We start from the raw sequence: 57,671 nt of genomic DNA, 5'->3' as shown, positions 1-57,671 counted from the left end.
ACGCCAGGCAGAAAAAAGACGACTTCGTCGCGAGCCGCAGGCAAGGCACGGTGTTGCTTGGGTATAGACACTTTCTACTTCGGAGGAAAAGCGGCCGCTTAAGGCCGCTTTTACAATTTTTACACAACAAAAAAGCAGCGCCTTGGGGGCGCTGCTGGGGGAGGTTCTGATCAGTTCTTCTGATCGTTGCAGAGATTGAACGGACACCAGCCAGGTGCGACCATTCCGCTGAATACGATCAAGATGCCGAGACCCATCATGATGGCGAAGAATCCTATGGCAACATACGTGATGATGCTGCCGATGAAGTTCTGGATCTGGAACCAGGGAATGCCGCTCATGTGAGCGGCGGTGGCGCTTGCGACGCTAGTCAGGGCAAGGATTGCCACCGCGAAGCCGATCTGCTTAGAAGTCATTACTGCTGCTCCAAAAAACTGTGCGGGAATTATTACTATAATAGCCACCCTCCTGGCTGGATTTATACCACAAATACATAAAATAGCAAGTGTCAAGCGTTGAAAACCAATGATTTATTGACATTTGGTATATATTGTAATATAATTATAAAACAGTAAAAGATTGTTCTTTGGGAGGACAAAGTGAAAGAAATCATTCTTGCGACCGTCTTTGGGCTGGTCGTATTCATCGCAGTCTACATGCTTCTCAAGAAGCGAGAGTTGGAGGCCCGGCTTCGTAACTCAATGCATCAAATGCACGCGGAGCGTGATCGAGCGCTGGTTGCTGAGGATCAGCTTCGGCAAGAGCGTGTGCTCCGTCAGCAAGCTGAGGAATCGGCCAAGCGTGATCCGATGACGGGACTGGCAAACCGTGGTGAACTGACCAGTCAGCTGAGTGCACTTGCGAGCCCTCTGCTACGGCGCGACTCCGAAGAAAAGCGCGCTGGATTGATGCAAAGCTTGGCAGCAGCCATGATCGACGCTGATTTCTTCAAGGCGGTAAATGACACGTACGGTCATGATGTTGGAGATCAGGTGCTGATCGACATCGCGCGCGTACTTCGTTCGGTCGTTCGTGACACCGACTTGGTGGCACGGTATGGCGGCGAAGAATTCGTGGTCGTGTTTCCAAATATTTCGGCTGAGAAGTTGGCTGAAGTTGCGGAGGAGATCCGCGCTGCGATCGAGGATCATGAGTTCGTCAACGACCTGCTGGTAACGGTCAGTGTCGGGACCGCTCACACGCGTTTCGCAACGACGCCGGAAAAACTGCTTAAAGAAGCAGATCTGGCTCTGTATGACGCAAAAAAGGAGGGGCGGAATCGAGTGGTTGGTCGTGTACTGACCTGATCAAAGATTGTCCTCCCGCTGATACTTGAAGCGAACGTGAAAACGTTCGCTTCTTTTTTTGGTCGGCGGGCCCGAAGGGCCCGCCGACCTACTATCGATCTTAGTGTGCGATCGCCAGGCAAATGAGTTTTACGTGGGGTGGTAGGTGCGGCGCGAGCGCAGCTCGCGCCGCACGCATCGTCGCGCCAGTAGTGAAAACATCGTCAACCAGTACAACCACTGTAGTGCCTTGTGGCAACGGTTTGTCAGTGTATGTAAAAGCTCCGCGGACGTTCTGCTGCCTAGCCACCTTATCAAGTTTTGACTGCTGCTTCGTTTCAATTTCTCGTGTCAGCAAGTGCGGTGCAGTTGCTACGTTAGCAGCTTGTAAGATCGTCAGTACTTGATTGTGACCACGAGTCCGCATACGTTTCTTCCCGAGTGGTATCGGTATGAATACGCAGTCTGTGGCTTGTTCATCGACCCAGTTTGATAACAATGTTCCGAGTAGTATCGATCCACGACGATGATAGTGAAACTTGTTGCTGGTGATAGCTGCGCGAATGATCGGATCTTGGTAGTGGCAAAGATACTCACAAGAGCCGATCCGTCCAGGTCTATACAGTTTCATGTAGTCTGTAGGCTTGGTTGAACGCAACAGGATTTCTTCGGTCGAAGGTGGGAAGAGGATGTCTACTATTGCTGTGAGTAACTTGAGCATATTTACCAGTATACGAAATTCTTCATGCTAGAATATCTGTGAATAGTATATGAAATCTCTCAGTGATATTTTTTCCTCGTTAACGAGTAGCAGCTCAGCAAAGGGAGTGGTTGGTATTGATGTTGGCTCGTCTTCAATGAAAGTTGTTGAGTTACAGGAACGAAAAGGAGTGATTACGCTCGCGACATACGGTGAAGTGCAACTTGGTCCCTACGTTGGAGAAGATATCGGCGAGTCAGTTACCCTAGAACCAAAGCAGGAGCAAGAAGCATTGGTTGACGTCATTAGAGAATCAGCTGTACAAGGAAGACAAGCGGTGTTTGCAATGCCTCTTTCGTCGAGTTTTGTGACCAACGTGAGTATTGAAGCGGATCCAGATGCTGATCTTTCATCCATGGTGCGAGTGGAAGCGCGAAAGGTCATTCCTGCATCGCTTAGTGAAGTTACGCTGGACTGGGCTGAGGTTGAGGTGACCAAGAAAGAAGCGTCGAAGAATAGTGAAAATCGACGTAATGTTCTCATTGCTGCGATTCAAAATTCAGCATTAGAACGCTTCAAGATATTGATGCAGTTTGCTGGACTTACTCAGCCGCCAACTGAGATCGAGTGTTTCAGTACGATGCGAAGTCTGTTTGATAGTGATGAAGATAATGTTGCAGTGATCGATATTGGTGCAGTTTCATCAAAGCTTTACATTGCTCGAAAGGGATTACTCATGCGTATGTATCGTATCCGTGCTGGCGGTACATTGGCAACCAAGCAGATCGCAAGTGCACTTTCAATTGATTTTTCTGAAGCTGAGCAGCGCAAGCTAGCCGCCGATAAAAACGACGCGCAGTTTTCAGAGTTGAAACGAGCGCATGACAGTAGCTACGATCGGGCATTTCGAGAATTCAATCAGGTACTGCGAGAGTATGAGGATCGAACCGGCAATAAACTAACTTCAATATACTTGTCTGGCGGTGGTTCACTCTTCCCAGGCATGGTAGGCAATCTTAAAGAGACACTGGGTCGTGAAATTCTGTTGGCGAATCCATTTTCTAAGGTCGCGTACCCAGCTTTTATGGAAGACAACATGAAAAACATTGGTCCTTCGTTTACTGTTGCGCTTGGTGCAGCGTTGCGAGTATTTGAGTAACGTTTCCACAGTCACTTAGCCGTTTTTGTTACTAAGGAGCGTATAATATAAAGTATGGCAGATCTTTCTAATAACTCGTTCATTCCAAAGCGTGGTCCCGCGAAGCGACGTCGTGAAGTGATGTCTCGGCAGGTGTACGTTTTTACTTTGATCAGTTATGTACTCCTATTCGCTACATTGCTAGCAACTGGTGGTGTCTTTTTCTACGGACAATACATTGATAAGGAGTGGCAATCTCAAGTTGAGCAGCTTAATACAAGGATCTCTAGTTTTAGTGAGGCTGATCTGCAACGGGTGCTTGAGTTTGACCGACGACTTCAACAAGCAACGGATCGAGTTGAGAGTAGTGTTTCAATAGTGTCGGTTCTTAAAGCCCTCGAGGCAGCCACTGCGGGAACAGTGCAGCTTGAAGACCTATCACTTACTCGTGAGATGGATTCAGAATACATGCTTGCTGCTGCAGTGAACACAGACACGTTCGACTCAACTATCTTCCAGCGTGATCTCTTTACTGACTCTGAGATAATCGCAGACGTTTCGGTGATGGATGTGAAGGCATTAAGTGAGGCTGACGCTGCTCAAGAGAGGCTACAAGAAGATAAGAATGCGATCCTGAATCAGCGATCAGCTGTTGATTTCAAAGTAGAACTAACTGTACCGATTGAAGCTATTCCGTACGTTCCGCCTGATGCGCCGATCACTGTTTCTGCACCAGTAGTTACTAGCCCGGTTAGTCCAATTGCAACGACCACAGCAGTCGATGTTAACGATAATGATCTATGATTCCAAAAGGCTTATTCACACAGATCGGCATGGTGATAATCTCTGTAGCGATCATCATCACATATGTAAAACCAGCTTTTTCTGATATTGGTGAAGTGCAGTCACAGATCGAAGCATATCAAAAGCAAAATGAGCAGGTCGAAGCAGTGAACCAAAAGTTACGCACGCTTGTTTCTCGTATGGATAATACGCCAACTCGTGATGAGGAAAGGTTATACACGTACATGCCAGATTCGGTTGATTCGATCCATATACCACGTGATCTGTACCTGATCGTTAAGCAGGCAGGATTGTTGTATCGCGATGTTACATATGCGAAGGTGCAAAATTATAGGGTGCCAACTGACCCAAGAACTGGCCAGCCGCTGAACATGCCAAAGCCACACAGCTTCAGTCTTTCAGTTGAAGGGACCTATAATCAAGTAAAAACCTTCTTGACCCTTCTTGAGCAGAATAATTATCCATTTGAGATCCACGACCTGTCGATCAAACGAATTGATGGTGGTTTTCTATCAGCTGATTTTGAGATCATGACTTATGAGTACATGTCTTCAGAAATTAGTAGTTAAGTACGTGGAATATGAGTAAAACTGCAGTAAATCTAATCATCGTTCTCGGACTCATTACGGTTGCGTTTGCCGGGTATTATCTCTATACACAAAAGTCTGCAACTACCCTGGATTTTGATTCGAATCGACCGACGTTCGATAACATGATCGCCAATACAAGAGCTTTTATTGAGCGGGGTAAAGTGCTAGATGGTGTGCAGATGAACGTTGGTCTTTTTGATGATGAGCGGTTCACGTCACTTCGAAGTTACCGTACTGATATTGTCGAGCCACCAATTGGCCGATCTGATCCGTTTGCCGAAGTAGAAGATAAAGTGTTCGATGAACTCGAGCCTCCAGCATCAGTTCCGGTTATAACAAATATCTAGGCACCATGGATCCGCTGCAGGCATTACAAGAGCGTGGTGGGGTCGATCAGTCTTTTATTACGGAGGCTGAGCGTATTATCGGTGAGACTGGCCGTTCATATGAGTCTGTTTTTGAAGAACTCGGCATGAGCAAGGAGGATGTTCGTCAGTTTATGGCCGATTTCTATCAGGTGCCAGTCTTTGATATCCCAGAAGGATTTACGGTTACTCAGGAGATCCTAGATTTTATTTCAGAAGAATCAGCCCAGCACTATCGAATGGTGCCCCTTAAGGTTGAAGATGATGTGTTGGTGGTGGGTGTCAACAATCCTGACAACCTACAGATGCGTGAGGCGCTTAACTTCATAAGCACCAAGAACAATATTCCATACAAGCTCGTCTACATGCCAGATGAGGATATTGTTCGTATCCTTAACTTCTACTCAAACCTGGAAGGTGATGTTGGTGATGCGCTTGAGACGCTTGAAAGCGAACTCGATAAAGAAATTGCTGCTAGTCTTGAGGAGTCAGATGTACAGACTAAAGAGTCACTGGAGCATATTGAAGAGGATGCGCCAGTTACAAAGATCGTAGCGACGATTTTGCGGTATGCAGTGGATGGTAGTGCGTCTGATATTCATATTGAACCAAGTCCGGTTGAGGTGGCGGTCCGTTTTCGTGTTGATGGTGAGTTGGCAAAAAGTCTCACACTGCCGAAGAACGTGCATATGGCAGTGGTTGCGCGAGTGAAGATACTCTCTTCGATGCGTCTTGATGAGCGACGTCGGCCACAAGATGGTCGTTTCTCAGCGACATTTGATGATCGAAAGATCGATTTTCGTGTATCTGTATTGCCTACCAATCATGGCGAGAAGGTGGTAATGCGTATTTTGGATACGAGTAAAGGAGTTCGCTCGCTTGAAGAGAGTGGTATTTCTGCCTCAAATATGGAGTTGCTCCGAAAGATCGTGCAGGAACCATACGGTATCATTCTCATCTCAGGTCCAACTGGTTCTGGTAAGTCAACTACATTGCGTGGAATGATCCAGGAAGTTGATACGGTGACCAAGAATGTAATGTCACTTGAGGATCCGGTTGAGTATGACATGTCTGGAGTGAGTCAGTCACAGGTTCGACCCGAGATCGGGTACACCTTCGCGCGCGGTCTACGCGCTGCACTTCGTCAAGACCCAGACATTATCATGGTAGGTGAGATCCGAGATACTGAAACTGCACAGCTGGCTATCCAAGCTGCACTTACTGGTCACCTTGTGCTTTCTACGATTCACACCAACAACGCGATCGGTGTGATTCCGCGTCTGATCGACATGGGGATTGATCCGTACCTGATCGCACCAACGCTCAAACTCACGATCGCGCAGCGACTTGCTCGTACCTTGTGTGATGGTACAGGTCGTGAAGAAGAAGTTTCTCCAAGTACAGAGGCTCGTATCAGTGAGACATTTAAGACGTTGCCACAGAAGTATCATAAGCGTATACCTGAAAGTCGCACGATGTTGCATCCAGAACCGACACCTGGTTGCGCGACTGGCTACAGCGGACGAACTGCGATCACTGAAGTGCTTGAGATCAATGAAGAGATGCAAGAGTTGATCTTGAAAAATGCCTCAGAAGAAGAATTCTTCATGGCTGCTCGTAAGAATGGCTTTATCACTATCCAAGAAGACGCCATGATCAAGGCGCTTAATCACGAGATACCATACGAAGAAATGAATGTCTTTAGTACTAAGATCGGTATTGAAACTGACCCAAATGAAACTTATGATACTGTCGATAACCTAAATGATATTGAGGTGGCAGAGGCTATAATGGGTAGTGATGAAGTTACTTCTCATTGATGATGACGCTTTTTTGCGCGACATGTACGCGCTGAAGTTTAAAGATACTGGCTATGAGGTTGAGGTTGCTGATGGTGCGGTCACTGCTTTGCGTGTTCTTGAGCGATCGCAAGATTTTGATGTCATTATGTTAGACATGATCATGCCGGGAATGACAGGAACAGAACTTATTAGAGCGATTCGTGAAAAGTTCCCTGACATGAAAGCCAAGTGCATCGTTTTGTCTAATCAGGGACAAGATGAAGATATTGAAGAAGCGACCAAGGCTGGAGCCGATGGGTATATTATTAAAGCGGAAGCAGTGCCAAGTGATGTGGTTAAAAAAGTAGAGGCAATGGCAAAAAAGTAAGTAACAAATGTATGGCTGTTGATTACAAACGAGAACTCAATGTGTTGATCGAGCTGATCTTGCAAGAACAGGCATCTGACCTGCACTTTTCAGTTGGTGCACATCCGCTTATTCGAGTGTCGGGTACACTGATCCCTCTTCTAAAAAAGCCGATCCTGACCGATGCAGATGTGAACGGATTCGCAAAGGTACTGATGCGTGAAGATCAATACAAACGCTATGCGGAGTATAGTGAGATAGACTTTTCATATGAAAACTCTGAGGGTGTTCGTTTTCGAGGAAACGCATTTCATCAGCGGGGTCGTATGGCCATTGCACTTCGTCTCATTCCTAATGTGATCCGTACGTTTGAAGAGCTTAATTTGCCACCAATTCTTGAGAGTTTCACGCAGCGTTCACAAGGTTTCTTTCTTTGTGTAGGCCCAGTAGGACAGGGTAAGTCAACCACGCTTGCCTCGATGGTGAACTTGATCAATAAAGGGCGGGCTGAGCACATCGTGACGATCGAGGATCCGATCGAGTACGTATACACTGAAGAAAAGGCGCTGATCGATCAGAGAGAGATCGGAATTGATACAGTGAATTTTGAAAAAGCGCTTAGCGCAGCGCTACGCCAAGACGTAGACGTTATTCTGGTGGGTGAGATGCGTAACACGGAGACCATTGCTGCAGCAGTAACAGCAGCAGAAACTGGTCACTTGGTGTATTCAACACTTCACACCAACGACGCGGCTCAGACTATCAACCGTATTGTTGACTCGTTTCCGGGTGCGCAGCAAGATCAGATCCGAGTGCAGCTCGCTTCATCTTTGATCGCGATCTTTTCACAGCGACTTATTCCACACATTGCGGGTGGATTGGTGCCAGCCTATGAGCTGCTCATCAACAACACTGCGGTCAGTAACCTGATCCGTGAGAATCGCATTCATGAGATTCCATCAGTGATCGAGACTGGTCTCGAGCAAGGTATGATCGACATGAACCGATCGCTGGCTCGCTTGGTACAAAATGGAGACATTACAGTTGAGAATGCCTTCACGTACTCGGTGAATCCGAAGGGTCTCGAACGACTCATCTAACAAATTTTGTATGCTCTTTAATTACAAAGCGATCGACAGCTCAAACATCCAACGTGAAGGTACTGTGGAAGCACCAACGGTTGATGCTGCAATCTCGGCGGTGCAGAAGCGTGGATATACGCTTGTTTCGATCGATGAGACCAACAAATCTGAAGGGTTGGCTGGGCTAATGAACATTGAGTTCTCGTTTTTCCAGTCAGTCTCAAACAAAGAGATCGTGATCCTCTCTCGTCAGATCTCGACACTTTTCCAGGCGCAAGTGTCGCCACTTCGTATCTTCCGTTTGTTGTCTGCTGAAGTAGAGAATCCGCAGCTACAGCAGATCATGAATCAGATCGTTGAGGATCTTCAGGCTGGTAGTTCGATCTCGCGTGCACTATCTTCGCATCCTGAGGTGTTCTCTTCTTTCTATGTAAACCTAGTGCGTTCAGGTGAAGAGTCTGGTTCTCTTGAGAAGGCGTTTGATTATTTGGCTGATTATCTCGATCGACAATATGAAGTGATCAGCAAAGCGCGTAACGCACTTATTTATCCGGCGTTTGTGGTGGGTATCTTTATTTTGGTGATGGGGCTGATGCTCACCTTGGTGATCCCAAATATCGCTAAGATCCTTACTGATTCAGGACAAGAATTACCGATCTACACTAAGATCGTGATCGGTATCTCTGATTTTATGGTCAACTACATCGGATTTATTTTGATCGCTATTGCTGGTATTGGTGTTGGTATCTGGAAATTTCGTCAAACTGATGTCGGTAAACGAACCTTCGATGAGTTCTTCATTTCTGTGCCGTATTTAGGTGACCTGCAACGCAAACTTTTGCTCACCCGTATTTGTGACAACATGGCAACTATGCTTGGTAGCGGTATCTCGATCGTACAGGCGCTCGAAGTGACTGCTGACGTGGTGGACAACATGGTCTACAAAGAGATCATTCAGTCAGCGTTGGTCGAGGTGAAGGGAGGTCGTTCGTTTGCGGACTCGATCGCTGAGTACCCGGAGATCCCAGGTGTGCTCGCGCAGATGGCTAAGGTGGGTGAGGAGACTGGTAGTCTCGGTACGATCCTTACGACGTTGTCTAATTTCTATCGTCGAGAAGTGAACAACGCAGTCGATACTCTCATCGGACTGATCGAACCAGCGATGATCGTGATGCTTGGTATTGGTGTTGGTGTATTGCTCGCATCTGTCTTGATGCCGATCTACAACCTGACAAGTGCGTTTTGATGTAGGCTTGAGCAAATGAAAACGGGCCGGCAGCTTCGCTGCTGGCCCGTTTTCATCACTTGTCCCCAGTCTCTCGGATATAGACAAGATGAGGTCGTATAATAGTAGTAGCCGCGTACAACGTAGGCCATCATATTTCAGATACGCAGCTGATATCTGAAATATGATATTAATGAAATAATTGATCTAATCATTATGAAAAAGACACTCCAACGAGGTTTTACGCTCATTGAGCTCCTCGTCGTGATTGCAATTATTGGTATTTTGGCCGCAGTTGTGCTCGCTTCACTCAACGATGCTCGTGATGGTGGACAGGACGCATCTATCAAGCAGTCAATGGGTAACCTTCGTTCTCAAGCAGAGCTTAACTACAACCAGGCTGGGTATACCTATGCGGGTGTGTGTAGTGAAAGTCAGGTTCAGTCGCTTTTGGAGGCGGCAGCAAATAACCGCTCAGAGACTGGTAAGACAGTTAACTACACAGGTGTTGGTGCAGCTGATACTGTAACATGTGCAGATAACGCTAGTGGTTATGCTGCAAACGCACCACTTAATATTCAGTGGGATAACGGAGGTGTTATGACTACAGCGTTCTGGTGTGTAGACTCAACTGGATTCTCAGGCACCACTACTGCTGCTACTATTGATGCTACAGGTGCTGCTGAGGATGTGACTTGTCTATAGTTTGTCGAGATTGGTCAAACAAAAAAACACCCAATGGGTGTTTTTTTGTTTGCAAAGTCATTTTGACGACAATGTATCAGGTATAATAGTCAGTAATGAAAAAGCGAAACGCAGCTTTTACAATAATCGAGCTCCTCGTCGTGATTGCAATTATTGGTATTTTGGCATCTATTATACTTAAGTCCCTTAACGATGCTCGGTCATCTGGAATCGATGCCAAAGTACAGTCAGAAATGGAATTTCTCTCGAAGCGCGCTGAGATCGAACATATTCAAAGTCTTACGTACGATTCAGTGTGTGGTACGAATGGCATCGCCACGTCAACAGAGGTGCTTAGCCTGATCACCTCGATCAACAAGATCGCTTCCAGTACAGTCATCTGTAACAGCGGAACAGCTGCATATGCTGCAGCAGCGCCGTTTGATACAGGGTACTGGTGTGTTGATAGTACAGGCGAAAAGAAAGAGATCGCTGCGGCGTTGCCAGCAGCTCAAGTGACCTGTGATCCATAGGGGAGTGCAAAGGCCCGGTGCGCGACCAGATTTTTAAGGAGTCGTTTAGACGACTATAAAAAGCAAGGTGAATTTTCTGCAAAGAAAAAGAGGGAGTGCCCTGGGGCAGGAAGTACTCTTGTGGTGCAGCGCCGGGCCTTTGCTATACTACATGAACCATGTTTTTACTTGATCTTATCGCGGTACCGGTTGGTTGGTTGTGCTTCTATATATTTGGTGTGGGTGTGATCATCGGCAGTTTTCTCAATGTATATATCTATCGTTTCCACACCGGTAAATCTCTAGCGGGCAGTTCACATTGTTTGTCCTGTGGTACTGACCTTAAGTGGTATGAATTAGTTCCGCTTTTGTCGTATCTTGGATTACGCGGACGATGTCGTACGTGCGGGTGTCGGATCCCGTCTCGGTACTTCTTGGTGGAGCTGGCTACTGGGCTTTTATTCACGTGGACGCTACTCATTGCGTATTCAGTGTCGACGCTGTTTTTGTATTGGTTTGTCATGTCAGTACTGGTGGTCATTACGGTCTATGATCTCTATCACTTCATTATTCCTGACAAATTGACCGTCGTGCTTACAGCAGCTGCAGTTGCGCTGTTAGTGAGTGATGGCTTACGTGGTGGCTTCAGCTTCGAAGTGTTTGGTATTGCGGTTGGAGCCGCACTGCTCGGTTCTGGCTTTTACTTACTGCTCTGGCTTATCTCAAAAGGGCAGTGGCTCGGTTTTGGTGACGTAAAGTTGGCAATACCCCTCGGTCTTCTCGTTGGTGCCAAGTCAGTCTTTTCGTTTGTGGTGCTGTCGTTTTGGGTGGGTGCTGTTATTAGTTTGCTCATTATTGGCTATCAGTATCTGAGTAGGGGAAAAGCGAGCTTACCTTTACCGGCAAAAGCCCTTACAATGAAGAGTGCTATACCGTTTGCGCCGTTTCTCGTAGCGAGTTGTTTGATCATACTATTCACACATTTCAATGTTCTCTCGTTATTTTACTTCCTCTAGACCTATATCAAATACACTTACTTGCCGCATGCTACAAGGCGGTTTCGGTCTGATCGAACTCATGGTGAGTATCAGTATCATCGTGTTGGTGGCAGGTATTGTGTTGGCCAACCAAAGTTCTTTCAATAGTGCAGTATTGCTCCGCAACCAAGCGTACGAGATCGCACTAACACTTCGAGAAGTGCAGCTTAATGCAGTAAGTTCTAGTGGTGACGCGGGAGTCTTCCGTTCGGTTATGGGAGTGTATTTTGACAGTTTGATCCTCAATGATCGTTATCGAGTATTCAGAGACGGCGATGCGGATTATCATTACAGTGCCGCGAGTGAAGACTACGGAGCACTTGGTAGGCTCGATAAGCGTTTTGAGATACGTACTATTACGGATAGTAATGGAAATCTACACAATGACATTTCGGTCGTGTTCGAGCGGCCAAACTTTGATGCACGATTCTTTGATGGCGTTGGTGAGATTCCAGCAGAATCAGTGCAGATCGAAGTTGGTCGAGTTGGTAGTGCTGATGTGCGTGTGATCGAAGTGACGACTTCTGGTCAAATAGCCGTTATCTAATATGCAAATTAGCAACACAAAACAATCTGGCTTTACTCTCGTAGAAATGATCGTCTCGTTGGCGGTGTTCTCGGTGGTGGTTACGATCGCGGTAGGGGCACTACTAGCTTTGATCACTTCCAATGAGCGTTTGCAGAATGAACAGTCAGTGATGACCAACCTTTCGTTTGCGCTCGATAGTATGACGCGTGAGCTGAGAACGGGCTTTCACTATTTTTGTGATGCTCAAATGGCACCAAATGCTGGTGCACATAAGATCTTTGCTGATGGTATCAATTCAGGCATCACAACTGACTTGGACACCGAGCTTGAGGTTGGAGGAATTCCATTAAAGCAAGATTGTGCAACTGGGCGTGGAGGTAACACGTGGCAAGGTGTTGCATTTGTGGAAGGAGGCAACAGTATTACCGGAGCAGCGGATGATCGCATTCTGTATTTTTATCATGAAGATACCGGCAAGATCTATCGTCGGGTCGGAGCTGGTCCAGCACAGTCGATCGTTTCGTCTGGTATCGTGATTACCGATGCGGAATTTTATGTGACCGGTTCGAAGCCGCTGAGCGAAGGTGCACCAGATTATTTAGATCAGGCTTCGATCACGATCTATATTGAGGCTAGGGAGGTTGATGATCCACAGGCAAAACCGTACCGAGTGCAAACAACCGTAACTCAAAGAACAGCTGACGTATGATGTATACACGACACAATCAAAGAGGCTTTAGTTTGGTGGAGACACTGGTTGCGATTACTATTCTTTTGATCGTGATCAGCGGTCCGATGGCGATCAGTTCACGAGCAGCCAAGAGTACAACCTACGCGAGTGAGCAGGTGGTGGCTTTCTTCTTGGCTCAAGAGGGGGCAGAGATCGCTCAGAAGTTGCGCGATGATCTTGTGTTGCGTGAGTTCGAAGGTTTGACCAATACAGCTTGGCAGCAGTTTTCTGACGACACAGGGGCTGGAGCATATAGTGATTGTTTCATTTCGCATAATGTGTATGGTTGTGGCCTTGAATTGATCGCGGGAGATACGGCTGGAGCAGTAGCTGCACCGATTGACTGTACCAGTACTGGTAATGCCTGTACCTTGCGTTTCGATGAAACGGGAGAGCGTAGTCGGTACAAGCACTCGGCAGGCACTCCAACTGCGTACAAACGTATCATCAAGTTTAACAGGCTTGATGACCACCAGGTTCGGGTCGAGTCTACTGTTTCGTGGCGAAGTGGATCGCTCAGAGATGAGCAGTCAGTTACGGTAGAGACATTCTTGTTAGATGTATATCGTTAGTAGTATGAAACATTCCCCTGAACAATCTGGATTTGCACTGCTGATCTCACTGATCGTTGTAGCTGCGGTCATTTCGATCGGGTTGGCAATTCTAGATCTTTCGATCAAGCAGATCAGTCTTTCGACCAACTCAAAACAGTCTGAGATCGCATTTCATGCAGCCAATGCGGGTATGGAGTGTGCGCACTTCTGGCGCCGAGAAGAATCGGACGCAATGGAACTTGGTAACAATATCTCGCCTGATTGCTTTGGAGTCAACTCTGATCCAGTGAGTGTAGCGCCAACCGATCTTGGTGGTTTGGGTGACGTTGCAGGGGATGGTGAAGCGTTCTTGTACAAATACACCTTTTCGTGGCCGAGCGGTACCCCTGATCGCTGCACGAGTGTGACTGCGCTGGTGGCTTCGTCAACGCCACTTGGCGTGGGAACAACAGTCAACAATGTCGAAACGCACGTTCCTGGATACCCAGACGGAAATTCATTCGTTTGTGAGTCTGGCTCACGTTGTTCGGTGATCTCTGTGCGTGGGTATAATTATCCGTGTTCAGCAATCGCAGGGGGAAATACGAGAGGTATCGTAGAACGTGAAGTGCTGCTACAATTCTAGTCATGGCTAAGCAGGCAGATAGAGAGCGGCTAGGGAAGCTGCGGGAGACGGTCGCGTATCATCGCAAACGATATCATGATGAAGATGCGCCTGAGATCAGTGATGAGGCATATGATGCGCTTCTTAAAGAGCTTGGTGAACTTGAGCTACAGGTAGAAGGGCGGGTCAGCACAGCAGCCACAGTTGGTGGAGTGGTCAATGAAGCATTTTCGAAAGTGACGCACCGAGTGCGGCAGTGGTCGTTTGATAATGTATTTACAGAAGAAGAACTGATCGATTGGGACGCGCGCCTCAAGCGTTGGCTTCGTGATGCTGACCGTCCGCAGACTGAGATCGAGTATGTGGCAGAACATAAGATCGACGGACTGAAGCTAGTGATCGAGTATGAAGCCGGCAAGCTGGTGCGGTGTGCAACACGTGGTGATGGAGTGGTCGGTGAGAACGTGACCCATACTGCAAGTACCATCAAGACACTGCCGCAGACGCTCAAGCAACCAGTTGACCTTATTTGTGTAGGAGAAGTCTGGCTAGGTGAAAAAGAATTTGCACGTATCAATGCAGAGCGTGAGAAGAATGCTGAGGCGTTGTTTGCGAACCCGCGTAACGCAGCCGCCGGGTCCTTGCGACAGCTGGACCCGGCGGTAGCAGCCAGCCGAAAATTGTCGCTCACTGTGTATGATATTGATCTGTTTGACGTGCGAGATGCGGTGGTAACAGAACCTGCCTCGCAATGGGAAGAATTGCAGCTCTTGGCGCAGCTTGGTCTGCCAGTTAGTAAAGACTCAAAGCGCTGCAAGTCGATCGCTGAAGTGCAGGAGTACTATGAGGTCTGGACCAAGAAACATAATTCTCTTCCGTATGGGGTTGATGGGGTGGTAGCAAAAGTAAACGAAGTATCCATTCAGCGCGTACTTGGCTATACCGCCAAGGCACCACGCTTTGGAATGGCATATAAATTTCCAGCAGAGGAAGCAACCACTTTGGTCGAAGATATTATGTTGCAAGTCGGTCGGACTGGAGTGATCACCCCAGTGGCGCACTTGAAGCCAGTTTTGATCGATGGCTCGACGGTATCGCGAGCGACGCTTCACAATGAAGATCGGATCAAGGAGCTCGATATTCGGGTTGGTGATACGGTGGTGCTCCGCAAAGCAGGAGATATCATTCCAGAGATTCTCTCGGTAGTACTGCCGCTTCGCCCAGAGGGTGCGAAGCCATACAAGTTCCCTAAGAAAGTGGCTGAATGTGGCAGTGACGGCTCGATCGAGCGCATCCCGGGCGAAGCAGCTTATCGGTGTGTTTTCAGAGATTCTGGTGTGCTCCACCGGCAGCGTTTGTACTATTTTGTATCAAAGGGTGCGCTCAATATAGATGGTGTTGGTCCGAAGATCATTGATGCACTACTTGAGTACGGACTCATTTCAACCTATGTAGACTTATTTACTCTCACTGAAGGCGATGTGCGAGACTTACCTGGCTTTAAGGAAAAAGCGGCACAGAATGTGATCGAGGCAATTACCAAAGCTCGGAATGTTCCTTTGTACCGACTGCTGGTAGGGTTGTCGATCGATAACGTGGGAGAGGAGACGGCGCGCTTGCTCGCTGAGCATTTTGGTTCCCTCGAAGCGATCAAGCGCGCCTCACGCGAAGATATCGACGCCATTCACGGTATCGGTGAAACGGTTGCTGATTCGATCATTGCTTGGTTTGCTGACAAGCAGCACGCAAAGGTGTTAGCAGAGCTGCTCCCACACCTGACGATCGAAAATCCTGACCTTAGTGGTACACCAGGCACCCTAACGGGCAAGACGTTTGTGCTCACTGGCACTCTTGAGTCAATGACACGCGACGAAGCAAAGGCGATCATCAGAAAGATGGGTGGCAAGATATCTTCTTCAGTTTCGAAGAAGACGGACTATGTTGTAGTAGGTGCCGATCCAGGCAGCAAGGCTGCTGAAGCAGAACGACTGGGAGTGACAATTCTTTCTGAGACAGATTTCCAACAGCTAGTGTAATTTTACTTTCGGGTGAGGAGTGGTATGCTAGCCCCATGAAACGAGAAGATATTGAGCATTTGGCCTCGCTCGCTCGCATTCGTTTGACTGAAGAGGAGATGGAGCGCCTACCGGGGGAATTATCATCAATTGTAGCGTACGTTAGTGTCGTGAGTGATATTGCTGGCGAAGAAGCTGATGCTGCGCCGGAGGTTGGGGTGCGATACAACGTATTTCGCAAGGATGAAGTGACCAACGAGCCGGACCAGTACACCAAGGATATTTTGGCGGAAATGCCGAAGACTGAAGGTCGATTTATGAAGGTGAAGAAGATCCTGCAAGTTGATGAATAATATGGATACGATAGCAACACTCCGCGCTGCGTACATAGCAGGCGACACTACTCCAACTGAAGTGGTGCAAAAGACACTTGATACGATCAAAGAAAAAGATGGCGAAATCCACGCATTCTTGGCTGTGTATGAAGATGCACTCAAAGAAGCAGAAGCTGCGACTACAGCTTACAAAGAGAAGGGTGCTGATACTCCGGCACTCCTCGGTATTCCGGTTGCCATTAAAAACAACATTCTCGTAAAGGGCCGCAAAGCAACGGCAGCGTCTAAGATACTCGAGAACTACACTGCGGTGTACGACGCGACGATCATTGAGAAGCTTAAGGCAGTTGGTGCGATCATCGTGGGTGCAACCAATCTCGACGAATTCGCCATGGGTGGATCAACCGAAAACTCTGCCTTTGGTCCTACCAAGAACCCAGTTGATACTGCTCGTGTACCTGGGGGTTCTTCGGGTGGTTCTGCTGCGGCAGTCGCTATGGGTGCGGTACCGGTCGCGATCGGTACTGATACTGGCGGTTCGATCCGACAACCAGCGAGCTACTGTGGTTTGGTTGGTTTCAAGCCAACCTACGGCGCAGTGTCTCGATATGGACTCATGGCAATGGGTTCGTCGCTCGACCAAGCTGGGCCGCTTACCAACACTGTCGCAGATGCTGAGCTGGTTCATGAGACCATGGCAGGGCTCGACAAGATGGACGCTACCACGATCACTGACGATACGTATCCAGCGGTCCCGGCAAAAGAAACATACACTTTTGGTGTGCCGCGCAACTTCCTCAAGGAAGGAGTCGATGCGTCAGTCCTTGAAGCATTTGAGGCACACACAAAGGAGCTCGAAACAGCTGGACACAAGGTGGTCGATATCGACCTGCCGCTCTTTGAAAAAGGGCTGGCGGCGTACTATATCGTGATGCCAGCTGAGGTGTCTTCAAACCTCGCTCGCTACGACGGTATCCGATACGGTCTTTCAGAAGACGGAGATGAACTGCTCGATGTCTACGAACTGTCTCGCGCAAAGGGCTTTGGTCCTGAAGTGAAGCGTCGTATTTTGCTCGGCACGCACGTACTTTCTTCCGGGTACTACGATGCGTACTATGGCAAGGCCGAACTCGCTCGCAAGAAGATGCGTCAGGAGCTCGATGAGGTCTTCAAGAAAGTAGACATCATTCTCACGCCGACAGCGCCAACGCCAGCCTTTAAGTTTGGTGAGCAAGAAGACCCGATCGCGATGTACAAACAAGATATCTTCACGGTGCCGGTCAATCTGACCGGTGTCCCGGCGCTCACCTTCCCAATGGGAACCGTGGAACAAGACGGAAAGCAGCTACCGGTTGGGGTACAATACATAGGACCACACGGTGGTGACGCTCGTCTCTTTGCAGTTGGCAAGACCATGTACGACGAGCGCGCGTAGCGTTCTATGGCCACATACATTGATCCTGACATTATTACACCAACTACTTCGCCCGACGTTCCAACTATTCCGGCGGTGTCTTTAGGTGTTGATCCGTCTGGTGGGACTGGCGCTGGTACGGTTGATTTTAGTTCGATCCCCTTTGATGGGCTCTGGAATTTCATCAGTTCGCTTTGGTCATTGTATACGATCTTGGCGTACATCTTTTCGATCATTCTTTTGGTGCTGTATGTGTATGCATCGGTCAAGAAGAATCTGTACCTTGGGCTGCAGATCCAAAAGTTGCGCGATGACGAAAAACTTTATGCCGAACAATTTCGCGGTGAACACCGAGCGAGTCGTCTTGATGATGTTTTAAAACATAGTGATTCCGATAACCCAAATGACTGGAAGTTGGCGATCATTGAGGCTGATATCATTCTCGATGATGTCTTGAAACAGAGAGGCTATATCGGCAGTTCTCTTGGTGAACGGCTAAAGAGCATTTCTTCAAGTCAGCTATCCTCGCTTGATGATGCGTGGGAAGCGCACAAGGTACGTAACCGCATTGCACATGACGGAGCTGACTTCGTACTGACGAAGCGTTTAGCACACGAAACGATCGGTCGCTACCAACGTGTTTTCAACGAGTTTGGGGTAACCTAACTTGCCAAGTGCTCAAAAATAGTGTATTTTCTTACCCACGCCACGAGTTGGTTAATTGCTTTGTAAAAGGCAATTAAGAAGAAAATATATAGCGGGGTAGAGGAGAGGTACCTCGGGAGGCTCATAACCTCCAGACCCCGGTTCGATTCCGGGCCCCGCAACAAATTTAGTATGACAAAAGGTTGGGTGTACATGCCCAGCTTTTTGTTATTCACAACTTGTCCACTTTTTCAGTGTTTGGCCGGAAACTTTTTGTCTGATATTTTAGAAATAGTTTATCAACACTATGTCATTATTTCCCCATGACTTACAAAAACACTATTCGCAAACCGTTTCTTACTAAAACCGCCAGTTTATTCTTGGCGGTCATTTTATTCATTGGTCCATTTGGTGACATACCTTTTGCTCATGCTTCACTTGTAGTTGGCGATCCTGCGAGAACAACACAAAACGCCGTCCAGCCAGTCTCACTTTGGTCATCGTACGACAATGCTTCTGGCGCTTTTGATTATCAGTATGAAATTGCTTTGCCTCCGGGCGTTAATGGACATACTCCAACAGTGTCGCTTTTGTACAATTCACATGAAGAGAATGTGGTTGGTGTTTATGGTGCTGCTTGGAAGGACAGTATTCCATACATTAGTCTCTCAAGCCGTAAGGGGGTAAATACGATTTATGATGATCCGGTTTTTGTTTCGTCCTTAGATGGAGAATTGATTGCGGATGGCAGCGATTACAGACCCGAAGTAGATTTTGGTAATTTTCGAGTATATAGTCATCCAAATCAAAGTACCTGGGAGACAACAGATAAAGATGGTACTACCCATATTTTCTCCTCCCATATGGCAGATCCAGACGATCCGAATCGTATCTACAGATGGTATCTCGCCAGTAGTACTGATAGTAACGGAAATGAAATAAGCTACACCTATATTAATAGCGATGGGCAATTATATCCGTCGACCATTTCCTATGGTCCGTATACCGTAGTATTTACAGTTGCGAGTTCGTCAAAACGTGGGATTAGTTATAGGTCAGGGTTTCGAGTTTATACTGGGGATCACATCAGTAAGATAGAGGTTAAAAAAAGCGGTGACACGTTTGCTACTTACGATCTGTCTTACAGTGATGGTCGGTTAAACTCCATTACACCAACAACTGATGTGGCCAAGCCGGCTGTCGTGTTTGAGTATGGAGCAGGTACAGGTGATTGGGTCTATCAAAGTGCTCTAAATCACTCCGCGAATGTTGATCATAATGACGGCATCACCCAACAGTATTTTGATTTCAATGGTGATGGTTTGGTTGATAGAGTGAACGGGTTCGAAAGTAGCTATGGTAGCAATGCACTTGGAGTGATTTTTGGTAATGGTAGTGGATGGGTTGGGGCAACGTCAACCTTCCCTGGCTTGCCGTCACCAATCTATCTATCGTCCGATGATCCAGACGGCCACAACGCCCGAGTAGCTGACTTTAACGGTGATGGATTAGCTGACATTGCTTACCAGTACACCACCAGCCAGATGCGGGTTTACCTTAACGCGGGTGAAAATACTTTTGAGTACGAATCATCACTAAACCATTCCGCGAATGTTGATAGTAGTAACGGCATCACCCAACAGTATTTTGATTTCAATGGTGATGGTCTAGCTGATAAGGTGAATGCTTTCCAGAGTGACAGCGGCAGTAGTGCTCTTAGTGTGAGCCTGAATACGGGAACGGGTTGGGAAACGGCATCATCGAGTTTCCTGTCAGGCTTGCCGTCAACGGTGTATTTTTCATCAGATACGGTGGACGGCCACAACGCCCGAGTAGCTGACTTTAACGGTGATGGATTAGCTGACATTGCTTACCAGTACACCACCAGCCAGATGTGGGTTTACCTTAATAGTGGTGGAGGGGGTTTTGAACATGAGACGTCTTTAGATCATTCTTCTTACGTCGACCACAACAACGGCATCACCCAACAGTATTTTGATTTCAATGGTGATGGTCTAGCTGATAAGGTGAACGGGTTTCAGAGTACATACGGCAGTAGTGCTCTTAGTGTGAGCCTGAATACGGGAACGGGTTGGGGTGCAACCATATCGAGTTTCCCTGGCCTGCCGTCACCGATTTACTTGTCGTCTGATGTTTCTGATGGGTTGAATGCTCGTATAGCTGACTTTAACGGTGACGGCCTGGCCGACATTGCCTATCAATACACCTCATCCAACATGCGTGTATATTTGAATCCAGGTCCTGACTTCCGACTCGCGACAATAACTGATCCTGTGTCTGACACCGCGACAGTTATCGAGTATCAGCCACTTTGGCAATCAAGTACAGACAATACAGTTCCAATCTCACTTCAGGTTGTAAAGTCTGTAACCAAAACATCGTCAGTTACTGAAACTACAGATGAGTATGTCTATGAGGGTGCATACTACTATTTAGACCGGAACGACATTTACGACCATCGATTTGTTGGTTTCGGTAAAGTAACAAAGACTACAGATTTAGGAAAAGAAATTACGTATTACCATCAAGGGAATGAAGCCGCTACGTCATCAGAAGAAGAAATTGATGGTGAAGCACTCTTCGGTGTTGCGTATCGTACTGAAAAGACTGACCTTTCAGATAACCTTTATCAACTAAATCGATACAATTACGCCACGTCCTCCCTTAGTAGCAGTAGCACTTTTGTCAAACTTGAGAGTGATTTGCAGCTCGACTATGATGGCGACAGTGATAAGAAAGCCTCCGCTAATTCGTATATATATAGTGGTGATCATGGCTCGATGTTAACCAAGACAGAGTGGGGAGAAGTTAGCGGTAGTACTGACGGTACTTTTACAGATACTGGAACCGACGATCGCGAAACTACCTATGAATATGCAACGAGCAGTGACTTGGTACTCCCATCCAAAATCACGGTTGAGGATGACTCAAGCACCAAGGTTCAAGAATCTAGGTACTACTACGACAATCAATCTCTCGGTTCGGTTACGACAGGAAATCTTACCAAACAACAAGATTGGGTTATTGGCTCCACTTATGTGGATACAGAGTTGACTTATGATTCGTACGGTAACATTCTCACTAAGACCGACCCTAATAGCAACGTCACGCTTTTTGCTTACGACACATACAATCTATTCGTTGCTTCAACTACTGATGCTGAAGGACACAACACTCAGTATGAGTATGATTATCGTACTGGTCAGGTAGGTACGACTACCAACGCAAATGGAGAAGTGTTTGTCACTATCTATGATGGCTTTGGTCGACCAACAGCGAAGTATATGCCTGACCCTCAGACTGGTAGCCAAGTGCAAATTGCAGCTTATACATACACTGATACTGCTGGGGCGATAAGTGTGCAACAGACCGATTACCTCGACGGTTCAACTTCACATAGTAAATACACTTATTATGATGGTTTTGGTCAGGTGATCCAAGAAAGAGTCGAAGCTGAAGGAAGTACTCAGTACGCAGTACGTGACTATATATATGGCGACAATGGTCTCTTGAAGGCTGAGTCTCTCCCTTACTTCAGTACTGGTACTACCAGCACCAATGCTACCACCGACGGAGATTTGATGACGAGCTATGTTTATGATGCTTTGGCTCGCATTACGGCTGTTGGGACAGTAGTTGGTACTACCAGCACTAGCTACGACCAGTGGCAAGAAACAGTTACTGATGCAGCGAGCAATGACAAGATCTTCGAGTATGATGCCTATGGACGTCTAACTCTAGTTACTGAAGAGGAAGGAGTTAGTTCATACGATACTGTTTACGACTGGAACGCAAGGGGTGACTTAATCAAGATAACTGATGCTGCTGGCAATGTTCGCAATCTGACTTATGACGGCTTGTCTCGGCGCACCTCACTGGAAGACTTGCATGATACATCTGACACAGATTACGGAACATGGCTGTTTAGTTATGACGATGCTGGCAATGTGTCTTCTACCACTGACCCGAAGGGGCAAGTGGTGAACTACACGTACGATGGTGTGAATCGGGTACTGACGGAAGATTATCTCGGTACTGGCTATACTGACGTGACATACGTCTACGATAACTGTACCAATGGTGCTTCACAGCTATGTTTTGTTGCAAACGAAAGCGCCACCACAACCTACACCTACACACCAAACGGATTAATTGATACTGAGACAAAGACTATTGCTGGTACTGAATACGCAACTGAATATGAATACGACCGATTAGGCAATCAAACTCTACTCACTTATCCAGATGACTCTGAGGTCAGATACACCTATAATAAAGCCAATAAGCTTGAAAAGGTTGAACAACGAGAAAGCGGGGGCTCGTTTGCTGATGTGGTGAATAACTTTGAGTATGGTCCACATGACTTGATTACACAGCAAGTACACAGCAATGGTGCTACGACAACGAAGACGTATGATGCTAGTGAGTTGTATCGCCTCAGCTCTATTGTTACCACCGCAACCTCTACCGCTGGTTCTGGTGGTCCTGGTGAGGAAATGGTCGAAATCATGCTGCTGCTAGACTCTCCTGATTTTGAGCTTTTGTCTTCAGGATCAATCTCTTCTGATACATCTCCACATGACAATCTGGATTTAGGAGAAAGCCAAGTGGCGGATGAAAATCCTGAGATAGTTTGGGGTGTTTCAGAAACAGGAAATAGTGACGGGCTTAACATCGTACAAGAAAAATCAACAACTTCTACAACAACAGTCCCTGTAGTTTTTGCTACAACCTCTACTTCAAGTGGCAATGTAATTGATGTGGTTAGCCAACAGACTAAAGAGAGCAAGTCTACTGCTGCTGGTCAAATCAACAAAATTGATAAGAGAGCAACTTATGTTTCTGATTCAAAGGCTGACAAGGCTGATTTCAAAGAGTTGGGAGGCAAACTCGCTCTTAGTAAGGTAAATGGTTTAGAAGTTGAGGTTGCAAAGAATCGACCAGAAGTGAGTTTTAAAAAATGGAATGAAAAAGTTGACTTCTCAATCAGTTACAATGACATTTCTATTCAAGAAGCAGACTTCAGTGCCGGAAATCTTATTCGCTGGAAGAACCAAGATCAATCAAAGGAGGTCCATGTGTATCCTTTGTCTAGCGATGAACAGATGGAAAACGGAGGTCTAGAGATCGAGGTAGTTTTAGCAGAAAAGCCTGACAGTAACAAATTCAGATTCTCTTTAAGTGGGTATGAAAATCTTGATTTCTTCTATCAACCTGAATTAACAGAAGAGGAGATTGGTGAAGGAAAAGAAAGGCCAGAGAACATCGTTGGATCATACGCTGTCTATCACAAAGAGTTGAGTGGACATGTGCTTGGAGGGGTTAATTATGGTGCAGGAAAAGTGTTCCATATATACAGACCTAAGATTGCAGATTCGAGTGGTGACGAAGTATGGGGCGCTTTATCTATTGTAGATGGTGAGTTGATAGTCACAGTTCCACAGGAATTTCTAGACACAGCTGAGTACCCAGTTTTCGTTGACCCTACCTTCGGAGATACTTCAATCGGGGGGAGTTTGTCAGTACATTCAGGGAAAGACTATGGTGGCATTAAGGGTACTCCTGGACAGTCTGGTACAGTTAGTTCAATAAAGGTTTACACAAGAAAACAGAAGTCCGGTTCAACTGTGATTGGAACTGCTATCTATTCGGACTCAAGTGGGTCGCCAAACTCAAGATTGGCAGTTGATACTGGGAATCAAACTATAACTACTACACCTGCTTGGATTAGTAGTAATATCAATCTCAGTGTTACAGGGAGTACTCCATATTGGATTATGTATTGGCCTCAGATCCCTTCAGTTGATTACTACGACTCTGTATCAAACGCGTACAAGTATGAGACTGGAGGAAGCTTTGAAGGATGGCCAAGCAGCTTCACTGCCACACAAGTTTCAAGTATTCGATTAACGATGTATGCTGAATACACACTTAACAATCAGGCACCGACATCACCAACAGAACTTAAGACAGAAGGTAGCGCAAATCCAACAGCCGTTTCAGATAGTGCACCCGAATTTACTGCAGTTTACAATGATCCTGATTCAGGTGATCAAGCGGTAAACTATCAGATTCAAGTTGATGATGATAGCGGGTTTGGCAGTACAATTTGGGACAGTGGTAAAACAGCACTCGCCACTACGTCACAAGGGAGTACAACTCCTAGTATTTCCTACGGAGGTTCAACATTAGCTTCGAGTACACTGTACTACTGGAGAATTAAATTCTGGGATGACGAGGACGAAGAGGGTATTTGGAGCACTTCAACAGCAACTTTTGTTCTGGCGACAGGCACTGACCCATACGCTCTTTATGAAGTGGTTCAAAGAGTTAACTATGTATACGATTCGGTTGGAAATATTACTCAAATCGCTGATTCCTCTGGTGTTGTAAGTTCTGCAACTACTACCTATGGCTACGATGATCTGTATCGTCTCACCAGTGCTTCTACCACCTTAGCTACAACTACTCCGTATAGTCGTACATATACGTATAGTCCAATCGGAAACATCCTGAGTAAATCTGACCAAGGTTCGTATACGTATGCGGAAACAGGGTATGCCAACCCTCACGCCGCTACAGCTATTAACGGGGTTACGTACACCTACGATAAAAATGGTAACTTAGCGTCTACTAGTGCTAGTACCACAAACACTTGGAATTACCGCAATCAGCTTGTCGAATCAGATGAGGGAACTGCTACGACCAGCTATGGATATGATCACAACGGCTCACGTGTCTTCAAGATCACTTCCGAAGGAACGACTTATTATCCTTTCGCTAACTACGAGATCACCGATACTGGGACGACTACCAAGCATATTTACGCTGGAGACATGTTAGTAGCAACTGTGGAGGGAAGTGGCGCAGGAGCACTCACATACCACAATCACTTAGACCATCTTAATTCAACGAGGGTGGTAACTGACGGAATCGGTTACACCGCTCAAGTTCTCGATTACTACCCGTTTGGAGCTACAAGGATTGATGCTCAGTATGGAAACCAGAATCAGACCAAGCGGTTTACGGGACATGAGTACGATGATGAGACGGATTTGAGCTACATGGGAGCAAGGTATTACGCCGGCGATACAGGACGCTTCACTTCTCAGGACCCATTGCATATCAGATTAGATAAACCAAACCTACTCACCAATCCTCAGAAACTGAATAGCTACTCGTATGTTGAAAATAATCCGTTGATCAAGTTTGATCCAAATGGAGAAAGCAGTGCAATGTTCTGGGGTAATATGCAAAGAGTTGATAACTTGTCTGGTGGGTACATCAGTCGAGAGACAAGGAGTTATCAACAAGCTGGACAGACTGCAGTGAACGCTGCTACTTCACCACAGGCACAAGCAGTTTATACAGTAGCTGGTTTGGCGGCTCTAACTTTAGCTGCCCCAGAACTTGGTGTTCCAATATCAACTCAGATGGCCAGATCAGCTGCAGTAACTGGAATCTCAAATGCTGCCTTTAGTGGATACGTTGATAAGCAGGATGGATCGTTTGACGGCGGTCCACTAGAATCTGGAAGTAGTTATCTGTTTGGCATGGGAACTGCGGGATCAGCCGCTATTAAAAAATCAGGTCCTTTGGTTGTTGGACCAGCTGCTGCCGCAGCAGAGAGTTACCTGTTTGATGGAAAAGTAAGTGGCTCGCAAGTTGGAGCATCTGGTGCAGGTGGTACGGCGGGATTCCTATTTGAAACTGCATTGACTACTTCTCCTGTTGGTAATAAAGCTGGATTTGCCGGGCAGGTTATACAAGGTACATTTGAACTGAGTGTTACTATAGGAGCATACAAATCTCTAGAAAGAGATGACGGGGATGATAATTAAGATTTATGGATAAAGTAATGAATACAAAGGTATATAAACCGTCAATGTTCATTTTCTGGCTCGTTGTTGCAATATTCAGTTTCTTTACTGTTGTTGGTGCTCAGAGAGGCCACTTGTTCACGGAAGGTGCAATACCAGTTGTCGGAGGAATGATAGTGGCTACTGTCTATGTTTATCTTCTTAGTACCAATATGTACGTAAAAATTGTAGACAACATGAACATCATTATTAATTGGCATGATTCATTCAAAAAAGTTGAAGTGCGTTTGCCTGAAGTTAAGTATATATTACGAGTACCAAGAATGGTCATACCGGGCTTTGGAATTAAAATGTTGTTGTATGTTGAGGAAGGTGACCATCTAAAACATGTAGCCATTAACGAATATGGATTTAATGACAAAAAGCTACATGAATTTCTAGAAAAAATTCGATCAGTCAAACCAAATGTAATACTTGATGCTGAATATGAAGAATTTCTAGGAAAAGCAATTGATCCAGTAAAATCACATAATTTTTCTAGTTCTACTACTAAAAATACGGTCGCTTCAGTAGAGCAATTCTTGAAAAATAGAGGTGAAAAACTTAATTAATTTTTACTTCTATATAAATCCCGCTTAAGCTCACTCTATCGTAGTAATCAAAATGTACTGAGAGATTACTTTGAACAGTAGGAATTTGTCACCGTAATTACATAACTGCTTTTCAGAACAATGCCCCCATACCCCCGTCTTACCGGTTTCGCTGTCTGCTGTAACTTAGAGTCTTAGATTCTCCAGTGATTCAAGTACTTGATTCCAATGCTGACGTATCTCTGCAACAAGAAAAGAAAAGCGGCCTGACAAAATGTCAGGCCGCTTTTCTTTTGTCTGCCTGGGTTGTTAATTTTAGTATTGTCTTGTATGGTTGTCGCAGGTTATCACTTAGGAGAATGCCTTGAAAGCGCTAACGAATCTGCCGTTAATGGCAGCTCATGCGATGGTTATGCTTTATGCAAAGTTACGGATCACGTATGTGTTCCATAGCACAAACCGGTACATCCGCTTACGGCCAGGCGACGTGATACTGCTATGGTTCATGATCATCGCGGCTTGGGCCGTCGGTTTGCTCGTTGTCGTAATGTGGCAATTTGGGTTCATCGAGCTTGAATTGACCGGATGGGTAGTGTTGGGATCGAGTGTGTTTTTGGGGCCACCGTTAGCAACGATGGCAGTCTGTGAATCTGCTCGCTATCTCTATCTGAAGGAAAAACAAAAAAGCGCAATGTAAGGTAACCGTGCACGTTTTCAAAGCCCCCTGCAAGTGGGGCTTTTGTCTGCTCGGCATGATGCAGTATAATGTGACCACTCTATGAATATTACGAAAGCTGTTATTGCTGTTGCTGGTTCGGGGACTCGTCTGCTTCCTGCTACCAAATCGCAGCCGAAGGAAATGTTGCCGATCATTGATAAGCCGATCATTCAGTATTTGGTAGAAGAGTTGGTTGAGGCGGGGATCAAAGATATCATCATGGTGACCCGGTGGGACAAAAAGCCACTTGAGGATCACTTCGATCGATCGTTTGAACTTGAGCGTAGTCTTGAAAAGACTGGTAAAGAAAGACGTTTGGCTGAAGTGCGTCGGATTTCAGAAATGGCGAACTTCGTATACGTGCGACAGAAGGGGCCGTACGGAAACGGTACGCCCTTGCTTTCAGCAGCAAATCTGATCGGTGATGAACCGTTCGTCTATGCTTTTGGAGACGATCTGGTGAAGAGTGAAGTCTCGTTCACGAAGCAGCTGGTTGAACTATACAAAAAAGAACAAGCTCCGATGATCGGTGTGCAGGAAGTGGCTGAAGCTGATGTGGAGAAATACGGTATCGTGAAGTACCGTGAAGACGGTCTTGAGCTTGAAGATATCATTGAAAAGCCAGATAAAGCACATGCACCATCGCGACACGCCGGCTTTGGTCGGATGATCCTTAACCGAGAGATCGTGGATATCTTGGCGCGTACCGAGCGAGGGAAAGGAGATGAATTGTGGATCGTAGATGCGGTCAAGAACTACATCGCTGAAGGGGGGAGATTCCTGGCAAAAGCGGTTGAGGGTGGTGCTTGGATCACTACCGGGGACCCAGAGAACTATCTGCGAGCCATCCTTACCTACGCAGCGGATCGTCCAGATCTAAAAGATGTCTTGGATGAGTACTGTGTGCAACAGTAGTGCGAATGGATAAAACTGTTGAAGGAAGCAGGGAAATAGTGTACTCTAGCGCCACTGTTTCGTGCATGTCGTTGTAAGCAAAGCTTGCCCCGACTGCGTTCGAAGCTAGAATATCCAAGTAGACTTTGCTATTCTACTTCTCACTTGTCGGCGTAGCTCAGACGGTTAGAGCGTGGGACTCATAAACCCAAGGTCGGAGGTTCGATTCCTCCCGTCGACACAGATATTTCACAAAACTCTCCTCGTGGGAGTTTTGTTTTTATGGAGTGGTGAGCGAGAAGATAAGAACACAAAAGGCCGGCCCCGAAGGGGCCGGCCTTTTGCTCTTCCTGCGCGCCAGACGGGACTCGGTCACAAATAAATTTTCTCCGAAAATTTTTCGCGACCCCGCCTCACTCGTTCGTCATTCTTCCTCACATCGTTCCGACTTTCTCGCCCCCGACGCTGGCAAAGCAGTTTGCCAGCTTCTGTCGCTGACAAAGTAAAACACCGACAAACAGTCGGTGTTTTACTTTGTGGCGCGCCAGACGGGACTCGAACCCGCAACCTCCCGCGTGACAGGCGGGTGCTCTAACCAGTTGAGCTACCAGCGCAAAGTGGCAAGAGTATATCTGGTTTTTTACATTTTTACAAGCTGTTTAGTTGGTATTTAGAAAATTGTTGACACCTCACCAAATTCAAGTAGTTTTAAAGAGGATTTACACACAAACGAAAGGAGTGTTTTGTGGAAATGGTATTAATCATAGTTATGCTACTAGTTGTCGCATATGTGCTTGTTGAGTTAGTGGCTTTTGTTTTGACTGTTACAATAGCAAAGTATGTACGGTTGATAGCCAAATTGAATTTCGAGGGAGTGGCTAAAAATGCAGAAGGTGTTAAACGTATTGAGAAGTATACAAAAATCGTTCAAAGACTCTTTGCTTTTTTACTGCTTAGAGTACAGCCACTACTCATTCGAGCAAAAAACAACCGTTGATTTGCATCAGCGGTTTTTGTTTATTTGTGAGGCATGATTGATACGTTCATTTGAATTGCGATTTACTTTTGTCTACAATATTGGTCATGCCATCTTAGCTCAGTTGGTAGAGCGTAGCATTCGTAACGCTAAGGTCCCGAGTTCAATCCTCGGAGATGGCTCAAAAAAAGTGGCGATATCTGAAATGATTTGGTATGCTACCCGCACGAAAGTTGCCAATGTATGAGAATCATACATTGCCTTCGTTCGAACAAAATGTGTCAACACATTTGATTTCTTCGAAAAAAATCACTGTCCGAGCAAGCTCTGACATTGTATTTTTCTCAGAAATCCAAAGCGAGTAAACTCGCTTTGTCACTCACTCGCCAATGTAGCTCAGTCGGTAGAGCGCATCCATGGTAAGGATGAGGTCTCCAGTTCAATCCTGGACATTGGCTCAACAAAGACAGCGGCGCCCGCGTAGCGGGCGCCGCTGTCTTGTATTTATGTACAAGTTGGACTATTGTACTGGCAGTTTTCTTTAGGAGACGGTACTGTGAACATTCAAGGTAATGAAGTGCAGGTCCTGATTTCTCGGGAAGTGTACAATGTGTTGCCAGATGAAGTGGTCGAGGAACAGTATCGTTCCCTGATGACTCAACTACACGGTGAAGCATCTAGCGCCGTGCCGCTGCAACTCCCCGCTCGCTTAGTGTCTGACTCTGAGATCATTGTGTTTCTGCTCTACGGACGTCGTATTGTGAGTACAGCGCAAGCGTCGCTTGCAACGACGTTCCCGCGAGCACATGTGTATATCAACAATGTCGTGACGCTCGCATCTCATCATCGCATGGGCTTTGCCTCTGAAGTATTGCGCTCGTTGCAGGTGGCAGCACTCGATCGATGGGCAGAGACCTATGAGCAGTTTCGCTTTGAGTTGAGCAATAGCCCCAAGAAAGACAACGCTGGTTTCTATGCCAGAATGGGGTTTCGGCCACGCACAAAGGAGAGCGGCGATGAGACTGTGGTGTGGGTGCTCGATGTATAACAGGGGCGCGGTCCGCCAGGACCGCGCCCATTTTTTATTTTCCTGCTATACTCTTCGGCATGTCAAAACTAGATGTGCCATTTTTTAAACAAGACAAAGAATACACCTGTGGCCCGACCTCGCTGCAGATGGTGTTTGCGTACTATGGCAAGCGTGCGTCAGAAGCTGCGCTTGCTGAGGCACTTGGTACTAACGACGATTCGGGCACCCGTAAGGATCGTATGCAGCAACTTGCTACTGCACTTGGATTTCATTGTTATGTGAACAATGGCTCAACTCTAGAAGAACTACAGTATCTCATCAGTCTCTCGATCCCTCCGATCGTTCGTTTTATTGAGCCAGATGAAGACGAAGACCACTACGGTGTGGTAGTGTCTATAGATGACGAGACGTTGATCATCCATGACCCGTGGAATGGGCCAGATCAAGTATACGATCGAGAGGAATTCTTTGATCGTTGGTTGTGCCGCAAATGGGGTACGTGCAAGCAGTGGCTCATGGCGGTCGCACAAGAGCCACTTCCGCTCGGACACCAATTTCATCCAAATGAATAACGAACAAACCCAAGCACGAATACAAGAGATCGAGGCGGCGATGCTCGAGCCGACTTTTTGGAATGACCCCGCGGCAGCACAGGCGATGATCAAGGAACTTCAGGAACTCAAGGATGCGGCTGACGGAAAAGGGAAGTATGACCGTAGTGACGCAGTCTTTACGATCGTGGCGGGCGCTGGGGGTGACGACGCTGAAGATTTTGCACGCATGCTGGTCGAGATGTATCAGCGCTATGCTGAGGGGAAGAATTGGAATGTGATGGTGATCGATAGCAACGCCAATGATCATAATGGCTATCGAAATATTACTTTTGAAGTGCAAGGGAAGGGCGCCTATGGTGCACTTCAGTACGAGTCGGGTGTACACCGCTTGGTGCGCATCTCACCGTTTAATAGTAATGGCAAACGCCAGACCTCGTTCGTATTGGTGGAAGTGTCTCCGCGACTTGAAGACGTGAGCGCCGTGGAGCTCAAAGAGGAAGATCTTGAGATCTCTTTCGCGCGTTCTGGTGGCGCGGGTGGACAAAATGTAAACAAGCGCGAGACAGCAGTACGGATCGTCCATAAGCCGACCAACATCTCAGTCAATATTTCTTCCGAGCGGTCGCAGCAGCAGAATCGCGAAAAAGGCCTCGCGCTGTTGGCAGGTAAGATCTATGCCTTTGAAGAAGAGCAGCGCCGTCGTGAACTGCAAGGTTTGTCGGTTGAAAAGAGTCTTAAGATCGAGTGGGGAAGTCAGATTCGCTCGTATGTGTTACATCCGTATCAACTCGTAAAAGATCATCGTTTTAACCTGGAAGTTCGCAATGTTGAAGCAGTCTTAGCTGGTGATATTGAGCCATTTATTGAGGCTGCTGCTGCGGCAAAGACCGAGTAATGTAGCGGTCTAATAGTATAGTTTTGAGCTTTGCTCTACCATGGTATACTGTCCCCGATATGATTTACTATCGAATGAGTGAGAGTCGCGTAAATGCTGTAAAGCATTTACATGACCGAACGAGTGAAGATAGAAGTAAGAAACAAAGTGTATGATCTACTTTGATAACGTTTCAAAGGTGTATAACGACGGTCGTAGTGCCGCGCTCCAAGAGGTTACGTTTCAAGTAGAACCTAAAGAATTCGTCTCAATTGTCGGTCACTCCGGTGCAGGCAAGACAACCCTCCTTAAGATGATCATTGCGGAAGATCGACCGTCTCATGGACAGGTCTTCTTTGAGTCACTCGATGTGCATCGTATCCCGAAGACCAAGTTGCCGCACTACCGCCGTAAGATTGGTACGGTCTTTCAGGACTTCAAGTTGCTGCCACACAAGACTGCGTATGAAAACGTCGCGTTTGCGATGGAAGCTAATGGACGCAGTGACATCGAGATCGCCGAAAATGTGCCGCAAGCACTGGCACTTGTAGACTTGGAGGATAAAGCATGGAACTTCCCGCATGAGCTTTCTGGGGGTGAGAAGCAGCGTGTTGCGATCGCTCGTGCGATCGTCAATCAACCAGATATCATCATTGCTGATGAGCCAACCGGCAACCTTGACCCGATCGCTACCTATGAAGTAGTCCAGATCCTCCGCAAGATCAATGATCTTGGTACGACCGTCATTATGACCACACACAACAAGGGTGTGATCGACGAGATCGAACGACGGGTTATTACTATGGACGGCGGTCGCATTGTGCGTGATGACGCAACTGGTAAGTACGTTTTATAATTAGCATATGATCACTGGAGTCCGTAGAGTAGTAAAAGCAGGGTTTGTTGGTTTTTGGCGCAATGCCTACGTGTCATTGGCCTCTATTTTTGTATTGACCATTGGTCTCTTTGTGATCGGTGCAACAATGTTCCTTAGCCAGCTTTTACAGACGTCGCTTGATATTCTTCAGTCGAAGGTTGATATCAATGTGTACTTCGTGCCAGATGCACCGCAGGAAGAGATCGATCGTATTCGAACTGCAGTAGAGGCACTACCTGATGTCTCTTCGGTTGGCTACACCTCACGCGAAGACGCGCTTGCGAGATATCGTGAAGAGAACATGAACGACACGGTTGCGATGCAGGCACTGGAAGAACTTGACGAAAACCCACTCGGAGCTACGATCGCGATCCAGGCCAAAGAGACTTCACAGTACGAGAACGTTGCTCGCTTCCTTGAGGAGCAGCGTGAGCAGGCGCAGCCACAAGTGCCAGTGATCGATGAGATCAACTACGCTAAGAACAAAGAGTCTATCGATTCACTTACTACCTTTATCAACACAACCAGACAAGCGAGTCTGATCGTTATGGGTGTATTGCTTGCAGCAGCTGTGCTGATCACATTTAATACGATCCGTTTGGCGATCTATACCTCTCGTGAAGAGATCGCTATTATGCGACTGGTGGGTGCCGGGAACATGTTCATTCGTGGCCCATTCATGCTTCAGGGTATTATGTATGGGTTTGTATCAGGTGTTCTTTCCTTACTACTCTTCTATCCACTCTTGGTTTGGTTGGGACCAAAGACAGAACGATTTTTTGATGGTTTCAACCTCTACAACTACTACATGATCAATTTTGGTGAGATTTTTGGTGTGCTCGTTGGTATCGGCGTCGTGCTTGGTCTGGTCTCAAGTACACTCGCGGTAGCACGTTATTTACGAACCTAACTTTTTCCTGTGCCTATGACAAAACGAACAACTAAGACGACTGTAAAGAAGTCGGCTGCGAAGTACATTTTTGTGGTCGGTGGTGTCATGAGTGGTGTGGGGAAGGGAGTTGCTTCTTCTTCGATCGCTAATCTACTACAGGCACGTGGTAATAAAGTGACCGCAATAAAGATCGACCCGTACATCAATGTCGATGCGGGAACTATGAACCCAACCGAACACGGTGAAGTGTTCGTGCTTAAAGATGGTCTTGAGACCGACCAGGACATGGGTAACTATGAGCGTTTTCTCAATACCGATCTGCCTAGTATCAACTACATGACGACCGGTAGTGTGTACCAGTCGGTCATTCAAAAAGAGCGCAATCTTGAATACGGCGGCCGCAACGTGGAGGTGGTGCCAGATATTCCACTTGAAGCCATCAGTCGCATCAAGCGAGCGGGCCACGAAGCGGCCGCCGATGTGGTCCTTATCGAGGTTGGCGGAACAGTCGGTGAGTATCAGAACGTTCTCTTTCTTGAAGCGATCCGTATGATGAAGACTGAAGAGCCGGAGAATGTGGCGGTGGTGATGGTGAGCTACTTGCCAGTACCAGGCTCGATCGGTGAAATGAAAACCAAGCCTACTCAGACTGCCGTACGGATGCTTAACAGTGCAGGGGTCTTCGCGGATATGATCATCTGCCGTAGCCCGCAAGGTGTCGATCAGAAGCGTAAGGAAAAGATCGCAAAGTTTTGTAATGTGAAAGTGGAGAATGTGATCTCCTCGCCTGACCTTGAGAGTATTTATGATATTCCGGTGAACTACGAAGAAGATCAGTTGTCGCTCCGCTTGAGTCATTTGCTTGGACTTCCGGTGCGCAAGCCGGCTGATCTAAAAGCTTGGAAGCAGTTCGTTCGACGGTCAAAAAACCAGAACGACACCGTAAAGATCGCGGTGGTCGGAAAGTACTTTAATTCTGGAGACTTTGTGTTGTCGGATGTGTACATTTCAGTTCTTGAAGCGATCAAGTTTTCAGCCTATAAGCTCAACTTAAAGCCAGAGATCTCATATCTTGGTTCGCAAGACTTTGCAGATAAGAAGAAGCTTAAGGAGCTAAAGAAGTTCGACGGAATTCTTGTACCGGGTGGGTTTGGTACGACCGGTATTGATGGGAAACTTAATGTGATCGAATATGCGCGCAAAAACAAGATTCCGTATTTTGGGATCTGCTACGGCATGCAGCTGATGGTACTTGAGTATGCACGCAATGTGCTTCGCCTCAAGAATTCGAGTACCGAAGAGATCGATCCAAAGGCTGAGCATTTGGTGATCGGCGTGATGCCGGACCAGCGTGAGAAGATCGCGAAGAATGAGATGGGAGGCACAATGCGACTCGGGCAGTATCCTGCCGAACTGAAAGCTGGTTCACTGGCAGCAAAAGCATACAAGAGCAAAGAGACGCTCGAGCGACACCGTCATCGCTATGAAGTGAATCCAGAATACATTGCACAGCTCGAAGCGGCTGGGCTTCGGTTCTCAGGCACCTCTCCAGATGGCACACTCATGGAAATCGCTGAGCTACCAGCACACGAGCATCCATTTTTTATGGGAGTACAGTTCCATCCGGAGCTTCAAGCGCGACCGCTCGCACCACATCCGCTTTTCACTGCGTTTGTGAAAGCGGCGTACGAGACGCACTAGGGAATAGAAAGGGGGGCGGGCGAAGCCCGCGCCCCTTTCTATTCTTCTGCTACACTGTCACTATGAAACGATACGTAGCCCTCCTCCGCGGGATTAATGTCGGCGGCAACAACAAAGTCGAGATGAAAAAGCTTAAAGTCATGTTTGAAGACATGGGTTTTGGTGATGTGTCCACGTACATCAATTCAGGTAATGTGCTTTTTAGCGCCGCCGAGGTTGTGGATGTAACTTCAATCGAGACAGAGATCGAAAAGACCTTTGGGTTTTTTGTACGCACGTTGGTGCGAGAAAAGAAGGATATTCTAAAGATCGTAGAGGCAGTTCCAGCAGCGTGGGAGAATAGTGCTGGCCAAAAGACAGACGTACTTTTTCTTTGGCCAGGCTACGATTCAAAAAAGAGTATTGAACTGCTCAAGATCACTGATGGTGTGGATGAGCTACTGTATGAAGCCAAGTCGATCATTTGGCATATTGACCGAAAAGACTATAACAAAAGCGGGATGAATGACTTTATTGGTACCGAGCTCTACAAAAATATGACGGCGCGCAATATCAATACAGTGCGGAAACTAGCTAGCTTACTCGAAGCGTAGGCAGTATACTAGCGGGCATGACTTGGGCAGCATACGCACTTCTATCGGCTTTCTTTGCGTCACTCGTGGCGATCTTTGGAAAGATCGGTATTGAAGGAGTAAATAGCAATTTAGCGGTAGCGATTCGTACGGTGATCATTGTGGTTATGGCGTGGGGAATTGTGCTCTTCCAGGGGAACGCACGTGAGATCTTTGAGATATCACGCTACACCATGACCTTCTTGGTGCTCTCGGCGCTGGCGACCGGTGCGTCATGGCTCTTCTACTACAAAGCATTGCAGCTCGGCGAAGTGGCACGCGTAGCACCGATCGATAAGCTTAGTATCGCTCTCACGATCATCTTGGCGTTTGTCTTCCTTGGTGAAAAGCCAACAGTAGGGAATGTGGTTGGTGGTCTCTTGGTGACGGCTGGTATTCTCTCTACGATCTATCTTGATCAGTTTCTCGCTCGCTAAGGTTTCTCTCCTTTCAAAATGTATCGCTTACTAAAGCCACCACGTTCGGTGCGCTTTTTTATTTGTGCCTCTTCGACGCCTGTGTATTCAGGGAGTGTGCGGAGGGCGTCAATGACCTCAAGCACGTCGGCCAGCTCCTCGATAGCGCCGTCGCTGCTTACAAATTCCTCGGCCTCTTCAAGGAGTTTTTTGATGAGTTCGGCGCGATACTCAGCGTCGTCGGCAATGTACTGCGCATAGCGAACACCCTTTTTATCGAGTATTTCCGGGATGCGATCACGGACCAATTTGTGGTAGGTGGTCATAGAGCTATTGTAGCAATGCTGGGCTGAAAAAGTAATCAAAATGTGCTACTGTATCTGGCGCGCGGGCTACGCCCGCGCGCCATTCAATAAAGCTTCACCGAAGCGACAATAATCAAATACACTGCCGGATCGTCTAATGGTTGCCAGAAATTACCGAGCGTAGCGAGTATAATTTCTGAGTACGTCTGATTTTCTTCCATCCAAGAAGAAAATCTGACGCAAGCATCTGACTGCCTGCAATGCTTCATCGAAGCAACAACAATCAAATACACTGCCGGATCGTCTAATGGTAGGACACCAGGTTTTGGTCCTGGGTATCTAGGTTCGAGCCCTAGTCCGGCAGCCAGCACAGAAAAGCAGGCTTTTGCCTGCTTTTCTGTGCTCAGTGGGGCCGAAAATAGGGCGAGAAAGGCGCAGCGATGTGAGGAGCGGCTTTGGCCCGCCGCGACGAACCAGCGAGCCGGGGTCGCGAGCACTTAGTAGATTATGAGCGTAGCGAAATAATATACTTAGTGACTCGTGACCGAGCCCTAGTCCGGCAGCAGCATAAATCACCAGCTTCAGCTGGTTTTTTGCTATGTGAAGTTCTTGTCTACAGCTACTTGTAGTCATCTGTAAATGTATAGTATACTTTACATATGAAAATTGGTAATAAAGGCAGTGTAACGATCATCGTACTGGCTGTTCTGGCTCTGGCTACTTTGGGTGCTGGTGCATATATGGTCACGAAAGATCATGGTGTGAGTGAGGTTCCTCCGGTGACCGAGCTGGTGTCGACCAGTGAGGAGAGTGTCGGAGATATGAGTGAAATGTCATCTGAAGATGAGATGGCAGTTTCAGATAATGAGAACATGTCAGCTGATGCGATCGCTGACAGTGCACAGGAGGAGGGTGCTGGCAGTTCGATGAGTCCAACGACCGAAGTGACTGCGGTAGGGACGACTCCAGCAGCAACAGCGTCAGTAGCTGTCGATTCTGGGCAGCGTGAGACGGTGGTCTTGGCTGGTGGATGCTTCTGGTGTACTGAAGCCTTCTTCCAGGAAGAACCGGGGGTGGTAGACGCGGTGAATGGGTACGCGGGAGGTACAGCAGACACTGCAGACTACAAGACGGTCTCGCGGGGTAAGACTGGTCACCGAGAAGCGGTGCAAGTGACATTTGATCCGGTTCGTATTTCGTTCAAAGAGATCTTGGATGTGTATTGGGGCCACATCGACCCGACCGACGATGGTGGTCAGTTCGCAGATCGCGGTTCACAGTATCGTACTGCCATCTTTTACAGTAATGACACTGAGCGGCAGATCGCTGAGGATTCTAAGCAGCGTCTTGGTACTAGTGGTCTATTTGATAAACCGATCGTCACTGAGATCCTTCCTTTTACGACTTTCTTTAAAGCAGAAGAGTATCATCAGGATTATTACAAAAAGGCCGCTGATCATTATCAACGATATAAGAGAGCTTCGGGTCGTGCTGGCTTTGTGGAAGAGACATGGGCTAAGGATGCGGCGCTGTACTTTTTGAGTGAGGAGGGGATGGATGTGACTGACTCCCTAGAAACAAGTAGTACAGATACAACTGTGTGGACGCCTCAGACCTACACTGCGGAAGAGATCGTTGTTTTGCAAAAAGCCCTCGATGCTAGCGCCTATCATATTGTTGCTGAAAATGGCACTGAACCGGCATTTAAGAATGCGTACTGGGACAATCATGAGGCGGGCATTTATGTCGATGTGGTGACGGGTGATCCGCTGTTTTCCTCAACCAACAAATATGATTCCGGAACTGGCTGGCCGAGCTTCTATCAGACCATCACGGGTGCGCCGGTCTCAGAATTGCCGGATACAACTTATGGATTAGTACGGACCGAGGTTCGGAGTGGGGGAGGTCACCTCGGACATATTTTCAACGATGGTCCGACAGAACATGGTGGGAAGCGTTATTGCATCAATTCCGGCGCGCTACGTTTTGTGTCGCAGACTGAAATGACGAGGGAGGGTTATCAAGACTATCTCTACTTATTTACTGAGTAGGTGAGTCAAGAGTAAAAATAAATATATGGAAAACAATCAAAACAATAAAACAATGTTGATCATCGTGGCGGTGCTGGTCGTGGCGGGTATTGGCGGTTGGTGGTTGCTTCAGGACACTGATGAAAGTATGGAAGCTACTATGAGCGAGAGCGCGATGATGGAAGAGAGTGAAGAGGCGGAAGGAGCAATGATGATGCAAGAAGAACCCGGTGTACCAGACGGTGTCATGATGGAGGAATCTGGTGCGATGATGGAAGAGGCAGGAGTAATGATGGAGGGTGCTGATGCGATGATGGAAGCGGACAGCAACGTTTTGCATGGTACGTATGAGGCGTACACGGCAGATAAACTCGCGCTCGCAAACAGCGGTGATGTAGTGCTATTCTTCCATGCTTCGTGGTGCCCGACCTGTCGTGCAGCAGATGCGAGTATCAGGTCAACGGGTGTTCCTGATGGGTTGGCGATCCTCAAGCTTGATTTTGATACACAGACTGAACTCAAGAAGAAATACGGTGTGACGGTGCAGCATACGTTTGTTCAAGTTGATGCTAATGGCAATCTGCTGAAGAAGTGGACCGGTAGCGCCAGCGCTGCAGCAGTGGCGAGTCAGACCATTTAGCTTATGACGTTACTACTTATCTCATTTATCGCTGGCGCACTCACTGTCTTGGCGCCTTGCATTTTACCGCTTTTGCCGGTTGTGATCGGTGGCTCAGCGACCGATCACGGTAATCGGTGGAAGCCGTACATTATCACCGCTTCACTGGCGTTGTCGGTGATCGTCTTTACTTTGCTACTTAAGGCGACGACGCTCGTGATCGACATTCCACCTGCATTCTGGAAATGGTTTTCTGGCGGTATTTTGTTGGTGCTTGGAATTGTGTTGATCTTTCCCTCGCTGTGGGAAGGTCTTAAATTCAACGCCATTCTCAACAGTCGATCACAAGTGCTGTTGAACAAAGGTAGTAAGCAAAATAGTGTGTGGGGTGATGTCATTATGGGAGCGGCGCTTGGACCGGTGTTCTCAACCTGCTCTCCTACATACTTTGTGATCTTGGCGACTGTACTGCCGTCGTCGTTTGCACTCGGGATGGTGTACTTGTTCTCGTACACACTAGGCTTGGCGCTGGTGCTGGTCTTGATCGCGCTCCTTGGGCAGAAGTTGGTTGGTCGTCTCTCTGGCGCAGCTGATCCGCGCGGTTGGGTAAAGCGCGGGATGGGTGTACTGATCGCGTTGGTTGGCTTTGCGATCATCTCTGGTCTCGATAAACAGCTGGAGACAGCGATCTTGGATTCAGGTTTCTTTGATGTGACCAAGATCGAGCAACGATTGCTCGAGAAAACCGACATGCCTGACGATATGGGCCCGGTCGGTGCGCTGAAAGATAGCGCGGATGCACCGACCGGGCCACAGGCCCCAGAGCTTGCTGGCATCAGTGCGTATCTAAATACCAGTAATGAACCAATTACTCTAGAGCAATTTCAAGGCGAAAAGATCGTACTGGTAGATTTTTGGACGTACAGCTGTATCAACTGTCGTCGCACGCTGCCATACTTGAATACTTGGTATGAACGGTATCACGATCAGGGTTTGGAGATCGTTGGGGTGCATACACCGGAGTTTGCATTTGAACAACAGACCAGCAACGTAGAGCAAGCAATCGCTGATTTTGGGATCAAGTACCCCGTGGTGCTTGATAATGACTACTCGACCTGGCGGGCGTTTGGGAATAAGTTTTGGCCGCGAAAATACTTGATCAACGAGAAGGGACAGATCATCTACGACCACATTGGTGAGGGTGCTTACGACGAGACTGAAGCAGAAATTCAAGCTGCTCTGGCCCAGCTCGGTAAAACTTCAGCACAGACAGTGGGTGGCGTGGTCGGTGTCACAGCTGTCGATTTTGCGTCGGTTGGCAGTCCTGAGGTGTACTTTGGTTCTAAGCGCAATGAGTATCTCGGAAATGGTACGAAACACGAGGGCGGTGTGCAGACACTTTCGTTACCTACCACCTTTTCCGCTGACCAGTTGTATCTTGATGGTACCTGGAACATTACTTCGGAGTATGCCGAGACACGAAGTGCTGGGGAATTGGTATACACCTTTACCGCGAAAAATGTCTACATGGTCCTTGGGTCTGGTTTGGAGAATGTTGCTGAAGTGTACCTTGATGGCCAACCGATCTCACTCGATCAAGCTGGAGCTGATGTGGCAGAGGAGAAGTTGATGGTGTCAGAGGAACGCATGTATCACATTTACACTAGTGATGAGTATGGCACGCATGAGTTGAGATTGAAGGTAGAGCCTGGATTTAGAGCGTATACATTCACCTTTGGATAGGATCAAGCCTATACCCTAAAGAGTTTGACAAAACTGCACATAATGTTATAAATTAACACCAAGAACACCGCACTTTTGTATCACTTTGATACGGTGCGGTTTTGCTTAATGTGGTGGTGGAAATACAAATTATGAACATGTTTCGCAGTAAGAAAAAGAGTAAAGGAAAGAGCCTTGAACGGTGTTCGTTTAAGCGTCAGTGGGGTTCGGAGAAGAACGTGGTGCCACTTTCATATATGCACGACAAGCCGACGAATTTTGTGATTGCGTACAGCCGCATTGCCATTGTGCTGACGATCGTGTTTTGGCTTATGTACATTACCGATGTGATCATCCGTCAGCTCATTGATGGCCCGCAGGATTACCAGTTCACGGCCGAAGTGGTGGGTTATTCGACGATCGTGACCTTTCTTACATTGTCCGCACTTATCTATCTCATCACCCGACAAGGTGCGCTCCAGAGTTTTAAAAAACATATGCGTGCACCACAGCGCGTACTGGACGAACACTTTGCGACGCATCGTTCATCGATCACTGTGCTTGTGCCTTCGTATAGTGAAGAGGTGCAGGTGATCAGAAAGACCTTGCTTTCAGCGGCACTCCAGGAACATCCAGATCTCAATGTCGTACTACTGCTTGACGATGAGCCGTTTCGTGTACGACCAGAGCACAAAGAGCGCATCGAGCAGACATTGCAGCTTGGTGCTGAGATCGAAGCGCTCTTGTCTGAACCGCTCGCTGCTGCAATGGCACTTCGAACTGAGTTAGAGAAGACGAATTTCAAAGGAGACAAGAAAGCCATCGAGCGCATTGTGGCGCAGTATGAATGGACCGCAGATTGGTTAGAGCATACAGCTAAGATCGAAGTGATCGAAGATCATGTAGACATGTTCTTTGCGGACCAGGTCTTGTGTGAACTTGCTGGGGAGCTTCGCGCTGCCGGGCGAGAACAGCTGGCGTTGCGTGATGGTGGTGTGCAGTTTACGAAGAGTCGTGTAGAGCAATTGTGTAACCGACTCGTCTGGATCTTCCAGGCCAAGGTGAGTCTCTTTGAGCGTAAGCGATACATCTCACTCTCACACGAGCGAAACAAGGCGATGAACCTCAATGCGTATATTGGTCTCATGGGCGGTATGTACCACAAAGAACAGACCGCAGAAGGAACGATCCTGATGAAGACCAATAAAGCAGACGAAGCCGATCTCGTGATCAGGGATACTGATTTCATTTTGACATTGGATGCTGACTCGGTATTGCTTCGTGGATACTGTGCTCGGTTGGTACATTTCCTTGAACAGCCAAACAATGCCGATGTAGCAGTGGTACAGACTCCATACTCATCGTTCCGAGGTGCACCATCTCGCCTTGAGCGACTGTCGGGCGCGACCACTGATATCCAACACATCATTCATCAGGGGATGAGTCACTACGGGGCAACCTTTTGGGTGGGCGCTAATGCAGTGATCCGCAAGCGAGCGCTTGAGGATATTGTTGAGACAGAATTTGTCGGTGGGTTTGAAGTGAAGCGCTATGTCCAAGACCACACCGTGATCGAAGATACTGAGTCGAGTATTGACATGGCACTCCATGACTGGCGGCTGGTTAATTATCCGGAGCGTCTGAGTTATAGCGCGACGCCGCCCGACTTCGGCTCTTTGGTGGTACAGCGATTGCGGTGGGCAAATGGTGGGTTACTTATCTTTCCGAAACTTTTAAAGCTGCGTCATAAGCGTAAGCACGAAGGTCGGCCGATGTCGAAGCTTGAGTTCTTGATCCGCACCAACTACATGGTATCGATCGCTTGGTCGAGCGCTGGTCTCGTTTTTCTTTTGGCGTACCCATACGATGGACGACTGTTGAGTCCGTTAGTGTTGTTGGCTGCTGCACCGTACTTCATTGCAATGTCGATGGATCTCAAGTACTGTCGCTATAATTACACTGACATCTTCCGTATCTACGGTTTCAATCTCATTCTGCTTCCGGTCAACATCGCAGGTACACTGAAGTCGTTGCAGCAAGCGATCACTACCAAAAAGATCCCATTTGCCCGTACACCAAAAGTGAAGAATCGCACTGCGACCAATTGGCTCTATCTCATTGCACCATTGGCGATCGTCATCTTTTCACTCTTTACCTTGTGGCGTAACATTGAGGGGCAGAACTGGGGCAATGCTGCGTTCGCTGGTTTCAATGCGTTTGCGGCTATGTGGGCGATCGTTGCGTATATTGGGGTCAAGAATATGATCGTCGATCTTTGGTTGGCACTAGTTGATGTACTATATGTCGAAGTGCCGGTAACACCGACCAAGAAGCGTTCTTGGAATTGGCCTCGATTTGGCATGAAGCGAGGGTTAGTAAGCGAGGGTAATTAATTTGCATATGGAAGGAGGAGCTTCAGTAGTACAGACACAGACCCGAAAGCGATTGTCGATCGTGCGACTCGCTATTGTCTTGGCGATCATTGGTGGTGTTGGATATGGTACAACCCAGAGTTTTGCTAAGTGGCAGGAAGAAGTGCTAAATGAAGATCATCTTCCGTGGTTTGCGGGTTATGTTGATGTCACCTCACTGCCAACCTATGACTTTGAACAGCGCGGTGGTATGGAGTCTTCAGATGCGGTCTTGTCATTCATCGTGTCTTCCCATGATGATCCGTGTGTGCCGACTTGGGGAGGGTACTACACCTTAGATGAAGCAGCGGTTTCGCTTGATCTTGATCGACGTATTGCTCGTTTTCAGCAGCGCGGTGGTCGGATCGCTGTCTCGTTTGGAGGGGCGCTTAATTCCGAACTAGCCCTCAAATGTCTCGATGAAGCTGCACTAGCTGATGCATACCGTGCTGTGATCGAGCGGTACAGTGTGAATACGATCGATCTTGATCTTGAAAACGAGGGGTTGACCGATCTCGAGGCGGCAAAACGACGTGCTGCAGCGATCGCTCAGCTGCAGCAAGAGTATCGGGCTGCTGAAAAGGACTTGGCGATCTGGCTGACCCTGCCGGTTGCGCCACAAGGTTTGACCACTGCTGGTACTGACGCGGTGGCACTCATGCTCGCAGGTGGAGTAGATATTGCTGGAGTGAACGTAATGACGATGGACTATGGTGGTAGTCGAGACGAGAATGATTCAATGTATGAAGCGTCTCGCAAGGCACTCATTGAAACTCACCGCCAGCTCGGTATTTTGTATGAACAATCCGGGACGTATCAAGATGGTGCAACGGTCTGGCAGAAGCTCGGAGCGACTCCGATGATCGGTCAGAATGATGTGCTCGGTGAGGTCTTCACTCTCGAAGATGCTGTTTCTTTTAATACGTTTGCGCTTGAGCAGGGGGTTGGCCGCATGTCGATATGGTCTGCCAATCGTGACATTCCGTGTGGAGAGAACTATGTTGATGTGAAAGTGGTGTCTGATCGTTGTAGTGGCGTGACGGCGTCACCGTATGCGTTTTCACTTGCTCTTGGCGCTGGCTTCGACGGTGACCTGATGCAGAATGCAAAGATGCTGACGGTCGAAGATCCGCGCACCAATGTGCATGTGGAAGATGATCCAGAAACGAGTCCGTATCAGATCTGGAAAGAGACCGGAACCTATCTCAAGGGGACAAAGGTGGTGTGGCACGGCAATGTGTATGAAGCAAAGTGGTGGACCAAGAATGATCTACCAGATAACCCAGTGCTACAGGCCTGGGAGACACCATGGATGCTGATCGGTCCAGTTCTAGCGACTGATCGTCCGGTAGAGCGACCGACCCTTCCAGCTGGAACGTATCCGACCTGGTCTGGTATGCGCATTTATGATGCGGGTGACCGAGTGCTCTTTGAAGGTGCTGCCTACTACGCTAAGTGGTGGAATCAGGGACAGAGTCCAGCAGCAGCTGCCTCAAACCCTGACAACTCACCGTGGGTTCCACTTCGAGAGGAAGAGATCATCTTAATTCTTGAAAGTTTGAATCGATAGTCGTCTAGTTTTCTTGGTCGTGTAACTTAGCTACAATAGTTTCAGCCAGTACTAAGGAATACACCATGAAAAAAGTCATTGTAGGTTCAAACAATCCTGTGAAGCTCGAAGCAACCGAGCGGGCATTTACCGCCGCTTTTCCGGGCGAGCAGTTTTCATTTTTTACCCATAGCGCACCATCGGGTGTCTCAGATCAGCCGATGGGTGATGATGAGACCAAGCTTGGAGCAGAGAATCGCGCTGCGGCTTGTCGGGAAGCGTACCCTGATGCTGATTATTTTGTTGGTCTCGAGGGCGGTCTTATTCTTCTCGACGATGAGTATTGGACCTCAGCGTGGATGTGCGTACAGGATACTGCTGGCAAGATTAGTTTTGGTCGCACTGGCGCCTTCTTGCTTCCGCCGCGAGTCAGTGAACTCATCGACCAGGGCGAAGAGCTTGGTGTGGCGACTGATATTGCGTTTAATGAAACCAATAGTAAGCACAAGGGTGGGGCAGTTGGGGTGTTGACCAATGATGTTGTCAACCGAGCTGACTACTACTTCCAGCCGCTTATCTTTGCGCTCATCCCATTCGTGAAGCCAGAGTTGTATCCGTAGTTTGAATGAAAAAGATCGAGATCAAAAAGGCGGGCCGTAGGCCCGCCGTTTCTATTGATGTTCTTGGATGAACTCGATCGGAATGATCATGGTCTTGCTGAATGGGTCGCCGTACTCAAGGTGTCTGTGAAGTCCTCCACCGATCAGGGGTATGGCCCAAAGGTTTTGACCTGTGAGGGCTTCGAGATACGCAATCGCCGGCAGTGTGCTGTTGATCGTCCAGAAGTTGTAGTCTGATCTTGGCACGGCGCGTACACGCTCTAGGAATTCCTTGAGTGAGAGAGCATAGAGATCATTCCCTCGATATTGGCGCACCTTTGTCGCGATCATGTCTTCACGCAATCGTAAGTGCGCGTTGGTTGGACTCATTGGTCGACGTTTGACCAGACGTATCTTGGTATAGGTCTGTAGGTTGTATCTTTTTGGTCCGTCACCAAACAGACTGTCGATCAACATGCGCTTATGGATCATGGTCTCTGAGCACATGCCGTGCGTGTCGCTGAAATCAAGCAGCAGTGTCTTCACTTCAAGTCGCGGTACATACGGCTGGATTGTATGCTCAAGACCTAGTAGAACAAGGTCGATCGTTGCGGTCATGTGACCCTCCGTGAGTTTTGCCTCTCTTCGCATCGTAGATCAATCAGAGGGTAAAGTCAAAAGAGACGTAATGTATAGTTGGAGTGCATCTTGATGAGTAAATAAGTGGACTGTTTTACAGGTGGATGTTACTATCAAAAGTGATTAAGGCGCCTGGTGCGCATCTCCAGAAGTAATTAATAACTATAAGTGTCTTCTTGTTATGTCTCACGAACATCATCATGACCATGATCACGATCATGTGCATCATCATGGATTGCATGGTCATCACCACCATCACGGATCGCGTAGTGGTAATGTCCTCTTTGCGGGTATTTTGAATATTGGCTTTACGATCATTGAGTTGATCGGTGGTTTGTTGACTAACAGTGTCGCGATCCTCTCTGATGCGCTCCATGATCTGGGTGACAGCATTTCGCTGTTCACGGCGTACTTTGCAGAGAAGCAGGCTGAGCGTCCGGCAGACAAGAAGCGTACGTTTGGATATGCTCGACTATCACTCTTTTCAGCTGTGTTTACCGCGGTGGTACTTCTCGTTGGTTCAGTCTTTATTCTGATTGAAGCAGTACAGCGGTTGTTTGCGCCGGAAGAAGTGATGGCGACAGGAATGATCGGGGTGGCGATTTTTGGAGTACTGGTTAACTCACTGGCGTATTTTAGGCTGAGTCATGGACACAGTGCAAATGAGAAGATGCTCTCGTGGCACATGCTCGAAGATGTGTTGGGTTGGGTGGCGGTACTAGTTGCCGGAATCGTTATTTACTTTACTGATTTTTATTTGGTTGATCCACTTCTGACAATTGGATACACGGTGTTTATTTTGTGGAATGTTTTGCGTAATCTGCGAGAAGTGGTGAATTTACTGATGCAAGGAGTACCGAGCAATGTGCCGCTTGAGCAAGTGCTGGAGCGTGTTACAGCTGTGCCTGAAGTGCAGTCGGTTCATGATGTGCATGTGTGGTCGCTTGATGGCGAGCATAATATCTTCACGGGGCATGTGGTGGTGACACCAGCGGGAATGGAGCAGCAAAGTAGTGTGCGTGAAGCGGTGGCGAATATTTTGCGAGAGTATCATGTTGGACACGCAACGATCGAGATCGAAGTGGCAGGGCAGTGTTCGGGGGATGATTGCGGGGTAGAGCGGTAAAAGAAAAACGGTGCGCCCACTTCGTGGGCGCCCCGTTTTTCTATTAGGCCATCATGGCAGCCCGTACGCGGTTGAGAAGCTCTTTGTTGGAGATGTGCGCCTTCACAATGTATTCATCACTACCTTCTTCGACCGCGTTCACGACACTTTCGGCGTCAGTGCGGTTGGTGAGAAAGATAATGGTGGCGTTCTTGCCCCAGCTATCAAGTCGGATCTTTTTGACTGCATCGTGTCCAGAAATATCAGGCAGCATGACATCGACCAGGATCACATCTGGGTGGTGTTCGAGTGCAAGGGAGACGCCTTCGGTGCCGGTGCTTGCAGTGCGTACGGTGATATCTGCGTCACCAATGATCTTTGCGTATAGTGCTTGCAACGCTTCATCATCTTCAATGATGAGAACTTGTCTTGGTTCCATACTGGTAGCATAGCATAAGGTGGAAGAGGAAAAGCTGGCGGGGCCCACTTCGTGGGCCCCGCCAGCTTTTCCACACAACTAATACGGTATCTTACAGTCCTCAAAGCAGTGTGCGTTTCTGTTCAGGGTATAGATCCGCTCGCGGCCCTTTTGCTCCACCTTTACTGCATCAACTGACTGTAGTACTTGCAGATGATGTGTGACTGTTGGTTGGCGCAGGCCAAGTCTATCGGTGAGGTGAGTGACTGTTGCGCCGTCTTCGATCTTTCCGAGTGCACAGATGAGTTTGTAGCGGCTTTCTACTCCGACTGCCTTGAAGCAGGTGGGGCAGAGTTCCTCCTCGTTCATTACTTTTGCGGTCACCCAAGGTGGTCGCTGGTACGTTCGTTCTGCATCTTCAGCCATACAAAATCAATTATTCCTAAATAAAGCCCTCAATTTCACTTTTGCACAGGGTATCCTGTATATAGATGGTTGTCTATATTACTATTAACATAAACATAGATATGTATCTATGCGTTGTGGGCTCTGTTGAGTCTATTTTTTATCCAATAAATCCTTATATACAAGCCTATGAGCAAAGAGGTGACTGCAGCCGTCACCCACATTGTTAAGCGAGATGGATCAATAAAAGCCTTTGACCAGCGCAAGATTTCGCGGGCCATTGAAAAAGCAATGCGGGCGACCGGAGAATTTAACAAGCGCGACCTGAGTAAGGCCACGAAGCAAGCGGTAAAAGAGATCACCGCGAGCGCAACCCCAACTGATCCGATACCAACTGTCGAAGGAGTACAGGACATTGTTGAGCGTGTGCTCATGGAACTAGAGTACTTCAAGACCGCCAAGGCATATATCTTGTATCGTGAGCAGCATGCGCACATTCGCCGAATGGTCAGTACTGAAACGATCGATCTTGTCGATAGTTATCTTGGTAAGTCAGACTGGACGGTGAAGGAAAATAGCAATATGGAGTTTTCGCTCCAAGGACTCAACAATCATGTCGCGTCTGAGATCAGTCGCACCTACTGGCTTGATAAGATCTACCCGGCTGAAGTGCGTGACGCGCACGGAGCCGGAGATTTTCATCTTCATGACCTCAACTTACTCTCTGTCTACTGTGTCGGCTGGGATCTGTATGATCTTCTGAAGCGTGGCTTTGGTGGTGTACCGGGCAAGCTCCATAGTGCGCCACCAAAACACTTCCGCGCTGCGCTTGGTCAGATCGTGAATTTCTTTTACACCATGCAGGGTGAAGCAGCTGGAGCGCAGGCGTTCTCAAACTTCGATACACTCTTGGCGCCATTTATCTGGTACGACCACCTTTCGTATGAAGAGGTGAAGCAATCATTACAGGAGTTTGTCTTCAATGTAAATGTGCCGACCCGTGTCGGGTTCCAGACACCATTCACTAACATCACAATGGACCTCACGGTGCCAGAACACTACAAGAACATGAAGGTAATCCGTGGCGGCCAAGCAACTGACGAAACTTATGCCACCTTCCAGCGCGAAATGGACATGCTCAATCAAGCCTTTCTTGAGGTGATGTGTGAGGGGGATGCAACCGGACGGGTCTTTACGTTTCCAATTCCAACCTATAACATCACCGCTGACTTTGATTGGGACAACAAACATATTACTCACCTCTGGGAGGCAGCGGCGAAGTATGGTATTCCGTATTTCTCCAACTTCATCAATTCTGACATGAGTCCTGACGACGCTCGTTCGATGTGTTGCAGGCTTCGTATCGATAATCGCGAATTACAGAAGCGCGGTGGTGGACTCTTTGGTGCCAATCCGCTCACTGGTTCGATCGGCGTGGTGACCATGAACCTGCCGCGCATTGCCTACAACGCAAAGACCAAGAAGCAGTTTCTTGCTCGACTGGGTGAACTCATGGATATTGCGAAGACTAGTTTGGAGATCAAACGTGAAGTGCTTGAAGGGCTTACTGAGAAGAATCTGTATCCATACACTAAGCACTATCTAGCTACGTTACGCGAAATGAATGGTTGCTACTGGCAGAATCATTTCTCGACCATTGGGTTGGTGGGTATGAATGAGGCAGCGCAGAATCTGCTTGGAGAAGGAATTGCTACTGAAGCAGGGCAGGCTTTTGCTGAGGAAGTGCTCGACTTCATGCGTGATCGTCTAGCTGACTATCAGGAAGAAACTGGCAACAACTACAACCTCGAAGCGACTCCAGCAGAGGGAACCTCGTACCGTTTGGCTAAGATCGATCAGAAGCAGCTTGGTGACGACATGGTGTTTGCAAATGGGGTCGGTAAGAGTGTGGTTGCTCCGTTCTACACCAATTCCACGCACTTGCCGGTCATGCATAGCGACGATCCGTTTGAGATCCTTGAACTACAAGATGAACTACAGACTAAGTACACGGGTGGTACCGTCATTCACTTCTTCCTCGGAGAGCGGGTTGATAATCCAAACACCATCAAGAGTCTGGTGAAGCGCATCTGCGAACAGTATCGCTTGCCGTACTTCACCATATCGCCGACCTTTAGTGTATGTAAGAACCATGGCTACTTGCCGGGCGAGGTGCTGGTGTGTCCAGATTGTCATGAGCAGTGTGAGGTGTACTCGCGGATCGTCGGGTACTTGCGACCAGTTGAGCAGTGGAATGACGGTAAAAAGGCAGAGTTTGAGCTTCGAGAGACCATCGCCAAAGACCATGATGCTATAACCAAGACCGAGCATGTATCATGCGCTTAGGTGGCTTACAACAATGTTCTATCATTGATTATCCAGACCACATCTCTGCTATCGTCTTTACGATCGGGTGTAATTTCCGTTGTCCGTACTGCCACAATCCAGAGCTGGTAGAGGAGACTGCAACCGAGCTCTCGACTGAGTCATTCTTCGATTTCTTGGTGAAGCGTCGTGGTAAGCTCGATGCAGTAACGATCACTGGTGGCGAACCGACCATGCATGACGATCTCTTGGATTTTATCTTCCAGATCAAATCAATGGGGTTCAAGGTAAAGCTTGATACGAACGGCACCCGGCCTGATGTGGTCACTGTTGCAGTGGCCGAGGGTATGGTCGATTATGTGGCGGTTGATGCTAAGGCTCCGCTCTCTAAGTACTCCGCAACTGTGACCAGGCCAGTTGATGTGGACGCGATACGGGAAACCAGAGCTTTGCTGCTTGAGGGTCGAGTGCCATATGAGTTTCGTACTACGGTGGTTAAGTCATTGCTGTCGCCAGAAGAGATCGAAGAGATCGCAAAAGAGATCGAGGGCGCTGAGCACTACTACTTGCAGCGGTTTGTACCAACAAAGCTCTTAAATCCTGCCTTTATGCGGAAGACTACCTACAGTAATGAAGAGTTCTTGGAGCTGCAAAAAATCGCCAGCAAGTACGTGCAGCACTGTGGTATTAGATAAGTATGAATCAGATCGAAACGAGAAAAGTATACCTTGATCATGCTGCGGCGACGCCGGTTGACCCAGAGGTGGCCGCGCTGCTGCTGCAGCATACGAGCGAGACGTACGGCAATGCGTCCTCGATGTACGAGATCGGACGTAAGGCACACGACACACTGGCAGCAGCGCGGCAGTCTGTGGCAGCGAGTTTGGCAGTGGAGCCGAGTGAGATCATTTTCACTGGTTCAGGTACTGAGTCTGACAATCTAGCGATTCTTGGTGCAGCACGAGCACGGAAAGATCGTGGGAAACACATTGTGGTCACCGCGATCGAACATAAAGCTGTTTTAGCCGCAGCGAAGGTGCTTGAGCGAGATGGGTTTGCAGTGACGTATGTGCCGGTGGAGTCAAGCGGAATTGCGTCGGTTGGGGATGTGCTGGCGGCTGTGCGACCAGACACGACACTGGTATCGGTCATGTACGCCAACAACGAGATCGGTACGATCCAACCAATTGCTGAGATCGCTCAAGCATTGCGGCAGATCAATGAAGCGAAACGTCCGCTCTTTCACACTGATGCCTGTCAGACAGCCGGGCAGCTCGAAGTGTTACCTCGCGAGCTAGGTGTCGACTTGCTTACTTTAAACGGAGCGAAGATATATGGTCCAAAAGGGTTGGGTATGCTGTATGTGCGGCGCGGAGTGAGACTCGAGCCGCTCATAGTTGGTGGTGGTCAGGAAGGGGGATTGCGTGCTGGTACCGAGAACGCGGCGTTGATCGCTGGGTTTGCGAAAGCACTCGAGCTCGCGGTCGTGAGGCGGGCGGCTGAAGCCGCCCGCCTCACCGACCTCCGCAATCACTTCTGGCATCAGCTTCATACCGTGCTGCCAGATATTGTGATGAATGGAGACCCAGACGTACGTCTTCCGAATAATCTCCACATTACAGTCCCGACCCTTGAAGGAGAATCGCTCGTCCTTGAACTTGATCATTACGGCATTGCGGCAGCGACCGGCTCAGCTTGCTCGGCACACGATCTCACGCCATCGCATGTGCTTCAGGCGATTGGCATCCCAGATGGACTCATTCATGGTAGTCTGCGCTTTACGCTTGGCCGAGAGACAACAAAGGATGATCTTGAGTACACTGTGCAGTGTCTTAAGAAAAGTGTTGATCGCTTACGTCAGCTCACTGCGGCAACGACCAGTCATATAGAATTTGCTGTATGAAAAAAGAATCAAAAACTCCCGATGTCACCACTTGCGATGCTGGATCGAGCTGGCTCTATTCTGATACGGTCAAAGATCACTTTTTTAACCCGCGCAACATATTGCTTGATGAAAAAGACTACGAATCAGATGGAGTCGGGGTCGTGGGTAGTCCAGCCTGCGGCGACATGATGGTGGTGTGGATCAGGGTGGACCAGACCAAGACAAAGATAGCAGAGTGTAAGTGGCGCACGTTTGGTTGTGCGTCAGCGATCGCTTCAACCTCCATGATGTCAGTTATGGCGACTGAAAACGGTGGTATGCTCCTCCGGCACGCCAAACGACTCACGCCAGAGGCGATCATAGATCGACTCGGTGGTCTGCCGGACCGGAAATATCATTGTTCGGTCCTTGGTCACCAGGCGCTTCGAGAAGCGATCGAAGATTTTGAACAGCAACAACATGAATGAGACTACGTACGAATGGAAAATAATTGAATGGCGCACAGAGACACCGACGGTAAAAACTATGGTCCTGGAGCCGGTAGTAGAAAAACCAACATTTCGAGCAGGGCAGTATGTGACTATTCTGTTGCCAGGGCATCCGCCGGTAGAAGGGAAGTCGTATAGTCTTTCAAGTGCACCAGAGTCAGACGAAGTGACGATCACAATCAAGAAAATTGGCACCTTCTCAAGTGCGATCATAGATCTTCCGGTTGGAGCGACAGTGACCACCAGTGCTCCGTATGGGTTTTTCTATCCAGAGCCAGAAGATGAGGGAGAACTGGTATTTATTTCTGGTGGAGTCGGAATTACGCCATCTGCAAGTATTATCGATTCGCTCACACAGCAGCAAGATCAACGGCCGATCAAGTTGTTTTACTCTAATCGCACCGCTAGTGAGATCAGCTTTCGTGAGCGGTTTGCAACTCTCGCGAAACAGCATGATGATTTCACACTGTACTATTTTGTGACTCAAGAACCAGTGGACGATGCAGATCTACATGCCGGTCGCATGGATGGTGAGCAGATAGCAGAGAAAGTTGCTGATCTATCTGTAGCGTCATTCTTTGTTTGCGGCTCAGTATCGTTTGTGCAGGGGATGTGGCAAAGTCTGCAAGAGGTGGGTGTTGCGGCGCATCAGATATATACCGAAGGATTCTTTTGATATTGAAGCATTTTTTTGGTTCGGTATACTGTCACCATGGAAGCTTTTCACCGAACTGAACATGATATGGAGCTCGGCTGCTATATTGACGAGCATGGTGTCATACAACTCCGCATGAGCGGTAATCTAAGTAGTGATCACATAGAGCACCTTGAAGCCTGGGGAGAGTCTGTTCGAGAAGCGATGCGTACCGCTAAGGAAAGGGATGAGGAGCATGTCTACTGCATCATTGACTTGGTTGGAGGGGTTGAGGCAGATCAAGATTCGTTGTCCTTCTTGATCTCTCTTGTTCGACATAACAAAGGCTACGCAACACGCACGGGAGTGTTTGGCGCAAACTTGATCATGCGCAACTTCATGGACATTGCCCTGAAGGTTGCGGGTCGCACCAACATGAAGGCGTTTGCTACCAGAGAGCAAGCTGAGCATTGGGCTATAACTGGTCGGAAGCTGGCTGATCAGCCACTTGATGAAGGATAAAAAAACAGGCCCGAAGGGGTCTGTCTCGCGGCATCATGAGCCACTTTTGGGGGTGAAGATCACACCAAACAGGACGGCGAAGCTGCAGCGTTCTTTTGGCCATTTGCGCCAGAAGGCGAACTGCTTTTCGAATGTCGGGCGTTCGTCACGCGTTACCCATGTGTACATGAGTACAAACAGTCGCGATGAACAAAGCCAGATTTGCCACAAGTTGTAGTGTGGCTGTGTAACCCTTATTTTAAAGATCTCCGTTGTCATCGCAGGTCTCCTCAAGTCGTTTTGCCTACGTATTCCTATTCAATGACTTATACACAGGTTTGTCAACAGTTTTGGTGTGTATTTCCATGAGTTTCCACAGATTTTAGCTAGTTTATAAAGCTTTATTCAACAACTTTTCCACAACCTTATACACAGGTACGGTTTTAGTATTCTTTACAAGGTCGGGGAAAAAGCGCAAAGTAGTGGCTCATCAGCACTACGCTGGTGATCGTTCTTTGTACTACAATTTGACTCAAGAAGGGAATTAAACTTGGCACAACAATTTGCGTTTACGGGGAGAACCATGACCCTGATCGATGGTGGTCATGAAAACGACATTGCCATGCAACAGTTGCTCTGGCAGCAGATCTTCGATGACCTGCAGGTAGAATGCAGCGTCTCAGATGTTCGACTGCCGATTTTCAATCCACGATTCGCCCAGCTGATCGTGGTTCCATCGATCACACTGCTTGAGTGTATCGATCTTATGGATCAAGAGTTTCCTATCGATTCACCAGATCGCGATCTGTCAGAAGTTCCGCTGATCGATGATTGGCGACGAGCTGAGGGTCCGTATGCGATCTGGGTTCGGAAACGGTTCGAAGCAGACTTTGAGCACCAGAAGAAGTCGGCTGTGCACGTTCGACAAAGTCTCATACCAGGGATAACCTTGTTGGAGCGACTATTGCTGGAATTGTTCTATTATCGATACAATGGAAAACATCTCGATGCAGACTGTATAACGTTGTGTACCGGCACCCAGACTACTGGGTCGTTCACGCCAGGGTTTGGTTGGGATGCGGATCATTGTCGGGTTCGGATCGATTGGTTTGCTCCTGATTATGCTTCGATCGGGCTACGCGTCCGTGAAGTGATCACTTGAGAGATCGTCAGTTTGTATCGGCCGCGCTTCGCGCGGCCTTTTTGCACCCACCTGAATTGCGAGTAGCTTAGACAGTGCCGTATACTTACAAGTATGCCGCTTTCTGAACGACAGGCGAATCGAACTATTTTCATACTTTCAGTATTGGTACTCTTTCTGCTTGCTGTGTTATTCAAGGTAGGTGGTTTTTGGGGGTCGTCACAGACTGATACGAACAGTTCTACATCACCGATCGTCTATTTAGATGACTTTGCTGCTCCTGATTCGCCATTTTTAGGATCAGAAGAAGTGGTGGTCATCGAAGCTACCTCGACAGATGCGGCACCAGTATTATTACCGATCGAACGGGTGCTCTTTGAATATGTCGAAGTGCTCGACAGTTGTGGTCCTCATTTTGAAGGTGAGTGCTTGCGGGTACGTTCTGGTCCTGGTCCGGAGTATCCAGTTGTGGCAAGTGTCCGTAATGGGGTAGTGCTCAAGGTGGGTGGTATGGTCGAACATGCGAGTTCGACCTGGTACAAGATCGTCTTCGACGAATGGTTGCGCTATCCAGAACGGTTGCAGGGAGATTGGTACATTTCAGCTGACTACGTAAAGGTCTTGCTTGATGAGGGTGATAAGACCATCTGGGAACATGACTACTCAACGAGTACGCAGAAAGTGATCACAGTCGATCGATCAGAGCAAAAACTCTATGCGTTTGAGGGGAGTGAATTGTTCATGGAAGCTAATATTTCAACCGGATTGGAACTTACTCCGACACCGCGAGGGACTTTTACGATCTACAAAAAAACGCCAAGTCGCTACATGCAGGGTCCGCTTCCAAATCTGATCGATCAACAAGTATATGATCTGCCCGGAGTACCTTGGAATTTGTATTTTACTGAGGGTGGGGCAGTGATCCATGGAGCGTATTGGCACAATAGTTTTGGTTCACAATATTCTCATGGCTGTGTCAATCTTCCGCCAGACACTGCACATACGCTGTATAACTGGGCTGAATTGGGTACAACGGTGATCGTAAAAGATTAAGCAATAGTAAGTTGCTTGTGTCTATATTTTAGGTCGCGCTACACTGGCGCTGTTTTGAGATCAGAAAGAATATCCGTTCTTTTGGTAGCATTAGCTGGCGCATTGTATGGCGCAGCTGTTTTTGTGTCTGTGCCTGAAGTTCCACCGGCGGAGCTGATCGGCTCATACATGACAGTTGGTGTGCAGCCGCTTCAAGTAGCTGAGGTGCCGCCGGTTGAGACAATTGCAGAAGTTTCAATTACAGAACCAGTCACACCAGTTCCTGAGGTGCCATTTTATTCACAATTTACAGACATCACTGCTCCAGAATGGAAAAAGGTCTCATGCGGGATAGCAAGTGTCGCGATGGTTATTGATTACTATTCTGAATTGACGCCGGTGCCTGATGTACTTTTAGCAAAAGGGATCGCAGCCGGATCATTTCTTTCTGATGCGGGTTGGACCCACGCGGGACTCATTGACTTAGCTCGACCGTACGGACTCGCTGGTTCAAGTGTTAGTCTGGCAGGGCTCAGTGTAGCAGAAGCGTTTGCGTCATTTGCTGACGTGGTTCGTGAAGGTCCAGTCTTGGCGTCTGTCCACTACACTTTTGAACCAACAAATCCGATCCCACATCTAGTAGTGGTGACAGCAGTGCAAGACGGACTCGTGTACTACAACGATCCGGCTGAGCCCACGGGGGGCGGTTCGCTCACCGTCGATAAATTCAAACGGGCCTGGAAGCAGCGCTATATTGAGATCAGACCGATCGGTTAATTATTGGCAGTCATTTGCGAGGATTTCGGCACCAGCGGGCCAATTCACTCCGGGATGATATCCGAGTTTTTTATTGTTCTCGTAAACAAATGGCGGAATGATATCTGCACCTGCTGCAACATCGTCTTCTTGATCGTGAATGAGTTGTTTGATATTTAGGTTTCGTTTTCGGATGGTGCCGTTTTTATGGGTGTCACAAACAGTGATCTTGTCGCCAGTTGAGTAGACAGTCGCGATATAGTCGCCGCTACCGTTAAGAGGAAATGCGCTCGTACTGTCGTAGCTAAGGGTAGCAATGGTGGTGCCGTCATGAGCGAGAACGCGTAGTGAATCACCGTCATTGTTAAAGACATCGTCGCCGGTCCAGTGATAGTTACAGTTTGGATCAGCTGAGGTTTCTGCGCAAAGCTTAATTGGTTCTGTATTTGATAGATACACTTGTGATAGGTCGTATACGAAACCCCCGTCTGCGTTTTGTAGTGTCCAGCCTGAAAAATCAGCGATGCTTTCAAGACCAATAACACCACTAAATGAAAGTGTTACTGATTCTTCTTCAGCTGCTGGGAAGAATTTATTTATTGATAAGGTTCCGACGCTGCGGTTGTAGACTGCTTCAGCTTTGGTGAAATACAGACTGACGAAAACGATACCGACAACTGCGAGGCCGAGTGCGATCCAATGTGTAATAGTGAGTGATTTGTATGTCATGTTGGTG

General features: G+C 47.8%; 57 protein-coding genes and 6 tRNA genes (2 of these 63 cut by a window edge). 55 read left to right on the top strand and 8 right to left on the bottom strand.

Annotated features, from left to right (window positions below; genetic code table 11):
• Positions 1-67 carry the 3' portion of a hypothetical protein gene (locus tag H6786_05625; protein MCB9816840.1) on the top strand. Its footprint begins 335 nt before the window's first position, so the window shows 67 of its 402 coding nt (coding positions 336-402); its start codon lies off the left edge, out of view; it ends in the stop codon at positions 65-67.
• 103 nt (positions 68-170) lie between these two features.
• On the opposite strand, the gene H6786_05620 is transcribed toward H6786_05625, so the two are convergent.
• Complete coding sequence (locus H6786_05620; protein ID MCB9816839.1) at positions 171-341, bottom strand: hypothetical protein; 171 nt, start codon at positions 339-341, stop codon at positions 171-173.
• Positions 342-599: 258 nt separating this feature from the next.
• On the opposite strand from H6786_05620, the gene H6786_05615 reads away from it, so the two are divergent.
• Positions 600-1,307, top strand: a complete 708-nt coding sequence (locus H6786_05615) for a GGDEF domain-containing protein (GenBank protein MCB9816838.1) — start codon at positions 600-602, stop codon at positions 1,305-1,307.
• A 100-nt stretch (positions 1,308-1,407) separates the two neighbouring features.
• Here the strand turns inward: H6786_05615 and H6786_05610 are convergent, their stop codons facing one another.
• Positions 1,408-2,007 carry a hypothetical protein gene (locus H6786_05610; protein MCB9816837.1) on the bottom strand — a complete coding sequence of 200 codons (600 nt, stop codon included), beginning with the start codon at positions 2,005-2,007 and terminating at the stop codon, positions 1,408-1,410.
• Positions 2,008-2,056: 49 nt separating this feature from the next.
• Here H6786_05610 and pilM point away from each other — a divergent pair, with 49 nt between their 5' ends.
• From pilM to H6786_05485, 25 genes are all read left to right on the top strand, one after another.
• Positions 2,057-3,145, top strand: a complete 1,089-nt coding sequence (gene pilM, locus H6786_05605; protein MCB9816836.1) for a pilus assembly protein PilM — start codon at positions 2,057-2,059, stop codon at positions 3,143-3,145.
• Between the two features lie 54 nt (positions 3,146-3,199).
• The gene (locus H6786_05600) at positions 3,200-3,928 is read left to right on the top strand and encodes a hypothetical protein (protein MCB9816835.1); all 729 of its coding nucleotides are present in this window, start codon (positions 3,200-3,202) and stop codon (positions 3,926-3,928) included.
• Entirely contained in the window at positions 3,925-4,497 is a 573-nt protein-coding gene (locus H6786_05595; GenBank protein ID MCB9816834.1) for a hypothetical protein, read from the top strand. Before H6786_05600 ends, H6786_05595 begins: the two co-directional genes overlap by 4 nt.
• Positions 4,498-4,508: 11 nt before the next feature.
• On the top strand, positions 4,509-4,865 hold the full coding sequence (locus tag H6786_05590; protein ID MCB9816833.1) for a hypothetical protein: 357 nt from the start codon (positions 4,509-4,511) through the stop codon (positions 4,863-4,865).
• A 5-nt stretch (positions 4,866-4,870) separates the two neighbouring features.
• The gene (tadA, locus tag H6786_05585) at positions 4,871-6,703 is read left to right on the top strand and encodes a Flp pilus assembly complex ATPase component TadA (protein ID MCB9816832.1); all 1,833 of its coding nucleotides are present in this window, start codon (positions 4,871-4,873) and stop codon (positions 6,701-6,703) included.
• Positions 6,684-7,052 (top strand): response regulator, encoded by a 369-nt coding sequence (locus tag H6786_05580; GenBank protein MCB9816831.1) that lies wholly within the window; start codon positions 6,684-6,686, stop codon positions 7,050-7,052. Before tadA ends, H6786_05580 begins: the two co-directional genes overlap by 20 nt.
• 11 nt (positions 7,053-7,063) lie before the next feature.
• Positions 7,064-8,131 carry a type IV pilus twitching motility protein PilT gene (locus H6786_05575; protein MCB9816830.1) on the top strand — a complete coding sequence of 356 codons (1,068 nt, stop codon included), beginning with the start codon at positions 7,064-7,066 and terminating at the stop codon, positions 8,129-8,131.
• Positions 8,132-8,141: 10 nt separating this feature from the next.
• Positions 8,142-9,359: a type II secretion system F family protein gene (locus H6786_05570; protein ID MCB9816829.1), complete on the top strand. Its 1,218-nt coding sequence runs from the start codon at positions 8,142-8,144 to the stop codon at positions 9,357-9,359.
• 195 nt (positions 9,360-9,554) lie between these two features.
• On the top strand, positions 9,555-10,043 hold the full coding sequence (locus H6786_05565; protein MCB9816828.1) for a type II secretion system protein: 489 nt from the start codon (positions 9,555-9,557) through the stop codon (positions 10,041-10,043).
• A gap of 95 nt (positions 10,044-10,138) precedes the next feature.
• Positions 10,139-10,555, top strand: a complete 417-nt coding sequence (locus H6786_05560; GenBank protein ID MCB9816827.1) for a type II secretion system protein — start codon at positions 10,139-10,141, stop codon at positions 10,553-10,555.
• A 158-nt stretch (positions 10,556-10,713) separates the two neighbouring features.
• On the top strand, positions 10,714-11,550 hold the full coding sequence (locus H6786_05555; GenBank protein ID MCB9816826.1) for a prepilin peptidase: 837 nt from the start codon (positions 10,714-10,716) through the stop codon (positions 11,548-11,550).
• A 28-nt stretch (positions 11,551-11,578) separates the two neighbouring features.
• The gene (locus H6786_05550; GenBank protein MCB9816825.1) at positions 11,579-12,118 is read left to right on the top strand and encodes a prepilin-type N-terminal cleavage/methylation domain-containing protein; all 540 of its coding nucleotides are present in this window, start codon (positions 11,579-11,581) and stop codon (positions 12,116-12,118) included.
• Position 12,119: 1 nt separating this feature from the next.
• Entirely contained in the window at positions 12,120-12,809 is a 690-nt protein-coding gene (locus H6786_05545; protein MCB9816824.1) for a prepilin-type N-terminal cleavage/methylation domain-containing protein, read from the top strand.
• Positions 12,806-13,402 (top strand): prepilin-type N-terminal cleavage/methylation domain-containing protein, encoded by a 597-nt coding sequence (locus H6786_05540; GenBank protein ID MCB9816823.1) that lies wholly within the window; start codon positions 12,806-12,808, stop codon positions 13,400-13,402. The genes H6786_05545 and H6786_05540 overlap by 4 nt, the downstream gene beginning before the upstream one ends.
• A 4-nt stretch (positions 13,403-13,406) precedes the next feature.
• Positions 13,407-14,009, top strand: coding sequence for a pilus assembly PilX N-terminal domain-containing protein (locus tag H6786_05535; protein ID MCB9816822.1), 603 nt, complete (start codon positions 13,407-13,409; stop codon positions 14,007-14,009).
• Between the two features lie 2 nt (positions 14,010-14,011).
• The gene (ligA, locus tag H6786_05530) at positions 14,012-16,024 is read left to right on the top strand and encodes an NAD-dependent DNA ligase LigA (GenBank protein ID MCB9816821.1); all 2,013 of its coding nucleotides are present in this window, start codon (positions 14,012-14,014) and stop codon (positions 16,022-16,024) included.
• 35 nt (positions 16,025-16,059) lie between these two features.
• Positions 16,060-16,356 carry an Asp-tRNA(Asn)/Glu-tRNA(Gln) amidotransferase subunit GatC gene (gatC, locus tag H6786_05525; GenBank protein MCB9816820.1) on the top strand — a complete coding sequence of 99 codons (297 nt, stop codon included), beginning with the start codon at positions 16,060-16,062 and terminating at the stop codon, positions 16,354-16,356.
• Between the two features lies 1 nt (position 16,357).
• Positions 16,358-17,773: an Asp-tRNA(Asn)/Glu-tRNA(Gln) amidotransferase subunit GatA gene (gene gatA, locus H6786_05520; GenBank protein ID MCB9816819.1), complete on the top strand. Its 1,416-nt coding sequence runs from the start codon at positions 16,358-16,360 to the stop codon at positions 17,771-17,773.
• 6 nt (positions 17,774-17,779) lie between these two features.
• Complete coding sequence (locus H6786_05515; GenBank protein MCB9816818.1) at positions 17,780-18,418, top strand: hypothetical protein; 639 nt, start codon at positions 17,780-17,782, stop codon at positions 18,416-18,418.
• 90 nt (positions 18,419-18,508) lie between these two features.
• Positions 18,509-18,579, top strand: a tRNA-Met gene (locus tag H6786_05510).
• A 141-nt stretch (positions 18,580-18,720) separates the two neighbouring features.
• Entirely contained in the window at positions 18,721-26,259 is a 7,539-nt protein-coding gene (locus H6786_05505) for a VCBS repeat-containing protein (protein MCB9816817.1), read from the top strand.
• A gap of 5 nt (positions 26,260-26,264) precedes the next feature.
• Entirely contained in the window at positions 26,265-26,849 is a 585-nt protein-coding gene (locus H6786_05500; GenBank protein MCB9816816.1) for a hypothetical protein, read from the top strand.
• Between the two features lie 343 nt (positions 26,850-27,192).
• Entirely contained in the window at positions 27,193-27,525 is a 333-nt protein-coding gene (locus H6786_05495; protein MCB9816815.1) for a hypothetical protein, read from the top strand.
• A gap of 81 nt (positions 27,526-27,606) precedes the next feature.
• Positions 27,607-28,461 (top strand): UTP--glucose-1-phosphate uridylyltransferase, encoded by an 855-nt coding sequence (locus H6786_05490; GenBank protein MCB9816814.1) that lies wholly within the window; start codon positions 27,607-27,609, stop codon positions 28,459-28,461.
• A 146-nt stretch (positions 28,462-28,607) separates the two neighbouring features.
• Positions 28,608-28,681, top strand: a tRNA-Met gene (locus tag H6786_05485).
• 296 nt (positions 28,682-28,977) lie between these two features.
• On the opposite strand, the gene H6786_05480 is transcribed toward H6786_05485, so the two are convergent.
• Positions 28,978-29,054, bottom strand: a tRNA-Asp gene (locus H6786_05480).
• Between the two features lie 131 nt (positions 29,055-29,185).
• Here H6786_05480 and H6786_05475 point away from each other — a divergent pair.
• The 11 genes from H6786_05475 (at position 29,186) to H6786_05425 (ending at position 36,392) form a co-directional block, all read left to right on the top strand.
• The gene (locus H6786_05475; GenBank protein MCB9816813.1) at positions 29,186-29,437 is read left to right on the top strand and encodes a hypothetical protein; all 252 of its coding nucleotides are present in this window, start codon (positions 29,186-29,188) and stop codon (positions 29,435-29,437) included.
• 88 nt (positions 29,438-29,525) lie between these two features.
• A tRNA-Thr gene (locus tag H6786_05470) sits at positions 29,526-29,598 on the top strand.
• A 203-nt stretch (positions 29,599-29,801) separates the two neighbouring features.
• Positions 29,802-29,874 (top strand) — tRNA-Thr (locus tag H6786_05465).
• 98 nt (positions 29,875-29,972) lie between these two features.
• On the top strand, positions 29,973-30,464 hold the full coding sequence (locus H6786_05460; protein ID MCB9816812.1) for a hypothetical protein: 492 nt from the start codon (positions 29,973-29,975) through the stop codon (positions 30,462-30,464).
• A 59-nt stretch (positions 30,465-30,523) separates the two neighbouring features.
• Positions 30,524-31,018: a C39 family peptidase gene (locus H6786_05455; protein MCB9816811.1), complete on the top strand. Its 495-nt coding sequence runs from the start codon at positions 30,524-30,526 to the stop codon at positions 31,016-31,018.
• Positions 31,011-31,895 carry a PCRF domain-containing protein gene (locus H6786_05450; GenBank protein ID MCB9816810.1) on the top strand — a complete coding sequence of 295 codons (885 nt, stop codon included), beginning with the start codon at positions 31,011-31,013 and terminating at the stop codon, positions 31,893-31,895. Before H6786_05455 ends, H6786_05450 begins: the two co-directional genes overlap by 8 nt.
• 151 nt (positions 31,896-32,046) lie before the next feature.
• Complete coding sequence (gene ftsE, locus H6786_05445; protein MCB9816809.1) at positions 32,047-32,730, top strand: cell division ATP-binding protein FtsE; 684 nt, start codon at positions 32,047-32,049, stop codon at positions 32,728-32,730.
• A 7-nt stretch (positions 32,731-32,737) separates the two neighbouring features.
• Positions 32,738-33,661, top strand: a complete 924-nt coding sequence (locus H6786_05440; protein ID MCB9816808.1) for an ABC transporter permease — start codon at positions 32,738-32,740, stop codon at positions 33,659-33,661.
• Between the two features lie 15 nt (positions 33,662-33,676).
• Positions 33,677-35,344, top strand: a complete 1,668-nt coding sequence (locus tag H6786_05435; protein MCB9816807.1) for a CTP synthase — start codon at positions 33,677-33,679, stop codon at positions 35,342-35,344.
• A 62-nt stretch (positions 35,345-35,406) separates the two neighbouring features.
• Complete coding sequence (locus H6786_05430; protein ID MCB9816806.1) at positions 35,407-35,937, top strand: DUF1697 domain-containing protein; 531 nt, start codon at positions 35,407-35,409, stop codon at positions 35,935-35,937.
• A 17-nt stretch (positions 35,938-35,954) separates the two neighbouring features.
• Positions 35,955-36,392, top strand: coding sequence for an EamA family transporter (locus tag H6786_05425; GenBank protein MCB9816805.1), 438 nt, complete (start codon positions 35,955-35,957; stop codon positions 36,390-36,392).
• Here H6786_05425 and H6786_05420 read toward each other — a convergent pair.
• Positions 36,389-36,697: a nucleoside triphosphate pyrophosphohydrolase gene (locus tag H6786_05420; protein ID MCB9816804.1), complete on the bottom strand. Its 309-nt coding sequence runs from the start codon at positions 36,695-36,697 to the stop codon at positions 36,389-36,391. The two genes, H6786_05425 and H6786_05420, sit on opposite strands and share 4 nt — an antisense overlap.
• A gap of 272 nt (positions 36,698-36,969) precedes the next feature.
• Here H6786_05420 and H6786_05415 point away from each other — a divergent pair.
• The 7 genes from H6786_05415 to H6786_05385 all read left to right on the top strand — a co-directional run bounded on the left by H6786_05415 (position 36,970) and on the right by H6786_05385 (position 45,627).
• A tRNA-Gln gene (locus tag H6786_05415) sits at positions 36,970-37,043 on the top strand.
• Between the two features lie 559 nt (positions 37,044-37,602).
• On the top strand, positions 37,603-38,727 hold the full coding sequence (msrA, locus tag H6786_05410; GenBank protein ID MCB9816803.1) for a peptide-methionine (S)-S-oxide reductase MsrA: 1,125 nt from the start codon (positions 37,603-37,605) through the stop codon (positions 38,725-38,727).
• Positions 38,728-38,752: 25 nt separating this feature from the next.
• Entirely contained in the window at positions 38,753-39,346 is a 594-nt protein-coding gene (locus H6786_05405) for a thioredoxin family protein (GenBank protein ID MCB9816802.1), read from the top strand.
• Between the two features lie 3 nt (positions 39,347-39,349).
• Positions 39,350-41,068, top strand: coding sequence for a redoxin family protein (locus tag H6786_05400; protein MCB9816801.1), 1,719 nt, complete (start codon positions 39,350-39,352; stop codon positions 41,066-41,068).
• 137 nt (positions 41,069-41,205) lie between these two features.
• Entirely contained in the window at positions 41,206-43,440 is a 2,235-nt protein-coding gene (locus tag H6786_05395) for a glycosyltransferase (protein ID MCB9816800.1), read from the top strand.
• A gap of 7 nt (positions 43,441-43,447) precedes the next feature.
• Positions 43,448-45,028 (top strand): glycosyl hydrolase family 18, encoded by a 1,581-nt coding sequence (locus H6786_05390; protein MCB9816799.1) that lies wholly within the window; start codon positions 43,448-43,450, stop codon positions 45,026-45,028.
• Positions 45,029-45,093: 65 nt separating this feature from the next.
• Positions 45,094-45,627 (top strand): DUF84 family protein, encoded by a 534-nt coding sequence (locus H6786_05385; GenBank protein MCB9816798.1) that lies wholly within the window; start codon positions 45,094-45,096, stop codon positions 45,625-45,627.
• Between the two features lie 51 nt (positions 45,628-45,678).
• On the opposite strand, the gene H6786_05380 is transcribed toward H6786_05385, so the two are convergent.
• Positions 45,679-46,224: a hypothetical protein gene (locus H6786_05380; GenBank protein MCB9816797.1), complete on the bottom strand. Its 546-nt coding sequence runs from the start codon at positions 46,222-46,224 to the stop codon at positions 45,679-45,681.
• Between the two features lie 202 nt (positions 46,225-46,426).
• Here H6786_05380 and H6786_05375 point away from each other — a divergent pair, with 202 nt between their 5' ends.
• Entirely contained in the window at positions 46,427-47,371 is a 945-nt protein-coding gene (locus H6786_05375; protein MCB9816796.1) for a cation transporter, read from the top strand.
• Positions 47,372-47,414: 43 nt separating this feature from the next.
• Here H6786_05375 and H6786_05370 read toward each other — a convergent pair whose 3' ends face one another.
• Together H6786_05370 and H6786_05365 are read right to left on the bottom strand one after the other, a co-directional pair.
• A complete protein-coding gene (locus H6786_05370) occupies positions 47,415-47,789 on the bottom strand; it encodes a response regulator transcription factor (GenBank protein ID MCB9816795.1) in 375 nt (124 codons plus the stop codon).
• Positions 47,790-47,867: 78 nt separating this feature from the next.
• A complete protein-coding gene (locus H6786_05365; protein ID MCB9816794.1) occupies positions 47,868-48,194 on the bottom strand; it encodes a winged helix-turn-helix transcriptional regulator in 327 nt (108 codons plus the stop codon).
• A gap of 168 nt (positions 48,195-48,362) precedes the next feature.
• Between H6786_05365 and H6786_05360 the strand changes: the two genes are divergently transcribed.
• The 9 genes from H6786_05360 (at position 48,363) to H6786_05320 (ending at position 56,956) form a co-directional block, all read left to right on the top strand.
• Positions 48,363-50,519: a ribonucleoside triphosphate reductase gene (locus tag H6786_05360; GenBank protein MCB9816793.1), complete on the top strand. Its 2,157-nt coding sequence runs from the start codon at positions 48,363-48,365 to the stop codon at positions 50,517-50,519.
• Positions 50,510-51,193 (top strand): anaerobic ribonucleoside-triphosphate reductase activating protein, encoded by a 684-nt coding sequence (locus H6786_05355; protein ID MCB9816792.1) that lies wholly within the window; start codon positions 50,510-50,512, stop codon positions 51,191-51,193. The genes H6786_05360 and H6786_05355 overlap by 10 nt, the downstream gene beginning before the upstream one ends.
• A 2-nt stretch (positions 51,194-51,195) precedes the next feature.
• Complete coding sequence (locus H6786_05350; protein ID MCB9816791.1) at positions 51,196-52,401, top strand: cysteine desulfurase; 1,206 nt, start codon at positions 51,196-51,198, stop codon at positions 52,399-52,401.
• Positions 52,398-52,850 (top strand): iron-sulfur cluster assembly scaffold protein, encoded by a 453-nt coding sequence (locus H6786_05345; GenBank protein MCB9816790.1) that lies wholly within the window; start codon positions 52,398-52,400, stop codon positions 52,848-52,850. The genes H6786_05350 and H6786_05345 overlap by 4 nt, the downstream gene beginning before the upstream one ends.
• Positions 52,843-53,547, top strand: coding sequence for a hypothetical protein (locus H6786_05340; protein MCB9816789.1), 705 nt, complete (start codon positions 52,843-52,845; stop codon positions 53,545-53,547). Before H6786_05345 ends, H6786_05340 begins: the two co-directional genes overlap by 8 nt.
• A gap of 36 nt (positions 53,548-53,583) precedes the next feature.
• The gene (locus H6786_05335) at positions 53,584-54,027 is read left to right on the top strand and encodes a hypothetical protein (GenBank protein MCB9816788.1); all 444 of its coding nucleotides are present in this window, start codon (positions 53,584-53,586) and stop codon (positions 54,025-54,027) included.
• Between the two features lie 529 nt (positions 54,028-54,556).
• Positions 54,557-55,168 (top strand): hypothetical protein, encoded by a 612-nt coding sequence (locus H6786_05330; protein MCB9816787.1) that lies wholly within the window; start codon positions 54,557-54,559, stop codon positions 55,166-55,168.
• 93 nt (positions 55,169-55,261) lie between these two features.
• Positions 55,262-56,200: a L,D-transpeptidase family protein gene (locus tag H6786_05325; GenBank protein ID MCB9816786.1), complete on the top strand. Its 939-nt coding sequence runs from the start codon at positions 55,262-55,264 to the stop codon at positions 56,198-56,200.
• A gap of 54 nt (positions 56,201-56,254) precedes the next feature.
• Positions 56,255-56,956, top strand: a complete 702-nt coding sequence (locus H6786_05320) for a C39 family peptidase (GenBank protein MCB9816785.1) — start codon at positions 56,255-56,257, stop codon at positions 56,954-56,956.
• Here H6786_05320 and H6786_05315 read toward each other — a convergent pair whose 3' ends face one another.
• Positions 56,957-57,671, bottom strand: the 3' portion of a protein-coding gene (locus tag H6786_05315; protein MCB9816784.1) for a hypothetical protein. It continues 92 nt past the right edge of the window; only the last 715 of its 807 coding nucleotides appear in the window; its start codon lies beyond the right edge, outside the window; its stop codon occupies positions 56,957-56,959.

Source organism: Candidatus Nomurabacteria bacterium, assembly GCA_020632075.1.
GTDB lineage: Bacteria > Patescibacteriota > Minisyncoccia > Phycocordibacterales > UBA918 > OLB19.
The sequence above is the reverse complement of the archived record's forward strand: the minus strand, read 5'-3'. Positions and strand labels throughout refer to the sequence as shown.

Coding starts and splice junctions, on each gene's coding strand:
- H6786_05620 (MCB9816839.1), bottom strand. CDS start 341: ATGAGCGGCATTCCCTGGTTCCAGATCCAGAACTTCATCGGCAGCATC.
- H6786_05610 (MCB9816837.1), bottom strand. CDS start 2,007: ATGCTCAAGTTACTCACAGCAATAGTAGACATCCTCTTCCCACCTTCG.
- pilM (MCB9816836.1), top strand. CDS start 2,057: ATGAAATCTCTCAGTGATATTTTTTCCTCGTTAACGAGTAGCAGCTCA.
- H6786_05600 (MCB9816835.1), top strand. CDS start 3,200: ATGGCAGATCTTTCTAATAACTCGTTCATTCCAAAGCGTGGTCCCGCG.
- H6786_05595 (MCB9816834.1), top strand. CDS start 3,925: ATGATTCCAAAAGGCTTATTCACACAGATCGGCATGGTGATAATCTCT.
- H6786_05590 (MCB9816833.1), top strand. CDS start 4,509: ATGAGTAAAACTGCAGTAAATCTAATCATCGTTCTCGGACTCATTACG.
- tadA (MCB9816832.1), top strand. CDS start 4,871: ATGGATCCGCTGCAGGCATTACAAGAGCGTGGTGGGGTCGATCAGTCT.
- H6786_05580 (MCB9816831.1), top strand. CDS start 6,684: ATGAAGTTACTTCTCATTGATGATGACGCTTTTTTGCGCGACATGTAC.
- H6786_05575 (MCB9816830.1), top strand. CDS start 7,064: ATGGCTGTTGATTACAAACGAGAACTCAATGTGTTGATCGAGCTGATC.
- H6786_05570 (MCB9816829.1), top strand. CDS start 8,142: ATGCTCTTTAATTACAAAGCGATCGACAGCTCAAACATCCAACGTGAA.
- H6786_05565 (MCB9816828.1), top strand. CDS start 9,555: ATGAAAAAGACACTCCAACGAGGTTTTACGCTCATTGAGCTCCTCGTC.
- H6786_05560 (MCB9816827.1), top strand. CDS start 10,139: ATGAAAAAGCGAAACGCAGCTTTTACAATAATCGAGCTCCTCGTCGTG.
- H6786_05555 (MCB9816826.1), top strand. CDS start 10,714: ATGTTTTTACTTGATCTTATCGCGGTACCGGTTGGTTGGTTGTGCTTC.
- H6786_05550 (MCB9816825.1), top strand. CDS start 11,579: ATGCTACAAGGCGGTTTCGGTCTGATCGAACTCATGGTGAGTATCAGT.
- H6786_05545 (MCB9816824.1), top strand. CDS start 12,120: ATGCAAATTAGCAACACAAAACAATCTGGCTTTACTCTCGTAGAAATG.
- H6786_05540 (MCB9816823.1), top strand. CDS start 12,806: ATGATGTATACACGACACAATCAAAGAGGCTTTAGTTTGGTGGAGACA.
- H6786_05535 (MCB9816822.1), top strand. CDS start 13,407: ATGAAACATTCCCCTGAACAATCTGGATTTGCACTGCTGATCTCACTG.
- ligA (MCB9816821.1), top strand. CDS start 14,012: ATGGCTAAGCAGGCAGATAGAGAGCGGCTAGGGAAGCTGCGGGAGACG.
- gatC (MCB9816820.1), top strand. CDS start 16,060: ATGAAACGAGAAGATATTGAGCATTTGGCCTCGCTCGCTCGCATTCGT.
- gatA (MCB9816819.1), top strand. CDS start 16,358: ATGGATACGATAGCAACACTCCGCGCTGCGTACATAGCAGGCGACACT.
- H6786_05515 (MCB9816818.1), top strand. CDS start 17,780: ATGGCCACATACATTGATCCTGACATTATTACACCAACTACTTCGCCC.
- H6786_05505 (MCB9816817.1), top strand. CDS start 18,721: ATGACTTACAAAAACACTATTCGCAAACCGTTTCTTACTAAAACCGCC.
- H6786_05500 (MCB9816816.1), top strand. CDS start 26,265: ATGGATAAAGTAATGAATACAAAGGTATATAAACCGTCAATGTTCATT.
- H6786_05490 (MCB9816814.1), top strand. CDS start 27,607: ATGAATATTACGAAAGCTGTTATTGCTGTTGCTGGTTCGGGGACTCGT.
- H6786_05455 (MCB9816811.1), top strand. CDS start 30,524: ATGTCAAAACTAGATGTGCCATTTTTTAAACAAGACAAAGAATACACC.
- H6786_05450 (MCB9816810.1), top strand. CDS start 31,011: ATGAATAACGAACAAACCCAAGCACGAATACAAGAGATCGAGGCGGCG.
- ftsE (MCB9816809.1), top strand. CDS start 32,047: ATGATCTACTTTGATAACGTTTCAAAGGTGTATAACGACGGTCGTAGT.
- H6786_05440 (MCB9816808.1), top strand. CDS start 32,738: ATGATCACTGGAGTCCGTAGAGTAGTAAAAGCAGGGTTTGTTGGTTTT.
- H6786_05435 (MCB9816807.1), top strand. CDS start 33,677: ATGACAAAACGAACAACTAAGACGACTGTAAAGAAGTCGGCTGCGAAG.
- H6786_05430 (MCB9816806.1), top strand. CDS start 35,407: ATGAAACGATACGTAGCCCTCCTCCGCGGGATTAATGTCGGCGGCAAC.
- H6786_05425 (MCB9816805.1), top strand. CDS start 35,955: ATGACTTGGGCAGCATACGCACTTCTATCGGCTTTCTTTGCGTCACTC.
- H6786_05420 (MCB9816804.1), bottom strand. CDS start 36,697: ATGACCACCTACCACAAATTGGTCCGTGATCGCATCCCGGAAATACTC.
- msrA (MCB9816803.1), top strand. CDS start 37,603: ATGAGTCCAACGACCGAAGTGACTGCGGTAGGGACGACTCCAGCAGCA.
- H6786_05405 (MCB9816802.1), top strand. CDS start 38,753: ATGGAAAACAATCAAAACAATAAAACAATGTTGATCATCGTGGCGGTG.
- H6786_05400 (MCB9816801.1), top strand. CDS start 39,350: ATGACGTTACTACTTATCTCATTTATCGCTGGCGCACTCACTGTCTTG.
- H6786_05395 (MCB9816800.1), top strand. CDS start 41,206: ATGTTTCGCAGTAAGAAAAAGAGTAAAGGAAAGAGCCTTGAACGGTGT.
- H6786_05390 (MCB9816799.1), top strand. CDS start 43,448: ATGGAAGGAGGAGCTTCAGTAGTACAGACACAGACCCGAAAGCGATTG.
- H6786_05385 (MCB9816798.1), top strand. CDS start 45,094: ATGAAAAAAGTCATTGTAGGTTCAAACAATCCTGTGAAGCTCGAAGCA.
- H6786_05380 (MCB9816797.1), bottom strand. CDS start 46,224: ATGACCGCAACGATCGACCTTGTTCTACTAGGTCTTGAGCATACAATC.
- H6786_05375 (MCB9816796.1), top strand. CDS start 46,427: ATGTCTCACGAACATCATCATGACCATGATCACGATCATGTGCATCAT.
- H6786_05370 (MCB9816795.1), bottom strand. CDS start 47,789: ATGGAACCAAGACAAGTTCTCATCATTGAAGATGATGAAGCGTTGCAA.
- H6786_05365 (MCB9816794.1), bottom strand. CDS start 48,194: ATGGCTGAAGATGCAGAACGAACGTACCAGCGACCACCTTGGGTGACC.
- H6786_05360 (MCB9816793.1), top strand. CDS start 48,363: ATGAGCAAAGAGGTGACTGCAGCCGTCACCCACATTGTTAAGCGAGAT.
- H6786_05355 (MCB9816792.1), top strand. CDS start 50,510: ATGCGCTTAGGTGGCTTACAACAATGTTCTATCATTGATTATCCAGAC.
- H6786_05350 (MCB9816791.1), top strand. CDS start 51,196: ATGAATCAGATCGAAACGAGAAAAGTATACCTTGATCATGCTGCGGCG.
- H6786_05345 (MCB9816790.1), top strand. CDS start 52,398: ATGAAAAAAGAATCAAAAACTCCCGATGTCACCACTTGCGATGCTGGA.
- H6786_05340 (MCB9816789.1), top strand. CDS start 52,843: ATGAATGAGACTACGTACGAATGGAAAATAATTGAATGGCGCACAGAG.
- H6786_05335 (MCB9816788.1), top strand. CDS start 53,584: ATGGAAGCTTTTCACCGAACTGAACATGATATGGAGCTCGGCTGCTAT.
- H6786_05325 (MCB9816786.1), top strand. CDS start 55,262: ATGCCGCTTTCTGAACGACAGGCGAATCGAACTATTTTCATACTTTCA.